Source organism: Streptomyces diacarni (assembly GCF_003323715.1).
GTDB lineage: Bacteria > Actinomycetota > Actinomycetes > Streptomycetales > Streptomycetaceae > Streptomyces > Streptomyces diacarni.
Genome location: NZ_QOIN01000034.1, coordinates 1 through 55577 on the forward strand (window position 1 = coordinate 1; position 55577 = coordinate 55577).

Sequence of the window (55577 nt, forward strand, 5' to 3'; positions counted from 1 at the left end):
GATCCCGCCACGGCCGCCCACGACCATCCACACCAGGCAACAGCGGGGCTATCCGCTCCCACACCGCATCCGTCAGCTCACCACGACCCACCACAAGATCAATTATCAGACACGGCCTAGCAGCCGGAATCACCGGATGGGCCCGGGTAGACCCACCGCTGCGGTGTGGCACCGCCCTGCGGCGGCGGCCCGCTCGATGGCGGCGGCCCGCCCGCCGAAGACGGCTGGCGCACCGTCCCCGTCGACCGGTGGGAGGGGCCCTGGCCACCGCCGCTGGAGCGTGCACCGGATTCCTGACCGGGGCGGCGAATGAGGGGCTGGCCCTGGTCGCCGTCGGCCGGGGGGCGGCGGATGAGCGCGCGGCCCTTGTCGCCTCCAGCGTCTGGGTCCTCGCCGAAGCGGAAGTGGGTCTGCTTCGGCTTGCCCTGGCCACCGGAGCCGCCGCTCGGGTCGATGCCCGAGGCGACACCGCCGGCACCCTGGCCCGGGACCTTCGAGGGACCCTGCGGCGCCATGCCGCCGGTCTTGGCCTGCATCGCGAGCTGCCCCGCGGTCTTCGCCGCCCCGGCCGCCGTACCGACCCCGGCGACGCCGGAGCGGTGCAGGTCATCGTGCCCGCCGCCGTCGGCCGCCCAGTGCACGAACTTGTAGGTTGCGTACGGGCAGAGCAGGACGAGGACCATGACGACCATGCCCGACATGGCGTCCGAGAGCGCCGCCATCCCGCCGTCGGAGTCGGACTTGCCCATCGCGGAGACGCCGAGGAGGAAGACGATCGTCATCAGCAGCTTGCTGACGATGAGCGTGGCGGTGGCCTCGATCCACCCGCGCCGCCAGCGCTTGGCGACCTCCCAGCCCCCGCCCGCACCAGCGAAGACCGCGAGGGTGACGAGCACCAGGATGCCGACCTTGCGGGCGACCATCACGGCCCAGTACAAGAACGCGCCGACCGCGCAGCCCAGCGCGATGATCGCGGGCACGCCCCAGCCCAGGCCGTACATCGCCCCCAGCTCGTTCACCTTGATCACGCGGCGGATCGCATCGTCGACCGAGGAGTTCGCCGCCTTGAACAGCCCAGCCGACAGGGCGTCGACCACGGTGAGCGCGACGGTGGTGCAGGCGATGGCGGCAAAGGCGAAGAAGACACCGATCATCGTCCCGAACGCCGCCTGTGCCAGCGCGCGCTCGTCGCGGCGCCAGGCGGCACGGGTCAGCTGAAGACAGAACGTCCCCACGGTGAGCACGAGCCCGATGGGGAGGATTAGCTCGTAGTTGTGCCGGAACCACTCGGCGTTCAGGTCCACGGCGGTGGTCTTGTCCACCGCACGGGTGGCCAGGTCGGCCGCGGACTGGGCGACCTCGCCCATGGACTTGGCGATCCAGGCCCCGATGCCGTCCGTGATGACCTCGCCAGTCTTCCCGGCCACGCCGCCGATTGCCCCGCACACGTGGTTCATCAGGGGAAGGTCACAGGCACCCACGGGGCATCTCCTTCCGTATTGTGGTTTCGCCGGTCATGGGGCGACCTCCGGCAGCACGCCCGACAGCGCGCACTCGTGGTGAGGCCGGCACTGGACGGCGAGGGTGGTCGAGCGGGGCTCGGCCCCGGCGCCCGAGCCCTTCCAGGCGATGGACTGCTTGCCGGTCACGGTGACCGCGTAGACGTACGCCTCGGTGATGCCGCCGGGGTTCTGGGACATGGCGGTCTTGAACGACTCGGGGAAGTGGCCCTCGCTCACCTTCGCCGTGGCGTGCTGGTGGTTGTCGTGCATCCGCGACCACAGCGCCTTGCCCGGCACCTCGCCGGTCACGGACTTCCAGTCGGCGTACTTCTTCTCGCCGGTCATCCACCGCTTGAGTCCGGCCAGATGTCCGGCCCGGGAGAAGCGCTGGGTGTCATACGTCCACAGCGCCTTGGTAGCCGCCTTCGCGAACGTCACCGGGTCATTTGTGTGCGGCGGCGCGGCGACGGCCTCGTCCGCTCCTGGACGCGGCGCGGGGGAGTGCGGCGAAGCGGTGGGTTTCGGGTGGGCGTCCGCTCGCGGTTGCGGAGCCTCGGGCCGGGTCAGGTAGGCGACGAAGTCGGCGACGGCCAGCAGCACGGTCAGGATGACGGCGATCATCGCCGAGCGCCGGAGCACCGACGACGGAGCGACGGCGGAGACCTGCGCGGGGGCGGATCGTTTCTTCAAGGTCGGCATCAGTGGACCTGCGTCCCCATCGCGGAGAAGAAGGCGACGATCCCGTTCGCCGCCCCGAGGAGCAGGGCGACGCCTGCGGCGATGGTGGTGCCCTTCTTGCCGTTCTGCTCGGCCTGGTGGCCGCCGCTGTGGTGGCCCCAGGCCCAGATCACCGCCGAAAGGGCCAAGGCCCGACGGTGGCGATGATCCCGAAGAGGTTGATCGAGCCGATCACCTTCTTCAGCACGTCGAGACCAGGCAGGCCACCCCCCTTGGGCGAGACGCCTGGGTCGTAGGCCAGGTGCTGGAGATGCTGGGCGAGTTTCAAGGGAACTCCTGTTTCGGATCCGGGCATGCGGAAGCCCCGGAGGTCGTGCGAGAGAGAAATGAGGAGGGGAGAGAGCGCGTCAGGTGACGCGACGCGCAGCGAGGATCGAGGGCTGCCAGTCGGCGAGCCGGGTGATCTTGGTGACGTCACCGGTGCGCGGGGCCTGAAGGATCAGGCCGTGCCCGATGTACATGCCGACGTGCTCCGGACGGGCGGCCGTGCCGCGGGTGAAGAGCAGATCCCCAGGCTTCAGCCGCTTCGGACTGACCGCCTTGCCCTCCTTGACCTGCGTGTACGTGGTCCGGGAGAGCTTGATGCCGCCGGCCTTGTAGGACGCCTGCATCAGACTGGAGCAGTCGCACCGGCCCATGGGATCCTTGCCGTGCGCGTCCGCGCAGGAGCCGCCCCACTGGTACGGCGTCCCAAGCTGCCCCAGACCCCAACGGATCGCCTTACGCACCGGCGTGGGCGCCGCCGCCGGGATCGTGTAGCCCTTCGGGACGGACCCCTTCGGGATCGGGCCGAACGACGACCCGTTCTCGTTGCCGCACTCACCCCCGGCAGGGGCATCAGCCTTGTCGCCGTTGCCCTTGTCGGTGTCTTTACCGGAACCGCCGGCACCGTTGAGGGACTTGGCGAGGGCCTTCTGGAGCGCCGTGGCCAGCGGCTCCCACTTCGCGTACGCGTCGGGGAACCCGCTCGCCTGGACCGCCTGGGCGGCCTGGGCGACGGTCATGGACTGCCAACCCGAGACCTTCTTCAGGTGCGTGTAAAACGAGGACGCCGCGTGCACGGGATCGCGGACCTGCTGTGCGGTGCCCCAGCCCTGGCTCGGCCGTTGCTGGAACAACCCGAGGCTGTCCCGGTCGCCGTAGTTGAGGTTCCGCAGACCCGACTCCTGCAACGCGGTGGCCAACGCGACCACCTGCCCCCGGGGCGGAATCTTCAGCGCGACGCCGGTGGCCTGTATCTTCTTGGCGTTCGGGACCTGCTCCTTGGGAGCATCGAGCCCGGACACGCGGACCGAACCGGCCTTGCCGCCGTCGAGGATCGAGCGCACCCGCTTGGAGACCGCCGCAGCGTCAATGTGATCACCCGCGTCGTCTTTTACAGGCCGCTTCGGCGCCGTGCGCGCCGGCCATCGCCATCGCCAGCGGAGCGATCAGCAGCATCGGCGCAACCGCCACCGCACCGACGGCCACCAGGGTCTTGTTCACGAGCGCGGACCGGTCACCGGAGGGGAAGCGAGCCGACCGTCCGGCCGCGGTGCCGGGCATTTCAGGGGGTGCCACATCGGCAACTCCTTGGGCGTAGGCGGCGCGGTGCGGGTGCTCTCGTCGAAAAGGCCACCGACACCGCGCCGGTCAAGAATCCGAAATCCCCTTGCAAGGGGTGGCGGAACCGGTGGCCGGGGTCTGCTAACCCTGGCCACCGGACCGCTTCAGCGGGGAGCGGCAGCAAGCCGCGCTGGTAATCTCACGCGCCACATTCCACGACGCCCTTTCTCCGGTCGGGAGACGTTCGACAGCACGCTGAAGCGGCCCGCCCGTTGGGCGGCACAACACGCATCAGCACAGCTCAACTGGGGCGGAAGGGACTCCTTCCCGATGGGCTTGCCGAGACTGTAGAGACGAATTCCGGCCGCACCAAACGAGCCGACCCCGGTGCTGATGGCGGCCCGCTTCTGGCTTGGTGCGGCCGGAATCCCGCACTACTCTTCAGCGCGCATCGGCCCCAGCCCCCGGAACGCCCGGGGCAATTCGCCGGGTATTCCTCTGCCACCCACCCGCCCCCTGTGGGGTCGGACGTGCGCACACCACTGCCTGAGAGAGAACCCAGTCATGCCCTACACCCTGCACCGAGGCGACGCGCTGAGTGTGCTGTCCGAACTCCCGGACGCCAGCGTGGACGCCCTGATCACCGACCCGCCCTACAACTCCGGCGGCCGGACCAGCTCCGAGCGCACCGGGCGGACCGCGAAGGCGAAGTACACCGCCGTGGACGCCGGGCACCAGCTCGCCAACTTCCCCGGCGAGAACCGCGACCAGCGCTCCTACGGGTACTGGCTCTCCCTGCTGCTGACCGAGGCGTACCGGGCCACCGTCGAGTCCGGCACCGCCCTGGTCTTCACCGACTGGCGCCAACTTCCCACCACCACCGATGCGCTACAGGCGGCGGGGTGGACGTGGCGGGGCATCGCCTCGTGGCACAAGCCGGTCTCCCGCCCGCAGAAGGGACGGCTCAAGCAGTCCTGCGAGTACATCGTCTGGGGCACCAAGGGACCCGTCGACGCCAACCGCAACCCCGTCTACCTCCCCGGCCTCTACCAGGCCAGCCAGCCCCGCAAGGGACGGGTCCACATCACGCAGAAGCCGGTCGAGGTCATGCAGGAGCTGGTGAAGATCTGCCCGAAGCCGGCACCGTCCTCGACCCCTTCACCGGCTCTGGCTCCACCGGAGTCGCCGCGCTGCGCGAGGGACGGCAGTTCGTCGGTATCGAGCTGTCCGACCACTACGCCGACATCGCCGAACAGCGCATGGCCGACGAACTGGCCCAGGACGACTTCGGCCTTGCCGGACCCGAAGAGTGACCCCGGGCGAGAGACCGGGGAGGAAGGCAGAACGCGCGAAGGGGCGGTCGCACACCCGAGACCGGTGTGCGACCGCCCCTTCGTCCGGCGTGGTCAGGAGGCCGCGATGCTCCGCAGGATCAAGTCCTCGGCGCGCTCCAGGTCGCCGCGCGAGCGCAGACTCACCTCGACCCCCGAGATACCGAGACAGCCGATCTTGGTCACGTCCCGGGTGAAGCCCTCCTCCAGCTCCACCGTCGCCGGATCCAGCTTCAGGTTCACAGCCACGACCTCCTTGCGCGGCAGTACCCGCAGGGAGGCGAACTTCTGCAACCGCCGGTAGGTCAGGTAATGCTGCTGCGGCTCCATCCACGCCCCCTCCGGCAGCAGCAACCGCTCATCGACCGCGCCGAAGAGCTCCTTCACCTTCGCCGGGGCTCCCTCCAACCGCTGCTGCGGCACGCTCACCGCCGGTACCGGCCCCGGCCCCGTTTCGCTCGAAAAGGTCGGTGCCTTGGCGCGCGGGGAAGGTCCTCCGGCGCCGGCGACCGAGGCGATCAGCCGCAGCGTAAGCACGTCATCGAAGATCCGGTAGGAGACCAGGTCGATCCGGCGGCCGATCTCCTCGACCGCCACCGTGTCGTGGTACGTGAACTCCCCGGCCACGCACATCACCCGCGGATTGCTCCAGTCCACCGCCCCAGCCGCCTCCCCACCGAGCCGGTCGGCGACCAGCCGCTCGAACTCATGACGGTGATCCCGCAGCCACACCAGATACGACAGCGCCTGGTTGATCACGTTCTGATCCCTCGAACGCTTGTACTCGATGATCACGGGGGTGCCGCTCTCGTCCAGCCCGAGGGAATCGACCCGGCCCCGGTGCCGCCGACCGGTCCGGTGCTCCGAGGCCAGGAACCGGATCCCGAGCATCGCCTCCATATTGGCCTCGATCAAGGACTGCAACTCCCGCTCAACCGCCACCGACGCACCCGGAATCTCCGTCGCCCGGCCGCCTCTGACCCGGAAGACCTTCAGGTCGCCCATGCACTCCTCCCCGCTCCAGCGTGATCACTGCAGGGCGAGAATCGACACGGCTACCCGTTTATTCCCCGGGACGGCGGCCGGGGCCGGAGGATACGCACACTGCCCGAGTGGTCAAGGGGATGCCCCGGGAGTGCTCCAGAGGGGTGATTGCTGGCCGCCACACGTGTGGACCAGGGACCAAGCCGAGGTTTGTACCTCTTAGCCTCTCCCGCAGCGCCACCACCCGCACTGCCCGGCGGGTTCCACCTCACCTCGGAGCGCCCATGCCGACGACCGTCACGGATGTCCCCAATGCTCTGTGCCAAGCTGATGAAACCGGCCTGGTGACCGTACGGGCGGTACCGGCGTGGTGGCGGCAGCGGGTCCAGGAAGGCGACTTGCCGGACTTGGCCGAGGAGTTTGCGCGGATCGGCGAGGAAGCACGTTCTGACGACGTATGCGGCGTTCTTGGGCGCACCACCCTTCGGCCCTGTCGCTACAACACCCGCCTCCACGGGCCCTGCCCCCATCACTGCGAGACGCCGCTGGGGTTCCACTGCGCTACGGAGCAGAAGAAGGGCGGCTGGTGCAGACGGGACCTCCGTGAGGGCCCCTGCAGAAACCACCCCGACTCTTACGACCGGTACATGGCCGCGCTCCGGATCGACGAAGAGGAGGAGCTGCGGCGGCAGGCGGTGCGCGAGCAGGAACGCCGCAAAGCGGCGGAGGAGCTGCGTGCCGGGACCTTGGGGGTGGCGTGTCCGTATTGCGATGCCCTGCCCGGCGGGAGCTGCGTGAGGCGGAACGGTGAGGAGCAGGTCAAGCTGCACGTCCCCCGGGAGAAGCTGTGGCTCCACACCGAGGCAGCGAGCACGGTGGCCTGTTCCTACTGCGGGGCAGCGGTTGGGGAGCTGTGCCGTACTTCCAGCGGGAAGATCGCAAGCGAGCCCCACTCGTACCGCTGACCCATGCTTCTCCGCACCCCCGGCAGAACACGACCACACAAGCGAACAGGGACGCCCATGCCAGCATCGGACGGAGACCTGCCTCCAAGCCCCGCGGCTCTTCGAAGCCGCCGCAGGAGGCGCTGTGCCCGAAGTGAGGACGCCCGTTGAATGAGCCTGATCTCGTGCTGACCGTTGCGCCCGGGACCGGAGCACCGCCAAGCGAGGACGAGCTGTTCTCCTCGCATGGGGAGGTCGCCGACAGGGCCCTCGATGAGGAACGCCCGATGAGCGCGGTCGCGGTCCGCGCGCTCGCCAGCACGGTCGCCGCACTCGGCGAGGCGCTGGACATGGGCGTGCGCACTCCGTACGTCATTCGCACCCCACAGGAGGCGGCACATGTCGCAGCTCGGGTGGAGGCCGCCAGCGAGCACCTCGGGGAGTGCCTCCATGCGTTGGCGGCCTGGGCAGGAGAGCACACTCCGCACATCGATACCGCCGCCCTCACCGCGCGGTCGGAGGCGTTGCAGACTTCTTCCACGCAGACGGTGATCGAAGCCCTGTCGCAGGAGTCCTGCGCTACGGCCGTGCCGACAACTGCCGGGGAGGTCATCAACGGAGTAGCCGAACATCTTCGACACCTGGGCTACCGGGTCGCCGATGTATACACCGGCGACGAGGAGTCCGACGGCAGTGCTCCAGCTCCCGCGCAACTGCGGGTGGAACTCGACGAGGGCCGCAGTCTCTACTTCTGCGAGGACCTCGTGGGGTGGGCCTGCTGGATCTGGGCCGAGCCCGAGGGGCCGTCCCTGAGCGGCGAGGTGGATATCGACAGCGATCACGACCCACGAGCCATTGCAGAGCTGGGCCTGTCAGGACTCGCCCTGCCAATGCCAGCCGCCCAGCAGGACCGAGCGTGCACGGCCCCCGTGCCTGACCGCGCTGTCCTTCCCGGTCCGCACACCGACGACTGAGAGAAGATCCCATGCCTTGGCTTAACCGCGCCGACCTGACAGCAGGCGAAGTGACGATCCCCGATGCCCAGTGGTCGGCAGGCGTGCTCTATGACCACGGCCCACGCAAAGACGCTCCCGGTCGCGGGGGCGCCATCGAACTACCCGTCGTCCTGGAACTCCTGGACCGGATTGACAGCGGTCAGATCACCCCTGCGCAAGCCCGGCACGCCCTGCACCCCGTGCTGGCCGACCTCACGCACTACCACCGGGAAATGGACGGCCTTGAAGCGATGATGAACGCCAACTGATCGCAGTGAGCGAGCCCGCGACCATGGCCGAACAGATCGACCCGTCTGACTGGCAGCAAGCCGGTCGGCTGTACCTCATCCGCGGACGCCTTTTGATCACCTACGGGCATCTGCGTTGTACCGCCCAGACCCGCAGGCAACGGCGCTGCAAACTTTCCACTGATTACCCGCCGAGAGCACGCGAGGAACTGGTCTCAGTGCAGGTACGCGGAGATGGCTGGGTGCACGCCCGAGAGGTGAACGAGAAGTACGCCGACCGCCTCCTCATGCAGCGATGCGAATACCATGACACCCCTGACGCCGCCGACGCCGCCCTTCCTGACTGGCAAACCTACGACCCCGGTCGACACCCTGGCCATGTACTCGGCTTCCCCCGCCAAGCTGCTGCCGCAGCCCTGGCCCGTGAAGCCTGTCGCATGCAGGCCCGCGACACCGAAGACGCGGCGGACTGGGCCGCCCCAGCCGCGCTCCCCTACGACCCCGCTCTCTTCGCTCTGGCCATGCGTGTACCCGGCTTACCTGGCGTGCCCGCGGGGTCCTGGCAGCCCTGACCGCAGGCTTCCTCCCCGGCCGGACCCCATCTGCGAGGGAACTCGAAGAAGGCCACTCCGAAAGCCCGGATGCCCTCGACAAAGCCCTCGCGGAGCTGCGCTCCCTCAGCTATATCGATCCGGATCCTGCGCAGCGGGCAGATGACTCCAGGCTGTCTCCGACCCTGGCTGCCGCCCAGCACGCCTCGCTCCTGCGGCCTCCGCCGCCGGACGTTGTCCCGCCGGACTCGGTCCGTGCCGCCGTGACTGCAATTGAATTCCGGGTTCGCAGCGATCTGGCCTGCATCGCCGAACGGGCACGCACGCAACCACCGGAGAACTTCGGCTCATGACCTTGGCCGACCGCGACGCCGGGAGCGTGCCCGACGTCGGAGCAATGACCGAAGGACGTCCGCCTGGCCTCCTGATAACGCGCGGCGTGGTCTGACCGGTATGAACCACCCCTGCTCGCCACCATTCCCAGCCGGTGGCCCTACCGAAGACGAGGTTATGTGGCGGCAGCCGCCCCGGGTGGGTGGGCCAGGTGGTGCGGCGCGCCTCGCGCGAACGCATGGTCATAGGTGCGGATACGGCCCTCAGCCGGGAGTGTGGTGATGGCTGGCTGGGGCGTAGACACTGGCCTGTCATGGACTCGGGTACTGCGGCAGTCATCGGTGCGGCCATCGGCGCGATCGGCGGACTGAGCGGCGGCTGGCTGTCCGCGTTGGAGCAGCGCAACCAGCGCAAGGAGGAGCGAAGGCGCTGGCGTGACGAAACCCGTCGGGACGCGTACGTGGCGGACATCTCCGCGACAAAGCGACTCGCCGCCGCGCAGTGGAAACTGGCCGACTGCTTATGGACGGAGGAAAGTACCCCCGAGGAGTGGCAGGTCGGCTTCGTCGCGGATCATGAGGCGTGGACCGAGTTCAGCGCCGCCGCAGCGGCCGTCGCGGTGGCGGGACCGGCGTCGGCGGCAGAAGCCGCGCACGACCTGCGAACCGCGATGGTCGAGATACAACGCGCCATGATGGCCTGGGTGGCCGCTGCCCGCGAGGTCGGGCACGGGCGCCTGGATGAGTTCAACCAGCGCTTCAAAGCGGCAGCCGTGGCCAAGCGACAGCCGGACCTGGACTTCCAGATCGCTGCGCGTGCTGCGTTGAACACCGAGTGCTGAAAGAAGACCGCGGAGACGTGATCGGCGCCGATACAGCCCAACCCTCGCCCTGCCATGCGGCCTTGACCGACACCCGGGTTCCACCTTCCGTGCCCCTGGCGACGGGACACGGCCCAAGCGTCGATGCTCAAGAACGTGGTCGGCGCAAGGTCCAGGCTGTGTCGTAGTCCGGGTGGTAGCGGTAAGCCATCGCCAGGGCCCTGACTGCGTCCAGCAGCCCCTCGCGTGCGGGGCCGGGCTGCGCATCCTCGTACAGATCCAGGACCATGCGGCGGCTGTCGGCGTTCTCCAGCGCTGCGGTCGGGCCCCAGGTTGCAATATGGTCAGCGATGCCGCGCTCCGGGCAAGTGACCACAAGCTCATCGTGGCCGTCCACAACGTTCTGGCTGCGTGGCGGCCAGTGCCGCCACTCCGTGATCCATGCCGCTCCAGCGGTCGCTTCTTCCTCGCCCAGCCGCGCGTGCAGGAACGCGACCACCGCCTCGTGCGGCCGATCCTCGGGATCGACCGTGAGACGGCGCGCGCCGAGAGCCGGGTCGTCGTCCGGGCAGTAGGTCAGCCATCCGCGCTCGCCGCGGACCAGAACACCACCACCGGGCGGCACCCAGGTGGTACACAGCTCACCGGCACACAGTGCTTCATACTTGTTCGTCGCCATCCGGGCACGGTACCTGGAGCAGAGCGGCAGCATGTTGGCGATATTCACGACGGAGAGCCAACACGCAGGTCAGTTTGTGCACCCCCGACAAGACTGGCAACTGACGCACGCATGAGTCACGGTCCGGGCTTCGCGTGCGACTCTCTGCTCATGGGGGAGCGCAAGGGGAGCGCGGACGCCTTTGGACGGTGCAACACGGGGCATGAAGAGCGGGACCGCGATGAGTGCTCTGATCTGCGAAAACGGCACCATGGAGCATCGCTCAACATAGCGCGGCGTGGGCACTAACGTGCTCGTAATGCGCAGGTCGTAGGTTCTGCGTGCAGCAGAGATGCGGCACGCGCTGGGGCCAGCGAGCCACGTGCCCAGGCCCCCTCCGGGCAGGCTGAGGAAGGCGGATGAGCGTGGCGCCGGACCTTTCCCCACCAGGGCTGGAGGTGGAGTCCGCCAGGGACTTTTCAGGGACTTTCAGCTCTGTCCGAGGGACTTGTGAGGGACTTCGAGCCGCGTAAAGCAGTAAGGGTGTGAAAGCCTGGAAAGGGCCTCCGTCGCTGGTCAGAGGCCCTTTCCAGGGTGAAGCCCCAGGTGGGGGCGGACGAGTCGGCCTGTACGCCGGGTTCTGTTCCTTCGGGGCCTTGCGGCGCCCGGAGGCGACGGTCATCCATCTAGGGCCGGTGTTGCCACCGGCCTCGTGCGGTCTACCCGCGGACTCGGGCGGGCAGCCCTCGGTCGTCCGCGCAGAGCCGCGAGTGCGGCCCCTCTTGACCTTGCTCCGGATGGGGTTTACCGAGCCGCCCAGGTCGCCCTGGGCGCTGGTGGTCTCTTACACCACCGTTTCACCCTTACCGGTAGCCGTACGGATACGGCACCGGCGGTCTGCTTTCTGTGGCACTGTCCCGCGGGTCACCCCGGGTGGGCGTTACCCACCATCCTGCCCTGTGGAGCCCGGACGTTCCTCGGCGAGGAAGCGGCTCGCTCCCTCGACGCGACCGTCCGGCCGGCTCGTCCGCCGTGCCGCCCATGCTACCCGGCGACCGGCGGAGCACCGCACGCCCGGCGCCCGCCGCGGCCGGGCCCCCGAGGGGGCCTCAGCGCAGGTGGAGGTCGTCGGGGGTGAGCTCGTCCGGTGTGCGGTGGCCCGTCAGGCCCAGCGTGAGGTCGAGGTCGGCCAGCAGGGAGCGCAGCACGTGGCGTACGCCGTCCTCGCCGCCGTGCGCGAGACCGTAGGCGAACGGCCGTCCGACCAGCACGGCGCGGGCGCCCAGCGCGAGCGCCTTGAGCACGTCGGCGCCGGTGCGGATCCCCGAGTCGAACAGCACCTCCACGCCCGTGCCTTCGAGCGCCCGTACGGCTGCGGGCAGCGCGTCCAGTGACGCCATCGCGCCGTCGACCTGGCGGCCCCCGTGGTTGGAGACGACGATGCCGTCCATGCCCGCGTCGGCGGCGCGGCGGGCGTCGTCCGGGTGCTGGATGCCCTTGAGGACGATCGGGCCGTCCCAGTGCTCCCGCAGGAACGGCAGCCTGTCCCACGACCTGTCCGTCCCGGTGAACATCGGCACCCAGCGCAGCACCGCCGCGGCCAGGTCCTCCTCGGGAGGCTTGGCCAGCCCCGCGCGGAAGGCCGGGTCGGAGAACGGGATCGCCGTGCCGACGCCCCGGATGAACGGCAGGTAGGCCCGGTCCAGGTCCTGTGGACGCCAGGCCAGCGTCCAGGTGTCGAGGGTGACGACGAGCGTGGTGTACCCGGCACGGCGCGCCCGCCCGAGGATGCTGGCGCACACCTCGTCGTCGTTCGGCCAGTAGAGCTGGAACCAGCGCGACGCCCCCGCGCCGTCTGCGCCGCTGTCGTCGCCGGCTTCCGCGACGTCTTCGAGGGTGTGGGACGAGGCGGTGGACAGCGTCATCGTCAGCCCGAGCGAGGCCGCGGCGCGCGCGGTGGCCGGCTCGGCGTCCGGGTGCACGATCGACTGCACCCCGAGCGGCGCGAGCAGCACGGGCGCGGGCATCGGGGTGCCCAGCACGATGGTGCGCAGGTCGCGGTGGGTCGCGTCGGTGAGCATGCGCGGGACGAGCCGGTGACGGTCGAACGCCTCCCGGTTGGCGCGGTGGGTGGCGCCGGAGCCGGCGGAGCCCGCGAGGTAGCCGAAGGCGCCGGCGTCGAGGTGGGCGCGGGCCGAGGCGCCGAGGGCCGTGCCGTCGGTGGTGAACGGGGGTACGCGGTCCTCGAGGCCGTGCAGGTAGATCTCGTTCTGGTAGTTCGCGAAGTGCGCGGGGGCCGGGGTGGGTGTGGGGTCGGGGGAGGACGTGGGCGCGGGGTCGGTCACGGTGGGCTCCTTCACGGTCGCTGCGCGCCGAGTCTGCTGCGCCGCGGCCCGCTCAGGCCACAGCGGGGACGGTCCGGGGAACGTGATCTCGGCCTCAGGTCCGAGGGTGGCGTGCGCGGCCCGTATCCGGTTCAGCCGCGCCCGATGTAGGGCATCTTCGTGGCCATCACCGTCGCGAACTGGACGTTGGCCTCCCTGGGCAGGGAGGCCATGTGGCGCACGGTGCGGGCGACGTCGGCGGCGTCCATGGTGGGTTCCGCCGCGACGCTGCCGTCGGCCTGGGGCACGCCCCGGGTCATGGCGGCGGTCATCTCGGTGGCGGCGTTGCCGATGTCGATCTGGCCGCAGGCGATGTCGTACGGACGGCCGTCCAGGGACAGGGACTTGGTCAGGCCGGTGACGGCGTGCTTGGTGGCGGTGTAGGCGAGGGAGCCGGGGCGCGGGGTGTGCGCGGACAGGGAGCCGTTGTTGATGATGCGGCCTCCCTGGGGGTGCTGATCCCGCATCAGCCGAAAGGCGCCCTGGGCGCACAGGAAGGCGCCGTGCAGGTTGACGTCGACGACGTGGCGCCACTGCTCGAAGGTGAGGTCCTCCAGCGGTACGCCGGGCCCGAAGGTGCCCGCGTTGTTGAAGAGCAGGTCGAGCCGCCCCCAGGTGTCGCGCACCGTCTCGAAGAGGGCGGTGACCGCCGCCGGTTCCGTGACGTCGGTGGCCACGCACAGGGTGCTCGCGTCGCCGCCGGCGAGCGTGGCGGTCTCCTCCAGCGCCGCGTGCCTGCGGCCGGCCAGCGCCACCGACCAGCCGGCATCGGCCAGCTCCAGAGCGACGGCCCGCCCGATGCCGGAGCCCGCGCCGGTGACCACCGCGGTGCTGTGCCGGGGGGCCGGGGCGGGCGCGTCGTGGTTGTCGTGCTGCTGCTGGTGCTCCTGCGTCATGGGCGCAGCGTACGCGGGGTCCTGCGCGCCGCCGTCCGGTGTGGGGTTCGTCTCCGGGCCCGTCTCCGGGCCCGTTCCCGGGCCCGTTTCCGGCCAGGTGGGGAGGGGGTCGGCGAACAAAGATATGGGCCGGTGCCGGAAAGCCTGGGAGAATGTTCGCGCCCGTGACAATCTCCTGGAGAGGTGCATGACCAGCCCCGGCCCCCAGCAACCGGCCGCAATACCCGCCGAGACCTCGCAGCCCCCGCACCACGAGCCCCCGCTCCACCCGCAGTCCGCGCACCCGCACCCGCACCCGTCTCCCGCCTCCTCCCGTCGCGCACCGGCCTCCGCCGCCGGAACAGCCCCCTCCGCGCCAGGCCTGACGCGCCGCCGCCGCGCGGGACTGCTGATCACCCTCATCCTCGGCGGGCTCACCGCGCTTCCGCCCCTGTCCATCGACATGTACCTCCCGGCGCTGCCGGAGGTCGGCGGCGCGCTCCACGTGCCCGCCGCCACCGCACAGCTCACCCTCACGGCCTGCCTGATCGGGCTCGCCGTCGGCCAGCTGATCGTCGGCCCGATGAGCGACAGGTTTGGGCGGCGCCGCCCGCTGCTGATCGGCATGAGCGCCTACGTCGTGGCGGGTGTGGCGTGCGCGCTGGCACCGACCGCCGCGACGCTCACCGTCTGCCGGCTCGTCCAGGGGCTCGCCGGTGCGGCCGGGGTGGTGATCGCGCGGGCCGTGGTCCGCGACCTGTACGACGGGCTGGCGATGGCCCGCTTCTTCTCCACCCTCATGCTGATCTCCGGCGTCGCGCCGATCCTCGCGCCCGTCCTGGGCGGTCAGGTGCTGCGCTTCACCGACTGGCGGGGCGTCTTCGTCATCCTCTCCGCCATCGGGCTGCTGCTCGTCCTGGTCGTTGCGCGCAAGCTGCCGGAGACGCTGCCGGCCGAGCAGCGGCACAGGGGCGGGCTGGCCGACGCGCTGCGCAGCATGCGCGCGCTGCTGGCCGACCGGGTCTTCGCCGGCTATCTGCTGACCGGCAGCCTGGCCTTCGCCGCCCTGTTCTCCTACGTGTCGGCGTCGCCGTTCGTCATGCAGGAGATCTACGGTGCGTCGCCGCAGACCTTCAGCCTGCTGTTCATGGTCAACTCGATCGGCATCGTCGCCTTCGGGCAGCTCAACGGCAAGGTGCTGGTCGGCCGGGTCTCCCTGGACCGGGTGCTGGCGTTCGGGCTGTGCATGGTGGGCGCCGCCACGGTGGCGCTGCTGGTGATGACGACCGGCGTGTTCGGCGAGGTCGGACTCGCGCCGCTGGCGACGGGCCTGTGCGTGCTGATGTCCGGGATGGGTCTGATCATGCCCAACGCCAACTCGCAGGCCCTGATGCGCACCCCGCACTCCGCCGGGTCCGCCTCGGCGCTGCTGGGCACCACGCAGTTCCTCGTCGGTGCTCTCGCCTCGCCGCTGGTGGGCGTCGCGGGGGAGCAGACGGCCGTGCCCATGGCGCTCGTCCAGTTCAGCGCGGTGGCACTCGCCGCGCTCGCCTTCGTGGGACTCTGCCGCCCATGGCGCGTACGCGACTGAAGAGCGCGGCCTCGCTGGAGGGCGCCGAGCGGCGCCGCTTCCAGCGCAAGGCCGGGCTCGCCACCGAACACCTGGCCGACCTGACCGGCGACATCGACCGGCTGCCCGCCACCGGATGGTGCGCGGGCGCCGTCGTGCTGGCCGGCCGCGGCCCGTACGTCGCCGTCGAGCACGCGGCCGGATGGGCGCTGCGGTACGCCGCCTGGGACCCCGGGGCCGGGCGGCCCGTCGAACTGCCGCGGGAGAAGTGGCTGCCGATGCGGCCCGGCACCGTCTTCGACGTGGCCTCCCTCACCAAGCTGTTCACCGCCGTCGCCGCCCTCCAGCAGGTCGAGCGCGGCGCCCTCGACCTGGACGCGCTCGTTATCGAGTACGCCGACCCGCGTGCCGGGCTGGTCACCGACCACGGCATCACCGTGCGCCACCTGCTCACCCACACCTCGGGGCTACGGGCCGAGCTGCCCTTCTACGAGCACAACACCGCCGAGCACGCCGCGCTGCTGTGGTCGGAGAAGCCCCTCACCGAGCCCGGCGGCCGGCACCTGTACTCGGACCTCAACCTGCTCTTGCTCGAACGGGTGCTCTACCAGGTCACCGGCCGGGCCCTGGACGCCCTGGTACGCGACGGCATCACCAAGCCGCTCGGCATGACCAGGACCCGCTTCAGCCCGCCCCGCTCCTGGCGCCCCCACATCGCCGCCACGGAGGACCAGCGCAAACCCTGGGCCAAGCTCAACCGCGGCCTGGTGCACGGACGCGTCCACGACGAGAACGCCTACGCCATGGGCGGCGTCGCCGGGCACGCCGGGCTCTTCTCCACCGCCCACGACCTGGCCGTCCTGTGCCGCACGCTGCTGACCGGCGGGGCCTACGGCCCGGCCCGCATCCTGGCCCCCTCCTCGGTGTCCGCCCTGCTCGACCCGCCGGGCCTCGGCTTCCAGACCGGCGCCGCCTGGTTCATGGGCGAACTGGCGACACCACCCCCCGGGCCCGCGCCCGGCCCGGCGTCCGGTGCCGGCACCCCGTCCGAGAACGAGACCGGGGCCGAGCCAAGGACCGGGGCCCAGCCAGGGGCCGGGACCGCCTCCACCCCCGCCTCCCGGACCACCCCCGCCTCCCGGGCCGCCGGGCACACCGGCTTCACCGGCACCAGCCTCGTCCTCGACCCCGTGACCGACACCTTCCTGGTGCTGCTGGCCAACACGGTGCACCCGGTGCGCAGGCCCGCCGACAGCCGCCCCCGCGCGGCGGCGGCCACCAGACTGGCCCGGGCGGTGCGCTGAGCGCGTACCGCCGGGGCGAGGCGGCGGGCTCCCGGAGCGAGGTGCCGGGCCGCCAGGGCGAGGCGGCGGGCGACACGCCGCGACTTCCTACACTGGTTTCGTGATGGAGCAAGAACTGCGCGGCGCGCTCGCCGCCCTCGTGGACGGGCTGCCCGCGCGGCAGGCGTCGGCCGCCGTGGAGCGGCTGATCGGCCACTACCGGGGCGAGACGCCCACCGGCGCGCCCGTGCTGCGCCGGCGCGCGGACGCGGTGGCGTACGCCGCCTACCGCATGCCCGCCACCTTCGCCGCCGCGTCCGCCGCGCTGGACGCCCTCGCCGCCCGGGCACCGGGCTGGGCGCCCGCCTCCCACCTGGACATCGGCGGCGGCACCGGCGCGGCGGTATGGGCCGCGGCGCACGTGTGGGAGACCTCGCGGACGGCGCCGAGGGCGACGACGGTCCTCGACTGGGCGGAGCCCGCGCTCGCTCTCGGCCGCGAGCTGGCCTCGTCCGCCGACGCCGTACGGGAGACCGCCTGGCGGGCCGGGTCGCTGCGCGGCTCCGTGCCGGCCATGGAGCCTGCCGACCTGGTGACGGCCTCGTACGTGCTGGGTGAGCTGGACGCCGAGGACCGGCGCGCGGTCGTGGACGCGGCGGCCCGTGCGGCGCGGGGCGCGGTCGTCCTCGTGGAGCCCGGCACCCCGGACGGCTACCTGCGCATCCGCGAGGCCCGCGACGCGCTGCTGGCGGCGGGCCTGCGCGTGCTGGCGCCCTGTCCGCACGACGACGCCTGCCCGCTCGTGGTCGGCCAGGACTGGTGCCACTTCGCCGTGCGGGTCGCCCGCTCCTCCCTCCACCGGCGGGTGAAGGGCGGCGAACTCGCCTACGAGGACGAGAAGTACAGCTACGTGGCAGCCGTCCGGGGCGACCTCGGCGAGGCCGCGGGCGCCGGTGGCCCGGCGCGCGTGGTCCGCAAGCCGCTGCTGCGCAAGGGCCAGGTGCTCTTGGACCTCTGCGCGCCCGAGGGCGGCCTCACCCGCCGCACCGTCACCAAGCGCGACGGCGCCGACACCTACCGGGCCGCCCGCAAGACCGACTGGGGCGGCACCTGGTGAACCGGCTCGGCCCCGAAAAGCCCCAGAAGAGACCCGAAGGGGTCCGGAGGGGGCCGGAGATCGGACCGGAGGTCACCCCTCCCGAGGCCCCCGAGGTCGCGCCCAGAGCCCCGACGGCCGGTCACCTTCGTCCGTCCACCAGCCCTGATTCCCAGGCCCAGGCGGCGATCTCCACGCGGTTGCGGGCGTTCAGCTTGGTCTGCACGTTGGTCAGGTGGGTCTTCACCGTGCCCACCGAGATGGTCAGTTCGGTGGCGATCTCGGCGTTGGTGAGTCCTCTGGCCACCAGCCGCACCAGGGCCTCCTCCCGTGGGGAGAGCGCCGTGTGCGGCGCGCGCGGGGAGGGTCCCGCGCTGTTGAGGCGCTCCAGCAGCCGGACCGTGATGGCCGGGCTCACCAGGGCCTCGCCCGAGGCCGCCGCTCTGACGGCCTCGACGAGGAGAGCGGGCCCCGAGTCCTTGAGCAGGAAGCCGGACGCGCCCTCGCTCAGGGCGCGTTGCACGTACGCGTCGTCGTCGAACGTCGTGACCACGACGACCTTCGGCGGGTGCACGGTGCCGGGCCGGGTCAGTCTGCGCAGCGCCTCCAGCCCGTCCATGCGGGGCATACGGATGTCCATGAGCGCCACGTCGGGCCTGTGGCGCTCGGCGAGTTCGACGGCGTGCACCCCGTCCTCGGCCTCCGCGACGACGTCGATGTCGTCCTCCGCTGCCAGGACCATAGCGAACCCGGCACGGACCATGGCCTGGTCGTCGGCGATCAGCACCCGGATCGTCACGAGGCCGCCGCCCGCGCCGTGGACGCCGGTGTCACCGGTAGCGTCGCCTCGACGCCCCAGCCGCCCGTGGTCACCGGGCCCGCCTGCACGGTTCCGCCGATCAGGCCCACCCGCTCGGCCAGGCCCCGCAGCCCGAAGCCGCTGTCGGACACGTGGCGCGCCCGCCCGTCGTCGCTGACCCGTACGGCGACCCGGTCCGCGGAGCGGGCCACGCGCACCCGCACCTCGGTGCAGCCCTGTGCGTGCTTGCGTACGTTGGTGAGGGCTTCCATCACCACCCGGTGGGCGGTGGTGGTGACCTCTACCGGCAGGTCGTCGAAGGTGCCCTCCGACTCCAGCCGGGCCCGGGCGCCACCGATCGTCGAGAACTCCTCGACGAGCGTGCGCACCTCGTCGATGCCCGCCAGCGGTGTCAGCGCCACGTCCGACTCGGCGTCGCGCAGCATCCCGACCATGCGCCGCATGGAGGTCAGCGCCTCCGTTCCGGCCTGCTCGATGCGTTCCAGCGCGGGCGGCAGGAGTTCGGGCCGCCGGCCCGCCACCACCTGGGCTCCCTGTGCCTGGACGACGATGCCGGTCACGTGGTGGGCGACGAAGTCGTGCAGGTCCCTGGCGAACTCGGTCCGCTGCTCCAGCCTGAGGGCCGCCGCCTGCCTGCGCCGGTCCGCCAGGAGCAGTCGCATCCCGAGGCCGACGCCCAGCGCCGTGACCGCCGCCAGCGCGAAGAGCAGCGCCATGATGAAGGTGGACTGCCGGAACGCGACCGACACGGGCCGCAGCACGATCGCCAGCCACAGCACGGGGGCGGCGGCCGTCGCCCACGACGCCTGCCCGCGGCGGGCGACGATCAGTAGCAGCCACACCAGCGCCGCCGGCTCGGCGAACCCCATCGCCTGCGATCCGGTCGGCATCTCCAGGCGCAGCCACACCGAGAGACACAGCGATACGGCAGCGAGTGCGCAGGCGGCCACCGGCAGTGTCCGGTTGCCGAGCCGGGGCGAGGCCACGACGAGGCCGACCGCCAGGAGCGCGCCGACCAGCTTGGTGGTGCCGTGCTCCGCGATCCAGTAGAAACCGGCCGCCCAGTCCAGCGCCACGAGGGCGACCAGTCCCACGATCAGCAGCGCCCATACCGGAACGGGCAGTGCCCGCGCCCGGACCTGGCCACGCGCCGCCGTGGGCGCGGCCGCTCCGTCCGCCGCCTCCGCCATCGTCTTCACCGTGCTCCCCGCCGACCGGCCGAAAGTCGGAGCCGGTCGCGCAAGATCTGTCTTTCGCCCGATCCGCCGCGGAGCGCGGCGGAGAAGAGTGGTGCTCACCGGGCGGCGTTCGCCTTCCCTCACCCGAGGAGCATGTCATGGTCACGGCCCACCACGGTTCGGCGGGACGCCGCACGCCGCGTCCCGCCGCCGGGCCCTCGGCCTCGACGGCGGCCGCGCGGACCTCAGGCAGCCGGCTGCACAGACCTCGGGCAGCCCGCTTCCCCCCACCCGCACGTTCGTACGCACAGGAGCCCCACGTGAACCACTCAGCCACCCACCACCCGGGCCCGGCGGGGTACGCGCACCCCGCCGGCACGTCGGCGATCGAGGCCCACGGGCTCGGCAAGAAGTACCGGCGCGGCTGGGCGTTGCGCGAGGTCTCCTTCCGGCTGCCCGCGGGGCGGGTGTGCGGCCTCGTCGGCCCCAACGGGGCGGGCAAGTCGACCCTGATGGGCCTGGTCACACACATGGTCCAGCCGACGACCGGCGCCCTGCGGGTGCTCGGCGAGGCACCGGGTTCGCAGGGGGCGGTCCGGCGCACCGCGTTCCTGTCCCAGGAGAAGCCGCTGTTCCGGCGCTTCACCGTGGCCGACACCCTGCGGCTCGGCCACGAGCTCAACCCCCGCTGGGACCAGGGCGTCGCGGAAGGGATCGTCAGCGCCGGCCAGGTGCCGCTGACGGCGCGGATCGGGACCCTGTCCGGCGGGCAGCGCACCCGCGTCGCCTTCGCGCTGGCCTTCGGGAAACGCCCCGACCTGCTCATCCTCGACGAGCCGATGTCCGATCTGGACCCGCTGGTCCGCCGCGAACTCATGGAGACGCTGACGGCGGAGGCCGCGCAGCACGGCACGACGGTACTGGTGTCCTCGCACATGCTCGCCGAGCTCCAGTACATCTGCGACTACCTCCTCGTCGTCGCGGACGGCGGACTGCGGCTCGCGGGCGAGGTCGAGGAACTGCGCGCCGCGCACGCCCTGCTCGCCGCCCCGGACGGCGGCCCGCCGCCGCACCTCGCACCGCACCGGGTCATCGAGTCCCGCGGCGCCGTCGGGGCCCGTGGCGAGGAGGGCAGGACCGGCGTCCTGGTGCGCCTCGGCGGGCCGGTCGAGTACGGCGGGCCGGCCGCGCCACCCACCCTGGAGGAGCTTCTCCTCGGCTATCTGCGGTCGCCCGACGTGCCTGCGCTGATCGCCCCCAGCGCCCGGCCCGGCGACATCCACGACATCCTCACCCGCGACCAGCCCGAGACGGTGACAGCATGACGACCCCCACCCTCGACCTGACCCCCTCGGCACCCGCGGTGCCGCCCCGCGAAGGACGCGCCTCCCGGCGGTTCGGACCCCGGCTCTCCGGTACGGCCTGGCTCGTGTGGCGCCAGCACCGCGCCGCGTACTGGACCCTCATCGGCCTCACCCTCGTGGGCGTGGTCGCCATGGTCTGGCTGCGCGGGCAGATGATGGACCAGCTGAACGCCCTGGACGCGTCCGGGAGGAAGTCGGACGGTCTGCCGCCCGACTTCGAGAAGTACACCAACCGCCTGTTCACCTTCGGAAGTTTCCTGGGCTACGTCCCCGTCCTGCTCGGTGTCTTCCTCGGCGCCCCGCTGATCGCCGGTGACCTGGAGTCCGGCACCGCCAAGCTGGTGACCTCCCAGTCCGTGAGCCGGCTGCGGTGGCTCACCACGAAGCTCGCCATGACCGCCGGGCTGATCGCGCTGTGCACCGCTGTCCTCGGCGCGGTCTTCACCTGGTGGTGGAGCCCGCTCAGGGGCCGCGCCGACACCCTGGAGTGGACCAGCAGCGTGTTCTTCGACGGCACGGGGCCCGTGCCGGTGGCCTACGCGCTGCTCACGTTCTCGGTGGGCGTGGCGGTCGGCATGGTGCTGCGCCGCACGCTGGTCTCGATGGTGGTCACGCTCGGCGTCGTCGGGGCGCTCAGCGTGGTGTGGGACCGGTTCCGCCTGGACCTGGGCAACGTCATGACGGCCACCACCCGGGGCGGCGGCGATGGCGGGCTTCCGACCCTGCCCGACCAGGCGGTGCAGCAGGGCCAGGGCGCCTACTTCCTCACCAGCTCGGGCCAGAAGCTGGACTGGATGACCTGCCTGGCTCAGCAGGAGCACACCAAGGCGCACACCGCGTGCCTGGAGTCCAAGGACGTCATCGGCCGGGCCGTCGACTACCTGCCCGTCTCCCAGATGCACACGATGCAGTGGCTCGGAGCCGGCCTCATGCTCGCCGTCACCGCCGCCGTCGTCGTCTTCGTCCTGACCTGGGGCCGCGGGCGACTGCTGTGACACACGCCAGGACACCGAGGGGCCGGCTCGAGGACGAGCCGGCCCTCGGCGCGTGCGGACCCGCGCCCGCACCGGCCGCGTCCCGCCGCTGCCCAGCCCGGGCCGGCACCGACGTCGGGCCGCTCGCTCAGGCCCGCCGCGAGCCGCCCGGCGCCGGTGCCGGCTTCATCTCCAGGGGGACGCCCAGCCGGTTGAAGGCGTTGATCAGGGCGACCTGGGCGACGAGGTGGCCGCGCTCCGCCTCGTCGGGGAAGTGCTCGCACACCTCCTGCCACAGGGTCTCGGCCACCCGCACCTGCCGGGTGACCGCCTCGGTGTAGGCGAGGGCGGCCCGCTCCCGCGCGGTGAACAGCTCCGACTCCTCCCACACCGGCAGTTGGTCGAGCCGGTCCTGGCTCTCGCCCGCCCCGCGCGCCTGGCGGGTGTGCAGGACCACGCAGAAGACACAGCCGTTGAGCTGGGAGGCGCGGATCTTGGCGAGTTCGCGCACCGTCGCGTCCAGCGGCCCGGTGTCGAGCGCGCCCTGGGCCTGGCCGAGCGCCTTGTAGGGCTCGGGAGCCGCGCTCCCCATGTCGAGACGTGCCATCGTTCCTCCTCGCTCGTGCGCCACGGCGCGGCGCCCCCTGCGGTACCCGGGGCGCCGCGCCCTCTCGTCAGGGAGACGAGCCGACGGGCCCCGAGTAACGGAACCGGCGCCCCGCACATGCCGGCACCGGCACCGGCACCGTCGACCCTTCACGGCCGCAGTTCGGCCGTCACGCACTTGACGCTGCCGCCGCCCTTGAGCAGTTCGGTGAGTGCGACGGGTACGGGTTCGTAACCACGGGCGCGCAGCGGTGCGAAGAGGCCTGTGGCCGCTTCTGGCAGGAAGACGTGGTGGCCGTCGCTGACGGCGTTGAGGCCGAGGGCGAGCGCGTCGGACTCGTCGGCGAGCAGCGCGTCGGGGAACAGCCGCGCGAGCACGGCCCGGCTGCCGGGGGAGAACGCGGCCGGGTGGTAGAGCACGTCCTCGGTGTCCGGGTCGAGGACGCACAGCGCGGTGTCGAGGTGGTAGTAGCGGGGGTCGACCAGGTCGAGGCCGATGACGGGCCGTCCGAAGAACTCCTGCGCCTCCCCGTGGGAGAGCGGGCTGCTGCGGAAGCCGCGCCCGGCCAGCAGCCAGGAGGCGGTGACGGCGAAGTCGCCCTCGCCCTCGTTGATGTGGGCGGGTTCGGTGACGTCGCCGAACCCGTGCGCGCGGTACCAGGCGCGGTGGGCCCGGGCTTCGGCGGCGCGTTCGGGGTGGGCGAACCGTGCGCCCAGCACGCGGCCCTCGATGACGGTGGCGCCGTTGGCGGCGTACACCATGTCGGGCAGGCCCGGCACCGGGTCGAGGAGCTCGACGGTGTGTCCGAGCGCGCGGTAGCGGTCGCGCAGCGCCTCCCACTGGGCGAGCGCGAGGGGCAGGTCCACGGGCTTGGCGGGGTCCATCCAGGGGTTGATGGAGTACGTGACGCGGAAGTGGACCGGAGGGCACATCAGATAGCGACGGGTTGCGTACATCTCGGGCTCCTCAGGGTGGTGCACACGATGCGGTATGCCGATGATTCCCCCTGAGGAGCCCTTTTGCGCGGGCAGTCGGACAACTGCGCGCCGGAGCGGCCCTGTTGTGCGGGCGCGCTCGCCGGCATCCCGCCTCAGTTCCGTCTCAGTCGCGCGACTCGCGGAGTCTGCGGAGCAGTTCGCGCTTCTGGGCGAGCGGGTCGGCGGTGCCGCCGGGGCCGTGGCCGCCGTGCCCGCCGTTGCCGCGCAGTTGCGTGCGGGACAGGTGGGACCGGGTCCCGCCGACGCCCAGCATCTTTCCGCCGCGTCCCTTGCTCATGAGTGTCTCCTCTCGTCGTGTCGACGGGTGGTCCGTCAGGCAACGGGGTCGAGACGTACCGTCTCGCCTTGTTGCCCTCCGAGGGTGCGGCGAGACGCCTCGTCTTGTCAAGACGGTTCGTCTCGTCTCTGTTCGCTGCTAGATTCGAGCCATGTCACCCGCGACCGCGAAGACCCCCGACGTCTCCCGCCGCAGCGAGCGCTCCCGCAAGGCGATCCTGCGGGCCAGCATGGAACTCGTCGGGGACGTCGGGTACCCGAAGCTGACCATCGAGGCCATCGCCGCCCGGGCGGGCGTCGGCAAGCAGACCATCTACCGCTGGTGGCCGTCGAAGGCGGCCGTACTGCTCGACGCGTTCACCGAGGTCGTCCACGACGACGACTACCAGGGCGGCCTGCCCGACACCGGCGACATCGAGGCCGACCTCAAGACCGTGCTGCGTGCCACCGCCGACGAGTTCTCCGACGCCGCGTTCGAGGCGCCCTACCGCGCGCTGGCCGTCGCCTCCGCCGCCGACGCCGCCCTCGCCGAACAGTTCGTGGCCCGGCTCCAGGAACCCGGCCTCGAGGTCTACGTCAGGCGGCTGCGCGCCGGGCAGGAGGCCGGCCAGATCGACCCCGGCCTGGATCTCGGCCTCGCCGTCGAGATGCTGCTCGGCCCGTTCCAGCAGCGCTGGCTCACCCGCTCGGGTCCGCTCACCCACGAGTTCACCGACCGTCTGGTCGAGATGGCGCTGCGGTCCTTCGCGCCCCGCGGATGACGCCGCCCCCCGCCGCCGCCCGCCTACGGACGGGCGGCCGCCGGTGCCAGGCTGCCCGGCTTGTCGGTGACGATGCCCTCGCAGCCCAGCTTCAGCATCCGGTCGCGGTCGGCGCGGCTGTTGACCGTGTGCGACCACACGTATGTGATGCCCGAGCGCACCGCCTTGCGCACGTGCCGGTCGGCCGTCTCGTGGTCGACGCTGAGCATGGTCACGTACGGCTTCCAGCGCTCCGGTCTGTCCTCGGCCATTTGCCGCGCCGAGCGCCACACGGCCGTCAGCAGACCCCGTGTGTGCGCCCGCTCGGCGACCTGGGGATCGTTGGACTCCACCAGCACCGAGTGGGACAGGTGCCGCTCCCGGATGAGCCGCGCCAGCCGCGGCAGCCCGGCCGGGTCCTTCAGCTCCAGCATCAGCAGGCCCTTCCCGCCGAACCGCTCCAGGATCTCGCGCACCGACGGCGGCCGCTCGGGGCGCCAGTGTCCCGGCAGCCCGCGCTGCGGGGTGATCCGGACGTCCTGCCAGTCGTTCCAGTCCAGCGCGCTGACCTTGCCGTGCTTGTCGGTGGTGCGGTCGAGCGTCGCGTCGTGCATGGCCACGAGCGTGCCGTCGCGCAGCTGCCGGATGTCGGTGTCCAGCACCCGCGCGTAGCCGCGCCGGAACGTCGCGGCGAGCCCCTGCATGCTGTTCTCCGGCACCTCCTTGGCGCCGCCCCGGTGCGCCGTGACGGTCGTGCCGGTCAGCTGGGGGGTGCCCGGCAGCCTTGCGTCGGCCCCGCCGTCGCTGTCCGCACCGCCCCCCTCGGGCCCCGGCCGTGCCCGGCCGCCCGCCGCGGCCCCCGCCGTCCCGGCCGCCCCGGAGGCTTCGGCCGCCGTCGCCGTCGCCGTCGCCGCCGTCGCCTCGTCGGTCCCCACCGCAGGCGCGGCCAGCGCGACCGCGAGCGCCACGGGGACCAACCGCACCATAGGGACGAAAGCCGCCTTTGTGACCATGGACCCAAGGTAGGGGGGACCCGGACGATCCGCCGGGCAGGACGCCCGGCCGGGTGGTCCTCACGAGTGACGCGGCCGACCCCGCGTGCCCGATCGCGCGATGGGCAGCGCAGGATAGGGGGAGTCATCCGTGATCCGCGGATTCCCCCTCAGCGCGCCGACGCGCTGCGTACCCTCGGAATGCACGATGCGCCCTGGCACCACAGTCGCGGAGTGAGGCGGTAGATGGAACGCGAGAGCAGGATCGCCCAGTGGCTGCGCCGCCGGGCCACCCGGGCGGAAGCCGCGCGCGGCGGCGACGGTTCCCCCGCATCCCCCGCGCGGTCGGCCTACGGGCGCGCGCCCCGGTCACGCCGCTGGTCACCACGCGGCCGAGCGGCCGCGGGCGCCGGCGAGGCCGCCGAAGAGCGCGCGGACCTCCTGCTCACGGCCGCCGAGGCCGGTTTCCCCCTCGCCCCGGCAGCCCACCCCTCCGGATACGGCTGCTCCTGCGTACGGATCGGCTGCCCCACCCCGGGACGGCACCCCGTCTCCTTCGCCTGGCAGACCCAGGCCACCACCGACCGCCCCCAGATCGAACGCTGGCTGCGCGCCGAACCCCAGGCCAACTTCATCACCGCCACGGGCCGCGCCCACGATGTCCTGGACGTGCCCGCCGAAGCCGGGTACGCGGCGCTGGCCCGGCTGGAGGAGCGGGAGCGCGCCGACGCGGACGGCGCCCCGGGCGGCGAGGCCCACTCCGGTGACGCCGAGGGCGCGGGCTCAGCACCCGCCGGTGACGACACAGGATCCGGACCCGGTGCCGCCGTCGAACCCGTGCTCGGACCCGTCGCGCTGCTGGGCGAGGACCGGATGCTCTTCTTCACCAGGACCCGGGGCAGGCCGGAGGACGAGGACGAGTGGTGGCCCTGCGAGCTGGACAGCCACCCCGAGACGATGGAGGAGCACCCCGGGCTGCGCTGGCACTGCCGGGGCAGCTACGTGCTGCTGCCGCCCTCCCGGCTGCCCGACCAGGACGAGGGGGTGCGCTGGCTGCGGCCTCCCGTCTCCGGTGCGCAGCTTCCCGAACCCCTCACGCTCCTGGAGACCCTCACCGACGCCTGCGCGGAGTACGCCATCACCGTGGACGGCCTGGAGGAGCGGGCGCCCTGGCCGGCGCGCTGAGCGCCGCGCTCCGCCCGGGACCGCGGGGCCGGGCCGGTGGCGCGGGGACTGGTGCGCCGGGCTCAGCTGCCGTGCGCTGAGGTCAGGCCCTCGACGCGGCTGAGGAAGGTCACCTTGCCGTTGGACTTCTTGGTCGGAACGGTCACGGCCTGCTCCGACATCCGCACATAGGTGACCGACTGCTTCGGTTTCCCCTTCATCAACGCCTTGACCAGGGGGTTCTTGATGTCGGGGTGGTAGCCGCGCGGCAGTGTCTGCTTGTGGTGGTGGCGGGTGGCGAAGAAGACCAGGGCGCCGCCGTCCTCGGTGCGGAGCCCGAAGGGCGCGTACCGCGGCGGCTTCGCCGCCTGGTCGGCGAACTCGTTGCGCACGTTCTTGCGCTTCCCCTCCTCGACGCGCTCCTCCCGCTGCTCGCTGGTGTGCGGACCCGCGGCGAAGTCGTCGCCCGCGCCCTCCTGCAGGTAGCGGGCGTACCGCCGGCTCAGCTCGTCGGGCGGCACGGTCAGTCCGGCGTCGCCGCCGGCGACCGGGACGGTCTTCACGTGGCCGTGCTCGTCCTCGGCGAACTCGGGCACCGCGTCGGTGTCGATCACGGACAGGTAGGAGGCCTTCCACGGCCCGTCGGCCCGGTCGCGCTGGAAGACGAACAGCCAGCGTCCCTGCCCTTCGCGGTTGCTCCGGGAGTCGGTGACGAAGAACTTGGGCCAGCCCGCCTGTTCCGGGATCAGGTAGCGGGTGTCGGTCAGCTTCAGGCGGTGGTAGTCGGGGTTGCCCTTGGGCCTGACCTTCTTGCGCGAGGTGAGCCCCGCCTGGTCGATGGCGCCGAGCGCGCCGGTCTCGATCGTCGCGTTGAGTTCGACGTCGTAGGCGGTGTTGGCACGGTTGTTCTTCTTCACGAACGCGGCGAGGACGTCGGCCGCCTCGGTCTTGCTCAGCGAGGGGACCACGGCGCTCTCACCGTGCACGGTGACGCAGCCGGTCAGCGAGGCGAGCAGCGCCCCCGCCGTCACGGTCGCCGCCAACGGTATGCGCGCGGGCCCCCGAGTCCTCGTCCCCTTCACCTGTTCGACCCCTCCCGGTGCTGTCGGCGAACGTGACCCTACCTTGCGGGGTGTGGCACCTCGCGCGGTGCCTGGCACAGTATGCGCGGCACACCGAGCGAGGGGGACACATGTCGTCGACCACACGAGCGGACGCGCCCTCGGGGGGATTCCGTACCGCTCTTTCGGCGTTACGGGCCGCGCAGAAGACATCGAGGGGGGTGTCCCTCTACTCGCGGTACGTCAACCGGCCTCTCGGCCGCGTCCTGGCCGCCGCCGCGCACCGGGTGGGGCTGACGCCGAACCTGGTCACGCTGGCGAGCGCCGTGTGCAGCTTCGCGGGGATCGCGGCCGTGGCGCTGGTGCGGCCTTCGTGGGGGCTGGGGGTGGCGGTCTGGGCCGCGCTCGTCGTCGGGTTCGCGCTGGACTCGGCGGACGGGCAGCTGGCCAGGTTGCGCGGCGGTGGCAGCCCGGCGGGCGAGTGGCTGGACCACGTCGTGGACTGCGCGAAGATCGTGGCGGTGCACGCCGCCGTGCTGATCTCCTTCCACCGCTTCGGCGCACTGCCCGGCGAGGGCTGGCTGGTGCTGCCGCTGGCCTTCCAACTGGTGGCGGTGCTGGTGTTCTTCGGCGGGCTGCTCACCGACAAGCTGCGGCCCCGCGGCGGGCGAGCGCGTGCGGCGCGGCCCCCTTCGACGTGGCGCGCGGTGGCGCTGCTGCCGGTCGACTACGGCGTCTTCTGCCTGCTGTTCCTGCTGCTGGGCGGCCCGGAGCTGTTCCGGGCCGCCTATGCCGTGCTGTTCGGGTGCTACGCGCTGTTCCTCGTCGCGTTCGGCGGCAAGTGGTTCAGGGAGCTGTCCGCGCCGACTCGGGCGTGACGGGCTCGGGTCCGGCCAGCGCGTCGAGGGCGCGGCGGAGCTGAGTGGAGGAGGTATGCATGGTGTACGGGAAGTAGACGATCTCGACGCCGACCGTACGGAAGTCCGCCTCCAGCCTGTCGCCCTTGGGCGTACCCCGCCAGTCGTCCCCCTTGAACAGGACGTCGAAGCGGACCTGCTGCCAGGTGACCAGTTTGTCCGGCACCGTCTCCACGAACGCGGCGTCCACGAAGCGGATGCTGCGCACGATCTGGAGGCGTTCGACGAGCGGGATGACGGGGGGTCTGCCCTTGGCGTGCTCGGCCATCTCGTCCGAGACCACGCCCGCGACCAGGTAGTCGCAGCGTGCGCGGGCGTGCCGCAGCAGGTTGAGGTGGCCGACGTGGAAGAGGTCGTAGGCGCCGGGCGCGTAGCCCACGGTGTGCGTCATGGCTGGTCCCCCCAGGACGTGTGCCTTCCCCGGCGGCGGCCGGGCGGTGCCCCGCCGCCCTGCACGGCCGCGGGTCGCATCGCTGCATGCAACCACAACCCGCAGGAAACGGGGACATGTTGGGGAAACCGCGCACCGCAGGCGCTACCCTGCCGGAGGGGGACGCGGGGGGAGCTCTCAGGGGAAACGAGAGGCGGACGTATGGGGGGGATTTCCATGGTGAAGGGCTTCGCCGCGCCCGCACGCCGGGTGCTGCTGGTGTCGACCAACTACGCACCCGAGCAGGCGGGCATCGGGCCGTACGCGGCGCAACTCGCCGAGCACTGGGCGGCACGGGACGGCTGGGAGGTGCACGTCCTGGCGGGGATGCCGCACTACCCCGCCTGGCGTACCGACCCCGCCTGGCGGGGCGTGTGGCGGGCGACGGAAGTGCGCGGCGGGGTACGCGTCCACCGCCGCAGGCACACCGTCCCGCCCCGGCAGACCGCGGCGCGGCGGGCGCTGTACGAGACGTCCATCCTCGCGCACGGGCTGCTCGCCCCGCCCCGCCTCGCGGGCCGACCCGACGTGGTCGTCGCGCAGCTGCCGAGCCTCGCCGGGGGCGTGCTGGCCGCCCGGCTGGCCCGCGCCGCCGGGGTGCCGTTCGTCCCCGTCGTGCAGGACCTGATGGGGGCCGCGGCCGCCCAGAGCGGCATCCGCGGCGGCGACCGCGCCGCCGCGCTCGCGGCGGGGATCGAACGCCGCGTCCTCGCCTCCGCGGCGCTCGTCGGCGTCATCCACGACAGCTTCACCGCCCGTGTCACCGCGCTGGGCGTGCAGGAGGCCCGGGTGCGTACCGTTCCCAACTGGACGCACATCGCCCCGCCCACACGCGCCCGTGCCGCCACCCGGGCCCGGCTCGGCTGGGGCGAGGACGAGACGGTGGTGCTGCACTCCGGGAACATGGGGCTCAAGCAGGGCCTGGAGGTCCTGATCGAGGCGGCCCGCCTGGCCCCCGGATTACGGGTCGTCCTGATGGGCGAGGGCAACCAGCGCGCCCGCCTCGCCCAACGGGCAGCCCCGCTGCCCAACGTGGACCTGCTGCCGCCCGCGGCCGAGGCCGACTTCCCCGACGTCCTGGCGGCCGCCGACGCCCTCGCCGTCACCCAGCGGGCCTCCGTCCTGGACATGAGCGTGCCGTCCAAGCTCACCTCCTACTTCGCCGCGGGACGCCCCGTCCTCGCCTCCGTCGCCGCCGAAGGCGGCACCGCGCACGAGGTGCGCCGCTCCGCCGCCGGACTCCTCGTACCGCCCGAGGATCCGGCCGCGCTCGCCGCCGCCGCCCGCGCCCTGGCCGCCGACCCGGCGCGCGCCGCCGCGCTCGGCGGCGCAGGCCGCGACTACGCCGCAGGACACCTCGGCCGCGAGGCGGGCCTGGCCCGCCTCACCGACCTGCTGGAAGAGGCACTCAGGATGCGACGGGCACGGCCACGGCGCGCAAGACGGCCCGCGAGATCCGGGGCGCCCGCCGCGCGCGGTGCGGCCCGCGGGGAAGGCGCCGCGGCATGACCACCCGTGACGGGCACCCGGCCGACGAAGCGGCGGGCTCGCCCGCGTACGACGAACCCGACCTGCTGCGCGACCAGTTCCGCCAACTCCTGCGCTACCGCTGGCTCATCGCGCTCGGCGTCGTCCTCGGGCTGCTCGGCGGCGGCTGGCTCGGCCTGCGCGGCGCCGACTCCTACGCCGCCACCACCGAGATCACCGTCCGCCCGCTGCCCACCGACAGCAGCGGCGAGAGCACCTCGGCCGGCGAGATCAGCATGGGCTCCGAGCGGCGCACCGCCTCCAGCAGCGTCGTCGCCGAGCGCGCGGCCCGCACCCTGGACACCCGCGCGGAGCCCGCCCGGCTGCTCGACGACCTCCAGGTCACCAACCCGCCCGAGACCCGCATGCTCCGCTTCGCCTACACCGCGCACAGCCCGGGCGCCGCCGCACGCGGCGCCGACGCCTTCGCACACGCCTACCTCGACAACCGCGAGAAGGACGCCGCCGACCGCGTCGCCGACATGGTCGACCGCTACGAGAAGCAGCGGGCACCCCTGACCAAGGAACGCGACCGGCTGGCCGAGGAGATCGCCTCGTCCGGCAAGGAGGGAGCGCTCGACGGCACCCTGTCCGCGCACTCCTCCGTCGTCAGCCGCATCGCCGAGATCAACGGCCGGATCAGCGACCTGCGCGCCGAGGACACCACACCGGGCCGCGTCGTCACCGAGGCCGCCGAGCCCACCGCCCCGTCGGGCCCCGGGCTGCCGCTGATGCTCGGGCTCGGTGCCGCCGTCGGCGTCGGGCTCGGCCTGCTCGCCGCCTGGGTACGGCTCGTCTTCGACCCGGCCGTACGCACCCCGGGCGACGTCGTGCGCGCCCTGCACGCCCCCGTCCTGGGCACCCTGCCGCGCCGCCGGCGCCGCGGCCGCCGCCAGGAGCGGCGCTCCCTGCTGGCCGACGGCCGGCTCGCCGAGGAGTACCGCTCGGTCGCCTTCCGGCTGGCCTACGACGAGACGTTCGCGCGCCGCCGACGCGTCCTCGTCGTCTCGCCGCGCGGCGGTATCGCCACCGCACTGGCCGCCTCCGTGAACCTGTCCGCCTCCTTCGCCGAAATGGGCAGGGAAGTGCTGCTCCTGGAGGCCGACCTGCGCACCCCCTCTCTGACCGAACGGCTGCGGCAGGCCGACGGCATCCAGCCGGGGTGGGCCCGCGCCCCCGGGCACGGCACCATCGGCTGGCCCGCGGGGCACCGCATCCCCATCGACGCGGGCGAGTCCGGCGTCTTCGACCTCGTCCCCGGCTACCGCGTCAGCAAGGTCTCCCGCGCGCTGACCTCCTCCGCCGTCACCCAGCTGATAGGGCACGCCGACGAGCGCGACGGGGTGCTGCTCGTCCTCGCCCCCGCCGTCCTCTCGTACGCCGACGCCATCGCGCTCATCGACCGGGTCGACTGCGTGCTCATCGTGTGCGACCCGCGCGAGGTGCGGCGGGACGACCTCGCGCGCGTGCGCGAACTCGTCGCGGGGGCGGGCGGCTCCGTGCTGGGCGCGCTGCTGCACGGGGAGGGCGCGGGGCCCGCCGCCCCGCGCGGCGGTGCGGCGCCGCCGCCCTCGTCGCCCGCGCGCAGGACCCACGCGGGCCCGCGCGAGACCGAGTTGACCCGGCAGGGTGTCGCCCTGCGCGTGACGGGCCGGTGACGGAGCCCGGGGAAGCGCGGCGCCCCGAGCGACGGCCAGGGACCGAGCGCGAAGCCCCGGGGGGCCGGGGCGGAACGGGAGGGCGGGCGGAAGCGGGGACCCCGCGGCGAGGGCGGCCCACCCGCACGGCCGCCCTCGCGTGCAGCGTCGCCGACCAGGGCGTGGCGGCCTGCACCAACATCGCCGTGCTCGTCGTCGCCGCCCGCCAGTCGACGGTGCACGCCTTCGCCACGTTCTCCCTCGTCTACACCGTCTTCACCGTCGTGCTCGGACTCACCGTCGCGTACGTCGGCCAGGCCCTCGTCCTGGAGAAGGGCGACCCGACCAGCGTCGCCGGAGCGTGCCGCTCGGCGGTGGCGTTCACCGCACCGGCCTCGGCCGCGCTCGGCCTGCCCACGGCGGCAGCGCTGTGGGCCGCCGGCGGCGGCGGAACGGCCACGGCGCTGGCCGCACTCGCGCTCGTGCTGCCGCTCGTCCTCACCCACGAGACCACCCGCTACGCCTTCTCCGCCCTGCACCGCCCCCACCACGCCCTCGGCGCCGACCTGCTCCGCCTGGTGGTGGCGGTGCCCGCGCTGGCCGTCCAGCCGCACGGCGCGAGCGCGCACCGGCTGCTGCTGGTCTGGGGGCTGGCCACGCTGCCCGCACTCGCCGCGGCCTCGCTGCTGCTGCGCCGGCACACCCGGGGCGCGGGCCAGGACCCGGCCCGCTATCTGCGCGCCGGGCATCTGGGACGCAGGTTCGCCGTGGAGTTCGGCGTCGGCAACGCGGGCACGCAGCTCGCGATCATCGGCCTGGGGCTGGTGGCGAACCCGCTCGCGGTGGGCGCGCTGCGCGGCGCGGCCACGCTCTACGGCCCGTTGAACGTCCTGTTCAACGCGGCCACCGGGTTCGGCCCTCCGCTCTTGCACCGCGCCGGCGGCGACCGGCGGGCCGCCCGCGCCGCGTGCGCCGCCGGAGGAGTGCTGGCCGTGGCGGCGGCCGCGTGGACGGCGGTGCTGGTGCTGCTGCCCGGCGCGTACGGGCGGGCGCTGCTGGGCGACACGTGGTCGGCCGCGTCCCGGCTGCTGCCCGCGACGGGCAGCCAGTACGCGGCGATGGCGCTGGGCACGTGCGGGCTGCTGGCCCTGCGGGTGCTGCGTCCGCGCACCACGCTGCCGATCCAGCTCGTCTTCTCCCTCGCGTCCGTCGGCTGCATGCTCGGCGGGTACGCGCTCGGCGGGGTGCTCGGCGCCGCCTGGGGGCTGTGCGCGGGCTCGGTGGCGAAGTGCGCGGCGAGCTGGTCGCGGGCCGCGCGGGTGCTGCGTGCGGGGGAGCGGGCCGAGGCCGGGGTCCTCACCTCGGCGAGCGCCGCGCCCGGCGGTCCTCGCGAAGCGTCGTGACGAACAGGACGCACAGCGCGGCGATGGCCACCCGGCCCATGCCCTGGAGCAGCGAGCCGCGCAGCAGAATGAAGCTGTACCCGGCGACGAGGGGCACGACGACGGCCGTGATGCTGCCAGGACCGGCCCGGCTCCGCGGCCCACCCGGGTGGGCGGCCGCGGCGGCGCCGTCCTCGGCCGTGCGCCGCGCGTACCGCCGGTCCGCGCGCGCGGCACCGTAGCCGACGGCGGCGAAGCCCAGCGCCATGCCGTAAGGGCCGAAGTCGAGCCAGAGCTCCGCCCACAGCGGGGAGGAGAGGTTCGGGTAGGGCATCCCCATCCACGTGCCGACGCGGGTGCCCGGGTCGTGGGGCTTGTCCTTCCACACCGAGCGGGGCACGAAGAACAGCGCGGTGCCGCTCAGTTGACGCCCCAAACTGTGTCCCTCGCCCGAGCCGACGAAGGTGACGGTGTTGGCGACCATGCCCACCTGGTCGTAGTCCTTCATGGTGAGCGGCTCCAGCAGCGAGTCCGTCGACCGGCTGGGCCGCTCTGTGCCCTCCTCGTAGCGGAACCGGTCGGCGAAGGGGAAGACGACCAGCGCGATCGCCACCCCGGTGGCCAGCGCGGCCCGGTACATCACGGGGCTGCGCGGGAACGCGGTGAACAGCAACGAGAACAGCACCGTCAGGAACCAGTAGCGCGGGTTGGACACCGGGTTGTTGACAACGACGTTGAGCGCCAGCATCGCCAGCCACAGCACGGGCACCAGCGGGCGGCGGCGCGCCGCCCGGGAGACGACCAGCCAGCGCGTGAGGAACAGCAGCGCCAGCAGCGCCGGCACGGTGCCGAAACCGCGCAGGAACGCCGAGCCCGCCTGCGAGGCGGCCTCCGCGTTCGCCGCGCCCAGACTCTCCCTGATCTCCTCGCGGTTGGAGAAGAAGACCGCGGGTCCGCCCAGTGTGCCGATCAGCAGGCCGCTGCACGCCAGTGCCAGCGCGCACAGCGCGTACAGGCGCCGGGTGTGGACCCGCGCGTGCGGCCTGCGGCGCTCCCGCATGCGGCCGCGCAGCGGTGGCCGGTGCCGCGCCACCAGCGCGCCCACGTCGAAGGCCACCATCCCGGCCAGGACGAGCGCCGAGGCGAGCACCGTGTCCGCGCGCGGGCCCACCACCGGTGTGGGTGTGCGGTCCAGCACCGTCTGCGCCAGGGGTGCGATGCCCATCGCGATGTAGCCGAACAGCCAGAACGCGCCCTGGATCAGGCGCCGGTGCGCGGTCAGCACCATGGCCGCCAGGCGGGTGCCCGCGTACGCGCAGGTGGCCGTCTGCAACCAGTAGACCGCGTCGTGGGATCCAGGGCCCGGCTGGGTGGCGACCGCCGCGGGGAGCACCGCCACGAGCGCCGCGACCAGCGGAATGGCGAGGGCGCGGGAGAGGACGGCGCGCGGGGCGGTGGGGGAGGGGAGGTGGTCGGGTGGCGCGGCGGTGCCGGCAGGCGCGCTCATGCTCCCCGCCCCCGCCGTGCCCCCGAGCGCCGTGCCTCCGAGCGCCGTGCCCCCGAGCGCCGTGCCTCCGAGCGCCGTGCCTCCGAGCGGAAATGGGAAAGCTCGGAGGAATTGCGGGCAAAGCCGGTAATATGCCTGCCAGTGGCGAGGGAGGGGACACCGATGAAAGCGCTGCACGTCGTGACGCTGCACACGCCCACGCACGACTTCGGAGGGCCCACGCGCGTGGCCCTCAACCTGTGCCGGGGCTTACGGGAGGCGGGCGAGGGCGCGGCCCTGGTCGCCCTCGGGGACGGCTTCCCGGGCACGCTGCCCCGCACGGTGGACGGCGTACCCGCCCGGCTCTTCCCGGCCCGGCACGTGCTGCCCCGGTTCGAGGTCAGCGGCATCACGTCCCCCGCTCTGCTCGCGGCGGCCCCCCGCCTGCTCCGCTCGGCGGACGTGGTGCACGTCCACCTGATGCGCGATCTGGTCACGCTTCCCGTGGCGATGATGGCAGCGCGCATGGGCCGCCCGCTGGTGTTGCAGACACACGGCATGATCGACCCGACCGAGAAACGCGTGGCGAAGGCCGTGGACGTGCTGGGCCTGCGCTGGGTGCTCGGACAGGCCGACGCGGTGCTCCACCTGACCGGAACCGAACGGGAGTTGACCGAGGCCGTGGCGGCGCCCGGCCCGATGGGGCCCGCGTACCGGCTGGTCAACGGGGTGGCGCCGCAGCCACCGCGCCCCGGGCCGCGAGCCGGGCGGCCGCCGACGGTGCTGTACTGCGCGCGGGTGCAGGAGGGCAAGCGGCCGCAGGACTTCGTCGCGGCGATGCCCACGGTGCTGGCCAGGTGCCCCGAGGCCCGGTTCGTCCTCGCGGGCCCCGACACGGGGGCGCTGGCCGGCGCGTTGCTGGCGCGGGCCGAGGCGCTGGGCGTGGGCCACGCGCTGGAGTACGTCGGCGCGCTGGACCACGCGGGCGTCATGGAACGGCTCCGCTCCAGCGACGTGTTCGTGCTGCCCTCCGTCAAGGACGCGTTCTCCGTCTCGGTGCTGGAGGCCCTGTCGGTGGGGCTGCCCGTCGTGGTGACCCGCACGAGCGGTCTGGCGCCGGACGTGGCGGCGGCCGGGGCGGGCCGGTTGGTGGACAGCGCACCGGAAGGGCCCGGCGCCGAGGAGAACGGGGCCAGGGTGGGCCGGGCCGTCCTGGAACTGCTGGACCCGGCGGCGGGCGAGGCCGCCTCCCGCGCGGCGTGGCGGCTGGCGCGCGAGCGCTTCACCCTGGACGCGGTCGTGGAGACGCTGCGCGGGGTGTACGCGGCGGCGTGCGAGCGGGTCAGCGCCGCCCCCTCGCCCCGGCTCCGGCTCCGGCGTCCGGCGGATCGGCCGCCTCGCGTGCCTTGAGCCCGATCTGCCACCGGTAGAAGCTCATCGCGAGCGCGTAGTCGAGCCCGGCGCGGCCGTCGAGGAAGCCGCGCCGGTAGACGTAGGCGTAGGCGAAGGACACCAGCGGTTTGAGCGGGGCCCGGTGGAAGAGGCGGCCCTGGCGGGTCTTGGCCTGCCGGATCTGCTCCCTCACCCGCGGATGCCCCTCCAGCCAGGCCTCCCAGTCCGAGTAGCGGTTGTGCCGCTCGAACCAGGTACGGACCGGATCGAGGTCCCGGTGTTCGAGGGGCGCGGCGAGACGGGCGGTCGTCGGGGCCAGCGGCTGGTAGTGGCCCTCCTGTTCGCCCATGCCGGGGGCGGCGAGGTCGTCGGGTTCGGGGAAGCGGCAGCGGGTGCGGTCCAGCAGCACGCGCTTGACGATCGTGTACCCGTGCCGCAGCCGGCGCCCGGCGAACCAGTAGCCCAGCGGGATGTCGAACGCGGCAGGGCGTACGGTGCGGCCCGGCGGCGGGGTGAAGACGCGCCGGATCTCGCGCAGCAGTTCCTCGCTGGGCGTCTCGTCGCCGTCGAGGAAGAGGACCCAGTCGACCTCGGGGTGGACGTGGTCCAGACACCACTGCTTCTTCTTCGGGTACCGGCCGTCCCAGGTGTAGGGCACCACTTCGGCGCCCTCGGCCTTGGCGAGGGCGCGGGTGTCGTCGGTGCTGTCGGAGTCGACCACCACGACGTGCGCGAAGTGGCCGATCACGGACCGCACGGTGCCCGCGATGTTGTGGGCCTCGTTCCTGGTCGGTATCGCGACGACGACGGGCAGTTTGTCCACGGTGGCTCTCTCCATGGCGTTCGGTCTCCTGGGGGCGGGCGCGGGGCGGGGTCACTTGCCCGCCGCCTCCAGCAGCGGGGCGAACTTCGGGCACAGGTGCCGGACAGCGGGTTCGGCCTGGTCGATCTCGCCGGCCTTCAGGGCGCTGATCGCGTCCTTCTCGCTGCTCTCGGCCGTCGTGGCGATCCGTTCACAGGCGGTGCGGCCCGCCTCCAGCACGGCGGCGGGCTCCAGCCCCCGCGGCACCCGGTCGACCAGATAGTCCTTCTCCTTCGTGGTGAAGGACCCGGTGGCGGGCGTCAGCCGGGAGCGGGGCACCTTCGCTGTGGCCTCGTCGTCGGGTGCGCCCCCGCCGTCCTTCGCGCGCGGGGACGCGCTCGCGCCGGGCGAGGCGGAGGCCGTCGCGGTGGCGCCGGGGCGGCCCGCGTGGTCGGATCCCTCGCCGTCGCCGTGCTGCCCGCCACCGTCCCCGCCGCATCCGGCCGTCAGCGCCAGGGCGGCCGCCACCAGGGCGGCCGCCGCGGCACGTGCGGCCTTGACGGTGCTCACGGCTTCCTGTACGTCAGCGTGAGCTTGGGGCCCGTGCCGCCCGACTCGCGGGCCCACAGCCACAGGCTGTCGCTGCCGGAGGAGGTCAGGGCCAGGTCGAGGGTGTCGCCCGCCGCGTCCTGGACCGCGCCCGCACGCAGCGGCACGTCGTAGTCCGTACGGGCGTCGGCCGCGCCGTCGAGGCTGCCCAGCGGCGTCTCGCCCACGGCGGGACGCTTCGCCCAGGTCACCTCCTTCTCCGACCAGGCGCCGGTCACCGGTACGACGTCTACGGTGTCGCCGCTCGCCGCGCTCGGCTCACTGCTGGTCGTGACGGTCAGCGTGGCCTCCTCCAGCGCCATCCCGCTGGGCGGGGACGGCACGTCGAAACGCACGTAACTGGCGTACGGCGACGAGCCGCGCACCGCGAGCTGCTGGTGCGTGCCGTACGTGGCGTTCACGGCAGCGCCGTTCACGTACGCGTCGGCCGTCGCCTCCCGTTCCAGCGTCGTCTCCGTCGGGGTGCCCGGCGTCTTCACCTTCGCCGCCTCGGAGCGGGCGCTGGTGTTGGTGCCGCCCGCGTCGCTCGCCGTGATCCGGTAGGAGTAGTCGGTGCCCGGCTTGACGGAGGTGTCGGTGAAGGTGACCGTCGGCCTCTCCCAGAACGTGGAGTCGGCCGTGACCGTGCCCACAGGGTCCTCGTCCCCGTTGCGGTAGACGCGGTAGGTCAGCTTCCGGTCGTCCAGGTCGGTGCTCGCAGGCCAGCTGACCCGCACACCCTTGGTGGTGTTGGCGGCCTTCACCCCGTCGGGCACGGAGGGAGCCCCGGTGTCCGGGCCGCTCGCGAAGCGCACCAGCCCTTGCTGCGGCCTGTTGCCGTCGCTGGTGATGCGGGTGAACGCCCCGCCCACCCACATGTAGTCCTTGCCGCCGCCGGAGGAGACGACCATGGCGCGCGGCCCCACCTGCTCGACGCTCAGCGGCCCGTCGTCGGTGTCGGGGAACCACGACAGCAGCGGTGTCGGATCGTCGACCGACTCCGCCAACAGGTGCTGCCGCTCGTGCAGTTCGGGGAACTGGCCCATGCTCTCGCAGTTGTGCGCGTGCGAGCTGCTGTAGAGCACGCCCTTGTAGACGGCCAGGTCCTGGGTGGCGCCCAGACAGGTGTCGCGCCAGCGCTGCTCGAAGTCGTCGAGGTCGAGCGCGATCCGGCCGTCGAACACACCGCCGCCCGTGCCCTCGTTGCCGGTGTAGATCCCGGTCTCGTCCACGTAGAGGCCCTTGACCACGCTGTTGCGGGGCACGAACCGGTTCGGGTAACTCTTCCGCAGCGCGCCCGACGAGGCGTCCACGACCGCCAGCGCGTGCGAGTCTGCTCCGCGCACCCGTTCGAAGTCGCCGCCCAGCACCACGCTCTTCCCGTCCGGCGTGACCTCCACCGCACGGCCCGTCTTGTCCGCGTCCGCTTTCCAGGACTTCAACGTCCCCTCGGTGCCGACCGCCGCGAACTTGGCCCGCTTCTCCCCCTCCACCGTGGTGAAGTCACCGCCGAGGTAGACGGTGTCGTCCGTGGCGGCCAGCGCGTGCACCGGCGCCGAGACCGTCAACTGGAAGCCGGACCTGACCTTGCACGACGGCAGGTCGATGGCGGCCACCCGGCTGGCGTTCGTCCCGTTGACGGCGGCGAAGTTCCCGCCCGCGTACAGGGTCTTCCCGTCAGGCGAGACCGTCAGCGCCCGCACGGTGGCCGTGCCGCTGCCCACCGTGAAGTGCAAACGGCAGTCCGTCGGCTCGCCGGTCGCCGCGTCGAACGCCGCGAAGTTGACGGCCTCGCGCTCCTTCGCGCCCGGCGCCGCGCCCGGCGGACGGATCGCGGAGAAGGTGCCGCCCGCGAAAACCGTGCCGTTCGCCTGGGCCATCGCCCACACGACGCCGTTCGTCTGCCACGTCGGTAAGGTGTCCGCGGTCATCGCCACCGGCGGTGTGAGGGCCGCCGCCTGGTGGGCGCCCCGCTCGGTGAGCGCGGGCACCGCCGTCGTGGCCGCCGCCACGGCCAGTACGGTCGCGGCCACGGCCGCCTTGCGAGCCCCCGCCGTGCGAAGGGTCCTCGTTCGTCTCACTGTGCTCCCCAATTGCTGTGGTTGATGCGTGTCCCCGGCCGGGGACACCCGGCGTCACCGGTGCCGCGCGCCCCCGTCCTGGGGCACCCGGCGTCACCGGCGGTCGACGCGCACCGCCTCGCCCGACAACTCCGCCTCCAGCGCGGCGATGTCGGCCTCGACCATGACCCGTGCCAACTCCGCCCACGTGACGCGCGGCTTCCACCCGAGCAGGTCGTGCGCCTTCGCCGCGTCACCGATGAGCGCGTCCACCTCGCTGGGCCGCTCGTAGGCGGGGTCGAACCGCACGTGCTCGCGCCAGTCGAGCCCGCCGGCGAGGAACGCCTCCTGCAGGAAGGCCCGCACGGTGGTGGCGGACCCCGTGGCCACCACGTAGTCGTCCGGCCGCTGCGCCTGCAGCATCAGCCACATGGCCTCGACGTACTCGGGCGCGTAGCCCCAGTCCCGCACCGCGTCGAGGTTGCCCAGGTAGAGGCGCTGCTGCAGCCCAGCCCTGATGCGGGCGACGGCCCGGGTGATCTTGCGGGTCACGAACGTCTCGCCGCGGCGCGGGGACTCGTGGTTGAAGAGGATGCCGTTGACCGCGAACAGGTCGTAGGCCTCCCGGTAGTTGACCGTCGCCCAGTATCCGAAGACCTTCGCGCAGCCGTACGGGCTGCGCGGGTGGAAGGGCGTCGCCTCGTTCTGCGGGGGAGGGGCCGCGCCGAACATCTCGGAGGAGGAGGCCTGGTAGATGCGGGTGTCGATGCCGCTGGCCCGGATCGCCTCCAGCAGCCGCAGGGTCCCCATGGCGGTGACGTCGCCGGTGTAGAGCGGCGAGTCGAAGGAGACGCGCACGTGGGACTGGGCGCCGAGGTTGTAGACCTCGTCGGGGCGCAGGTCGCGCAGGAGATTGACGAGGGCGACACCGTCGGCGAGGTCGGCGTGGTGGAGGACGAGGGAGCGGCCCTCGTCGTGCGGGTCCTCGTACAGGTGGTCGATCCGGCCGGTGTTGAAGGAGGAGGAACGGCGGAGCAGGCCGTGCACCGTGTAGCCCTTCTCCAGCAGCAGTTCGGTCAAGTACGAACCGTCCTGGCCTGTGATGCCGGTGATCAGCGCGCTCCTGCCCGTGCTGTCGCCCGCGCTCTTGCCTCTGCTCTTGTGTGCGCTCGGGCCCACGCTGTTGCCCACGCTCTTGCCCATGTGGCGCCGCCCTCAGTGGTGTGTGTCCGTGGTGGTGGGGACATCTGCCGTGCTCTCGACCGGTCCCTGGATGACGGTCTCATCCGGTGCGCGAGTTTCGTACTCTTTGCCGTTTATCTGTCTGTACGGGGCTGTTGGGTGGCACAATGCGACGCCATGACGCCGACGCCGCGCACGACGCCCGCGCACACCACCCCGCGATCCGCCCCGGTCCCCGGCCCCGTTCCCGCCCCCGCTCCTGTCCCCGCCCCCGTCGTCGCGGCCGGAACGCTGCTGCCGGACCGCGCCCGTGTCGTCGTCGCCGGCCACCGCGGCCTGGTCGGCTCCGCCGTGGCCCGCCGCCTGGCGGCCGACGGCTACGAGGTGCTGACCCGCGACCGTGCCACCCTCGACCTGCGCGACGCGCCCGCCACCGCGCGCTGGCTGAGCGAGGCGCGTCCCCACGCGGTCGTCCTGGCGGCCGCCAAGGTCGGCGGCATCATGGCCAACAAGACGCAGCCCGTGCCGTTCCTGGAGGACAACCTGCGCATCCAGCTCAGCGTCATCGCGGGCGCCCACGCGGCGGGCATTCCCCGGCTGCTCTTCTTGGGCTCGTCCTGCATCTACCCCAAGCACGCGCCGCAACCGATCACCGAGGACGCCCTGCTCACCGGCGCCCTGGAGCCGACGAACGAGCCGTACGCGCTCGCCAAGATCGCGGGCATCACCCAGGTCCGCGCCTACCGTGAGCAGTACGGCGCCGCCTACATCAGCGCGATGCCGACCAACCTGTACGGCCCCGGCGACAACTTCGACCCGGAGACCTCGCACGTGCTGCCCGCTCTCGTGCGCCGTCTCCACGAGGCGAAGCGGGACGGGGCGCCCGAGGTGGCGCTGTGGGGCAGCGGCACGCCGCGCCGCGAGTTCCTGCACGTCGACGACCTGGCGCGGGCCTGCGTCCTGCTGCTGCGGGACTACGACGGGCCCGAGCCGGTCAACGTCGGCTGCGGGCAGGATCTGACCATCGCCGCGCTCGCCGAGACCGTGCGCGACGTGGTCGGCTACCGGGGGCGCGTCACCTGGGACACGGACCGGCCTGACGGCACCCCGCGCAAACTTCTCGACGTCAGCCGCCTGTTCGCGCTCGGTTTCCGGCCGCGGGTGCCGCTGCGGGAGGGCATCCGCGCGACGTACGAGTGGTGGCAGGAGGCGGAGCCGTCCGCCCTGCGGAAAGGGCGCTGAGGGCCGCGAGGGCGGTGAGGGCCGGGTCGGCCGGGGGCTGCGGCGGGTGCGTGACCCTTCGGGGGTGCGTAACGCTTTGAGGATTTGGGGGTCCATTCAGTATGCGCCTCTTCCGTCCACCACGGCCCGCACGGTGCGGGCCAGCAGGTCCAGGTCCGTCGTCAGCGACCAGTTGTCCGCGTAGCGCAGGTCCAGCGCCAGGCTCTCGTCCCACGAGAGGTCCGAGCGGCCGCTCACCTGCCACGGCCCGGTCAGCCCGGGCCGCACCGCCAGCCTCCGCAGCGCCGTCGTCCCGTAGTCCGCCACCTCCTCCGGCAGCGGAGGCCGCGGGCCCACGAGCGACATCTCCCCGCGCACCACGTTCACCAACTGCGGCAGCTCGTCCAGCGAGGTGCGCCGCAGCACCCGGCCCACGCGGGTCACCCGCGGGTCGGCCCGCATCTTGAACAGTGGGCCGTCCACCTCGTTGGCGGCGGCCAGTTGCGGCCGCAGCCGGTCGGCGCCAACGGACATGGAGCGGAACTTCCACATGGTGAACGGCGTGCCGCGGTGGCCGACGCGGGTCTGCCGGTAGAGCGCGGGCCCGGGGGAGTCGAGCCGTACGGCCAGCGCCACGAGCGCGAACAGCGGCGCCAGCAGCGCCAGTCCGAGCGCGGCACCGACCCGGTCCAGCACGGACTTGAGCGCGAGTTGCGGGCCGCGCCGCACCGGCGGCTCGACGTGCAGCAGGTGGAGCCCCGCAGCGGTGGAGGGGCGTACCCGGCGCAGCGCCACATCCGCCAGCCCGGAGGCGATGACCAGCGGCAGCCCCGCGTCCTGCACCGCCCACGTCAGCGTGCGCAACCGCTCGCCGCACAGCAGTGCCCCGGGCACCGCCAGCACCGTCTCGGCCCGGTGCAGCCGGATGGCCGCCAGAACGGCCGCACCGTCGGCAGCGCCGTTGTCCCCGCCGCTCCCGGGCGGTGCGGCTTCCAGCTGCCCGGCCTCGGGAACGCCGCTGCGGGGTGCCGCTCCGCCGACCTGCACGGCGCCGATGACGACGTAGGGGTGGTCCGTGCGGCTGGCCAACTGCTCCACCACCCGGTCCACGGCGCCGCCCTCGCCGACCACCAGCGCCCGTCGCACGGCGTGCGCCTGGCGGCGCTGCGCCGTCAGGTGCCGGTGTGTCATCGAGCGGCATGCCGCCGTGAGGAGCGGCGCGGGCGTCAGCGCCGCCAGGGCGACGGCGGGCGGGGAGCTCTCGCCGGTCACCACGCGGACGACGGCGAGCACCCCGACGAGCGTGAGCCAGTCGTGCACCGTCGCCAGCAGTCCCCTGGTCTCACCCAGCCAGCGGCGGCCGTAGCGCTGATGGGCGGCCAGTATGCCCAGCCAGCACATGCCGACCGTCATCGAGGCGGCGGCCGTGTGTGGATGCCCCGCATGGTGGAAGAGCAGCGCCACGGGCAGCGCGCTCCCCATGGCGTCGGCGGCCAGCGCGACGGGCCGGTACCAGCCGGACTTCTCCCCGCTGGCGGTGACGTCTCCGGCCGGCAGGTCACCGCTGTGGCCGCCACCGGTGCCGAGGGTCTCGGCCGGTGCGCCGCCGGTGCGGATGCTGCCTGCCCGTGCGCTGCGCAGCGGTGCCGGTACGGCTGTGGCCCCTCTGCCGGGCTCCGGCTCGGCCGGCTCCCCCACCTCGGACACAAACGCGAAGTCGCGCCGCATGAACCCCCCAGGTACGCGGAACCCCCACACAGCGCACAGAAACGCCACGTTTGTGGTGAGGCGCCGACATCCACCAGACCTTAAGGCATATGAGTACGCTGCGTGGCCATCTGCTCACTTCCTCGCGAGAAGTGCGGAGAGTGCGGTGGGGGTTGTAGCACAGTGCGCGTATATTCCGGGTGATTCGTCGTAGAAGATCGCCGCCGGGGCCCACCGCCGTGCTCAGCGCCTGTCCTTGACGCAGCGCTTGACCTCGACGCAGCGCCTGTCCTCGACGCAGCGCTTGACCTTGACGCCAGCGGCAGGGTTCGAGGATGCGGACATGACCGAGAACACCTCACCCGCCAGCTCTGCCTTCCGTCCCGGCGACGGCCCGCGCACCGTCGTCGTCACCGGTGCCGGAACCGGTATCGGCCGGGCCGCCGCCCGCATGTTCGCCGCCCTCGGCTCCCACGTCATCGCCGTGGGGCGCCGGGAGGAGCCGTTGCACGCAACGGCCGCCGAACCGGGCTCCGGCACGATCACGCCCGTCCCCGCCGACATCACCGCCCCGCACGCCCCGGACCGCATCGTCGAGGCGGCGCTCCAGGCCACGGGCCGGCTCGACGTGCTGGTCAACAACGCCGCCGTGGTCAGCGACGAGAGCCTGGGCGCCTACACCCCCACCGGAATGGAGCGGCAGCTCGCCACCAATCTCACCGCCCCCGTCCTGCTGGCGCAGGCGGCGCTGCCCGCGCTGCGGGCGGCACCGGCGGGCGGCGTGATCCTCAACGTCAGCACCGCCCTCGGGCAGCGCGCCTGGCCGGGCAACTCCCTCTACGCCGCGACCAAGGGCGCCCTCGAAGTGCTCACCCGCGGCTGGGCGGTCGACCTGGCGGCGGACGGCATCCGGGTCGCCGCCGTCGCGCCGGGCGCCATCGACACCCCCATCGGCGAACACCGCGGCCTCGACGCCCAGCGGCGGGCGGCACTCAGGAAGTGGCAGATCGACCACACCCCGCTCGGCCGCGTCGGCAGGCCCGAGGAGGTCGCCTCCGCGCTCGTCCAACTGGCCTCGGACAAGGCCTCGTTCCTCACCGGAGTCGTGCTGCCCGTGGACGGCGGCGCGGTGGTGGCGTGAGGCCCGTGGTACGACTGTCCTCCGTACGTTCCACTGGGCCCGACGGAGGGGGAGCCACGGTGCGCATCGGTGAACTGGCACGGCGGACGGGGACCACGGCGCGGGCCCTGCGCCACTACGAGCAGGCGGGTCTCCTCGCCTCGGAGCGTGCCGCCAACGGTTACCGCGTCTACCCCGCGTCCGCCGAAGTGCGTGTCCGCAACATCCGCTACCTCATCGAGGCCGGGCTGACGCTTCAGGACGTCGGCTTCTTCGCCGCCTGCCTGGACGGCGACATCGCCGCCGGTGAGCCCTCCCCGGAGGGGCTGCGCGTCGTCGAGGAACGGCTCGCCGTCCTGGAGGCCCGCATCGCCGCCCACACCGAAGCCCGCGACCGGCTGCGCGACGCACTGAGCCGGGCTGCCGCCGAGACGCGGGCAGCCGCCTGAGGGGCCCTGTCTGCGCCGGGCCCCTCGGCAGGCCTTCTCGTGCTGGTTGTCCCCTCTTGCGGGTTGCCACCCCTTTTGCGGGTGGCGCACGCGAAGCGCCCCCTCGCCGGGTGCCTTCTTTGAAGCGTCACCTCCCCAGGGGGTGACGCTTCAAAGAAGGGTGCGGCCCCCCGCTTACGCGAGGCGGCCCCGCGTCACCCCTTCACGCACACGATCTGCTTCAGCTTGGCGACGACCTCCACCAGATCGCGCTGCTGGTCGATGACGCGCTCGATCGGCTTGTACGCGCCGGGGATCTCGTCCACCACCCCCGCGTCCTTGCGGCACTCGACGCCCCGCGTCTGCTCCGCCAGATCCTGCTCGGAGAACCGGCGCTTGGCCGCGTTCCTGCTCATGCGCCGCCCTGCACCGTGCGAGGCCGAGTTGAACGACGCCGCGTTCCCCAGGCCCTTGACGATGTAGGAGCCGGTGCCCATGGAACCGGGGATGATCCCGTACTCGCCGCCGCCCGCACGGATGGCGCCCTTGCGGGTGACGAGGAGATCCATACCGTCGTAGCGCTCCTCCGCCACGTAGTTGTGGTGGCAGGAGAGCGTCTCGTCGAAGACCGGCTTCGCCTTCTTGAACTCCTTGCGCACGACGTCCTTGAGCAGACCCATCATCAGCGCACGGTTGTGCTTGGCGTACTCCTGCGCCCAGAACAGGTCGTGCCGGTAGGCCCCCATCTGCGGGGTGTCAGCGACGAAGACCGCCAGGTCGCGGTCGACCAGACCCTGGTTGTGCGGCAGCTTCTGTGCCACACCGATGTGGAAGTCCGCGAGCTCCTTGCCGATGTTGCGCGAACCGGAGTGCAGCATCAGCCACACCTGGTCCTCGGTGTCGAGACACACCTCGATGAAGTGGTTGCCCCCGCCGAGCGTGCCCATCTGCTTGGTGGCGCGCTCCTGCCGGAACCGTACGGACTCGGCCACGCCGCCGAAGCGTGCCCAAAAGTCCTCCCACCCGTTGGTCGGCAGCCCGTGGACGCGGCCAGGATCCACAGGATCGTCGTGCATCCCGCGGCCGACCGGAATGGCCTGCTCGACCCGCGAGCGCAGCCGCGAGAGGTCACCGGGCAGGTCGTTGGCCGTCAGCGACGTCCGCACGGCGGACATGCCGCACCCGATGTCGACACCCACCGCCGCCGGGCAGACCGCCCCGTGCATCGCGATGACCGACCCGACCGTGGCGCCCTTCCCGTAGTGCACGTCCGGCATCACCGCGAGCCCCTTGATCCAGGGCAGGGTCGCGACGTTCTGCAACTGCCGCAGGGCCGCGTCCTCCACGGACGCCGGGTCCGCCCACATCCGGATCGGCACCCGCGCCCCGGGCATCTCGACGTGACTCATGACCGACCAACTCCCCCGAAACCGCTCGAAGACTTCCAGCGCGACGTCCGCGCAAACGAGCAAACACACGCCTGCACGACGCGTGAACTGCCAGGCGCCGCCGCACTCCCGCGGCTCGGCGCTCACCCATTGTGCGCTCCGGTGCACCCGCGACGGCAAAGGATTTTCGACCCCGGGTGGGCGGTTGGCGGCACGGATACCGGCGGACCGGAACCGTTGCCTTGTGCAGGGGTGTCTCTCTAGGTTGAAACGGATCTTCTTGGTACGGATCTTCTAGGTAATGACAGAGTGACGGGGGAGGCAACAGTGGCTTTCGAGGAGTGGGAGCAGGCCAAGGCGAACGCCGCCGCCGCGGGAGACGGCACCCGCATGCAGCTCGCCGGGCGCCCGGCCCCGGGCGGTTCGGGCGGGAACGGCGGCGCGTCGGACCTCGTCGTCCACGACGACGAACTGGGCAAGCTCGGCAACATGGCGTACGACCTGCGGCACCAACTCGGCGTCGACGGCAAGCACGCGCGCACCGCCAGCTACGAGGCCGCCGGCTCGCTGGCCGACGACGGCTTCGACATGGGCACGGCGTTGAGCGAGGCGTGCGACTCCTGGGACACCAAGCTCAAGACACTCGGCGACGCCTGCGGCCAGATCTCCAACCACCTCGACTACTCGCGAGGCGCCCACGCCAAGGACGAGGACCGCATCACCTCGCAGATGTCCTCGATCGCGAAACTCGACGAGTACCTCAAGTACGACAAGTAGGGGGCGACGGGCGCCATGGACATACCCACAGTGGGGCAGCTGCGTGATCTGCGGCTGGGCAAGCTCAACACCGCGATCACCGACTGGACGGAGACGGTCGAACGGCTCCGCACCCTCGCCACCGGTGAGGGAGGCAAGGGCGGCGGCGCGGGCTCGAAAGGCGCCGGGGTGACCGCCATCGGGCTCAACTCCGCCGCGGCCAAGGCCACCTGGACCGGCAAGAACGCCACCGTCACCAGGGGGTTCGTCACCAAGACCGCCACCCAGTTCTCCGAACTGGTCGATGAGGCCGAAGACGTCCTCGGGATCCTCAAGAGCGCCCGCAAAGCCTTCAAACAGCACAAGGAAGACCTGGAGACCGTCGTCACCGACGTCGCCAAGGACAACGTCTACGTCAACGACAACAACACGGTGAAGGGCGTGGTGCCCTCCGGCGCCGCCGCGGGCGACGCGGACATCAAACCCCCCACCCAGGCAGAGCTCGACGCGGCCGAGAAGAGAGTCAAGAGAGTGCTGTGGGAGGCCGGCGAGAGCAACCGCATCGCGGCCCGCGAACTGCGCGCCATGGCCAAACGCAAGCACGACTTCTCCGGCTCCGCGGCCAACTCCCTCAAGAAGGCCGACCGCAGGCAGGGCAAGGTGGACGCCCAGTACTGGACGAAGCGCCTCAAAGACGGCGACGTCAAGGTGTGGGAGCTGGACGAGAAGGAACTCAAGAAGTTCAACGAGACCCTCCGCGACCAGCGCGACAACCCCGCCTTCACCGAGAACTTCGCCACCGGCATGGGCGCCGAGGGCACCCTCCAGTTCTGGCGCGACCTGGCCGACCCCGGCCACGGCGACACCCCCACGGGCGAGCGCGCCAAGCTGCTCGACCACATCCAGGGCAACCTGAGCATGACCCTGGCCAACGCCACCCGCGTCGACAGCCCCGCGATGGCCAAGTGGGAGAACGACATCATCAACGCCGGCACCAAGCAGTTCGGCCACGAGGGCATCATGGCCAAGCCCTACGGCTTCCAGATCATGAGCAGCCTCATGGGCAAGGGCAAGTTCGACGACGGCTTCCTCGACAAGTACGGCGACGCCGTCTACAAGTTCGAACGCAGCAAGCCGGACGCTCCCTCCGCATGGGGACTCGTCGGCATGGGCACCGACCTCGACCCCGGCGACAAGTCCACCGGGGCCGACCCGATGACCGGCTACCTCAAGGCGCTCAGCCACAACCCCGACGCGGCGACCCACGTCTTCAACGACCCCGACAAGGCCGACTACTTCCTCAAGGACCAGGACCACGGCGGCCGCGTCTGGTTCGACGAGGACCAGCCCGACAGCACGGGCCCCGACGACGGCGTCAAGCTGCCCTCCCGCGAGGCCCTCGGCGACGCGCTGTTCGCCGCGGGCAGCGGCATGAACCCCGACGACCCGGCCGCCGAGTACGTCAAGCACACCACCGCGCACAACGACGTGTTCGACAACGCCCTGGAGCGGCTGGCCGGCCAGAAGGACGACATGCCGGCCGAACTCCGCGACGACATGGCCAAACTCATCGGCAACCACGGCACGGACGCACACCTGACCATGGGCGGCTCGAACGAGGAGCAGACGCTCGATCGGAGCGACCTTCTGGAGGTCTCCAAGCAGGTCTCCCGGGACCCGCAGAGCTACCAGATCCTCAACGACGGCATGAACGCCGCGATGGTCCGCGACATCCACGCGGAGACGAAGGACCCCGAGGACAGCCTCGACCGCTCGGGCCGCACCGTCGGATTCCTGGAAGAGGCCCGCTACCAGGCGATCGGCGACAAGAAGGCCGCCGATCTCAAGGACGCGGGCTGGGGCCCCACGGGCACCGGCGGCTACCTGGTCTTCGCCGAGGCGGCATCGTTCCTGCCCGGCGGCGGGCACGCCGCCAACGCGGCGTTCGGCCTCAGCAAGATGCTCGTCGAGGACGAGACCGCCCGCATCGAGGCGGGCGTCTCGGGCGACAACAAGGACGTCGCCGAGCTTCAGCAGCAGCGGTTGCAGGGGCTCAAGGACGAGTGGTACCGCACGAACTCCGACTGGGCGCGCCAGAACGACGGATACTCCGAGGACCACGGATCCTGGTCCAAGATCGACGCTGCGGCGAACGACGGCAAGGCCAATGCCCGGGAGGATTCGGGAGACCAGTGAACACGCCCACCCCACGAAAGACCGCAGCGCTGGCACTCGCCGCCGCGGGCCTTCTCTCCCTCGTCGGCTGCTCCGGTGGGGGACGCGAGTACGCCGTCCCCCACCGGATCTGCGAGGTGCCGATGCCCAGCAGCGCGGTCGAGCCACTGCTCCCGGACGGGAAGAAGCTGCACCAGTCCCGGCGCCTGATCGGCGACGACGGAACCGTGACCGGCTGCCAGACAGCCGTCGTCGACGGTCCGCTCGCCGTGAGCGTCGACATCACCGAGCTGGACAAACCGCTCACCGAGGACGACCGGCACAGCTCCCTGGAATCACTGGAGCACGCCCGCAACATTCACATGAGCGGAACCCACTGGGCCGTACAGGGAGACAGCCGTCTCCACCTGTCCACCCCGTGCGGCACGAAAGCGGCCGACTCCCTCTCCTTCCGCTTCTCCTTCGCCAAGGAAGCAGAAGGCACGGAGGTCACTCGCGACACCACCCTCCGGTTCGCTGAGGAATTCGTCCAGGGAGAAAAAAAGAAGGAGGGCTGCACCGCGTCGTAAGCGCGTGGTGCTCGCGAAAATGACCGTCACCCACCTGGCCCGCCGACCGACAGCGTGCGCCACCGCTGTCGTCGCTGCGCTGCTCGCTCTCTCCGGCTGTGCCGGTGGGAGGGACTACGCCGTGCCGAAGGAGATCTGCGGGGTGCGGATGTCCGAGGACGTGGTGGAGCCACTGCTGCCGGACGGGGACGAGGTGGAGCAGGAGCGGGAGAGGCGTCCTTTCCGGGACCGCCATTTCGTGAACTGTGACGTCGACGTGGACGGCAAGGGCGCGCTGTACGTGAAGGTGTCCGAGTCGCACCATCTGCCGAAGCTTAGGCGGGGCAAGGACAATCCCGAGCACAATGACGACGTGGAGGAGATCGAGGACCTGCCCTTCTCCGGTTGGGCGACGGTCAGCGACGACACGGTCTCGGCGGCCGCGGAGTGCGGGGGAGAGGCCGAGGCACTCGTCTTCCATTTCCCGTTCCAGACGGACAACCCCGAGGACTTGAAGGAGCGCCGCGCGGCCGGGGCCCGGTTCATCAAGGAATTCGTTCCGGGAGAGCGGAAGAAGGAGGGCTGCACCGCGCGGTGAGCGGGCAGCCCTCCCGTGAGGGCGGGATTCAGGCGGACAGGGGGAAGCGGGTGCTGAGTTCGCGGAAGACGGCCACGTTGAGGGTGAAGGCGTGCTTGCACTCGTCGACGATGCGGTGCTGTTCCAGTTCGTCGCAGGGCAGCGCGTCCAGCAGCGCGCGGTACGCGCGTTTGAACGCGGCGGGGTTGTCGAGCGCGTCGAAGACGTAGAAGCGGACGCCGTCGCCCTTGTGTGCGAAGCCCCAGGTTTTCTCGGCGGTGGCGCGGACGACCTGGCCGCCGGAGAGGTCGCCGAGGTAGCGGGTGTAGTGGTGGGCGACGTAGCCGCCGGGCCACTCGCGGGCGACCTGGGCGATGCGGTCGGCGTAGGCGGCGGTGGCCGGGAGGGGCGAGATGGTCCGGCGCCAGGCCGTGTCGTCTCCGTGCAGGTGTGACAGGTCGCGTTCCAGCGCGGGCAGCCGGCGGAGTTCGTCGCGGAGGAAGGGTCCGGCCACCGGGTCGTCGGCCAGCGCCGGCGCTGCGGCTTCCAGTGCGCGGTAGATGAACCAGAGCTGTTCGGTGTAGCGGGTGTACGCGGCCACGCCCAGCCCGCCGCCGAGCATGTCGCTCATGAAGGTCGAGGTGTTGGCCTCGGTGTGCAGTTCCTGCGAGGCGGTGCGGATGAGGGTGGAGAAGTCCGTCGCGGGCGAGGGGGCGGAGGTCACAGCTGGCTCCCGTGGGTGGACGGCGTCGGGCGTGGGTGCGCCGACAGGGAGCGATCCTGCTACTTAGGCTTACCTAAGTCAAGCAGTTGCCGACACCCTGTCGGGAAACCCGTACCCCGCTGTCCACCCGGGAATGCGCCGGGGCGCGCCCTGCGGGAGCGCGCCGGGGTGCGCCGGGGTGCGCCCTACGGAAGCGTCAGGATGTCCGCGCCCGTCTCCGTGACGACCAGCGTGTGTTCGAACTGCGCGGTGCGCCTGCGGTCCTTGGTGACGACCGTCCAGCCGTCCTCCCACATGTCCCACTCGTGGGTGCCCAGCGTCAGCATCGGCTCGATGGTGAAGGTCATGCCGGGGCGGATGACCGTCGTCGCGCGGGGGTCGTCGTAGTGCGGGACGATCAGCCCCGAGTGGAAGGAGCTGTTGATGCCGTGCCCGGTGAAGTCGCGGACGACGCCGTAGCCGAAGCGCTTGGCGTAGGACTCGATCACGCGGCCGATGATGTTGAGCTGGCGGCCCGGTTTGACGGCCTTGATCGCGCGGTTCAGCGACTCCCGCGTCCGCTCGACCAGCGCGCGGGACTCTTCGTCGACCTCGCCGCACAGGTAGGTGGCGTTGTTGTCGCCGTGGACGCCGTCCAGGTAGGCGGTCACGTCGAGGTTCACGATGTCGCCGTCGCGCAGCACCGTGGAGTCGGGGATGCCGTGGCAGATCACCTCGTTGACCGAGGTGCACAGCGACTTGGGGAAGGAGCGGTAGCCCAGCGTGGAGGGGTAGGCGCCGTGGTCGATCATGTACGCGTGCGCCACCTCGTCCAGTTTGTCGGTGGTGACGCCGGGTGCGATGTGCTTGGCGGCCTCTTCCATGGCGCGCGCCGCGATCCGTCCGGCGACGCGCATCTTCTCGACCGTCTCGGCGTCCTGCACGTGGGGCCCGTCGTACGGGGCGGGCGCGGGTTTGCCGACGTACTCGGGGCGCGGGATCGAGGTGGGGACGCCCCGGGGTGGGGAGAGCGTGCCGGGGACGAGGAGTGACTGGCCAGACATGTCCGCGAGTCTAATCGGGCCTGTCCACTGAGATCAGGCCCTCCCGTGCGCGACGATGGACCCATGGCTTTGTTCAAGCGCAAGACGGTCGGCAGGCCCGGTGAGTGGTTCTTCAACGTCGACAGCGGGACGGTGGAGGAGGGGCCGCAGTCCCCGGGCAAGAACCGGATGGGCCCCTACGCCAGCCGCGAGGAGGCGGAACGCGCGCTGGAGACGGCGCGGGAGCGTACCTCCGAGTGGGAGCAGGACCCGCGCTGGCACGAGCGCGGCCGGGGCTCCGACGAGGACGCGGGGTAGGCGACGGCCGACCCCGCAGGCCCCCTCATGTGCGCTTTGGCTCACGTGAGGGGGCTCTGTTGTGCGGGCTTTGTGGAGGAGTCCGCCACTTTTCCGCGCGCTGTCCGCGCCGCCTGTGCCATCGCCAGGTAATCCCTCAACTTATGGCCACAAGCTCTGTCATGACCTACTAGGGGCGTTTTGCCCGGTTTCTGTGGTCTTCGTGTCGCGAATCACACCGGCACTTCCCCGAGTGGCGCCACGGAGCGCCTCCGGGCGTCAAGGGCCCTACGTGCAGGGCCATTTCGAAGAAATCGGTGCACGACCCCATTTCACGCTGAGAAAATGATCCACAGCGCAGCGTGGAGAAATTCGTTGATCAATTACTAGGCTTTTTAGTAATTCCCGCTGATCGTCTTGTTCAAAACGAATTCGCTGTGTTTCCGTGTCCTCGCTTCCGACAACCACGCCCGTCGGGAGATCCACTACCGGGGCGCCGAATCCTGCCGCCCGGCCGGTGGAATGCTCACCAGACCCTTTTCGGCAGGAGCGGGGGACCCAGGTAAGTGCCGTGCCGCACACCGCGGCCCGGCTTGGGGTGAAGTCAGCTCCGCGTACTCGGTGCGCGGAAATGGCCGGGCAACTCCAGCCCGAATCCGACAGCTCACCTCGCAGGCGCCAGGAGAGGACACTCCCATGTTCCGTGACCTTCATGGCCGCGTGCGTCACACCTTCCACACCCGTCGCCTTTCCCGGATTTCTCTCGTGCTCGCCGCGAGCGGTGCGGGAATTGCGGCTCCGCTGCTGACAGCGGGCAGCGCCAGTGCCGCGCCGGCTCCGGCCGCCGCGCACGCCCAGGCGCCTTCCGCCGCGACCCAGCAGGTGAAGAGCGAGCAGCAGTCCGAGGCCTCGCAGGAGTACACCGTCGCGGGCGGCGACACCCTGTACCGGATCGCCACCAGCCACGACGTCGAGGGCGGCTGGAAGGCCGTCTACGACGCCAACCGGCAGACCATCGGCGACGACCCGAACCTGATCCGCCCCGGCCAGGAGCTGAGCCTGTCCGCGTCCGCCGACGCGAAGCAGGACGAGAGCGGGGGCGAGGAGACGCAGGGCGCCGGCCAGACCGCCGCCCAGCCCTCCGGTGAGGTCCACACGACCCAGTCGGACAACCTGGACGGCTGGATCAACGAGGCGCTGGGTGTCATGAAGCAGCACGGCATCCCGGGCACCTACGAGGGCATTCACCGCAACATCATGCGGGAGTCCGGCGGCAACCCGGACATCGCCAACAACTGGGACATCAACGCCCAGAACGGCACGCCGTCGATCGGCCTGCTCCAGGTCATCCAGCCCACGTTCGACGCCTACCACGTCGAGGGCACCGCCAACGACCTGCGCGACCCGGTCGCCAACATCGTCGCCGCGTGCAACTACGCGGCCGACCAGTACGGTTCCATCGACAACGTCAACGGCCCGTACTGAGCCGCACCGAGCCGCACTGAGCCGTACCGACCGTACTGATCCCCGCTGATCCGTACGGCCCCGTACCCCGACTGCCCGCCATCTTCCCCCGGGGTGGCGGGCAGTCGGCATGCCGGCTGCGGGCCGGGGCCGGTCACGTGGCCTCGGCCGCCGTCTGAGCGGCCTCGGCCGCCGGTGGGTCGAATCCGATCCTGATCCTGGCCGGGACGGCCCTGTCCGCCTCGGTCCCCCACCTGATCGTCACCGTGGTGCCCGCGACCGAGACCTCGGGCGCCGGGGTCTCGGCGGTGCCTACGCCCAGCGACACGAGCGCCACACACACCCGGGCGCCCGTCACCTCGCCCTCCAGTGCCGGGACCCGCACCCAGCGCGCGTACGCCGTGCCGTGCGGAGCGGGCAGCGGCTCCACCGTCTCCAGCCCGTACGCGGGCCGCAGCGCCGAGGCGACCTCGTCCCCGGCCGCCCAGCCCGTCAGCCGCAGGCGCGTACCGGCGGGGGCGCCCAGGACGCGGTGTGCCCGCACCTCCCAGCTGCCGCGTACCACCGTCACGCTCTCCACCCGCAGCCCCGGCACCCGGGGCACGTCCGCGGGGAAGGCGGGGCGGTGCCAGGACGCCGCCCAGCCCCAGCCGCCGTCCGCCGCCGAGCCCGCCCCCAGCGGATGGATGCGTCTGCGGGCGCTCCACCGCCCGGGC

The 55577-nt window shown here is 72.1% G+C and carries 51 protein-coding genes, 1 other RNA gene, 3 pseudogenes and 1 riboswitch (1 of these 56 running past the window's edge); of the genes and pseudogenes, 27 read left to right on the top strand and 28 right to left on the bottom strand.

Annotated elements, in window-relative coordinates; genetic code table 11:
* The 5 genes and pseudogenes from DTL70_RS06725 to DTL70_RS06745 all read right to left on the bottom strand — a co-directional run.
* The coding region (locus DTL70_RS06725) for a transposase (protein WP_147266738.1) at positions 1-94 on the bottom strand (94 nt) is incomplete at its 3' end.
* 22 nt (positions 95-116) lie between these two features.
* The gene (locus DTL70_RS06730) at positions 117-1481 is read right to left on the bottom strand and encodes an SCO6881 family protein (protein ID WP_425470323.1); all 1365 of its coding nucleotides are present in this window, start codon (positions 1479-1481) and stop codon (positions 117-119) included.
* Between the two features lie 33 nt (positions 1482-1514).
* A complete protein-coding gene (locus DTL70_RS06735; protein WP_114020943.1) occupies positions 1515-2201 on the bottom strand; it encodes a hypothetical protein in 687 nt (228 codons plus the stop codon).
* Positions 2201-2535, bottom strand: a pseudogene (locus DTL70_RS06740) (DUF6112 family protein). The gene DTL70_RS06735 and the pseudogene DTL70_RS06740 overlap by 1 nt, the downstream one beginning before the upstream one ends.
* 52 nt (positions 2536-2587) lie before the next feature.
* Positions 2588-3725: pseudogene (locus tag DTL70_RS06745) on the bottom strand (C40 family peptidase).
* A gap of 624 nt (positions 3726-4349) precedes the next feature.
* Between DTL70_RS06745 and DTL70_RS06755 the strand changes: the two are divergent.
* Positions 4350-5098, top strand: a pseudogene (locus DTL70_RS06755) (DNA-methyltransferase).
* Between the two features lie 93 nt (positions 5099-5191).
* On the opposite strand, the gene DTL70_RS06760 reads toward DTL70_RS06755, so the two are convergent.
* A complete protein-coding gene (locus DTL70_RS06760) occupies positions 5192-6121 on the bottom strand; it encodes a transporter (protein ID WP_114020944.1) in 930 nt (309 codons plus the stop codon).
* A gap of 263 nt (positions 6122-6384) precedes the next feature.
* On the opposite strand from DTL70_RS06760, the gene DTL70_RS06765 reads away from it, so the two are divergent.
* The 5 genes from DTL70_RS06765 (at position 6385) to DTL70_RS06780 (ending at position 10012) form a co-directional block, all read left to right on the top strand.
* On the top strand, positions 6385-7065 hold the full coding sequence (locus DTL70_RS06765) for a zinc finger domain-containing protein (RefSeq protein ID WP_114020945.1): 681 nt from the start codon (positions 6385-6387) through the stop codon (positions 7063-7065).
* A 164-nt stretch (positions 7066-7229) separates the two neighbouring features.
* Entirely contained in the window at positions 7230-8018 is a 789-nt protein-coding gene (locus tag DTL70_RS06770; RefSeq protein ID WP_114020946.1) for a hypothetical protein, read from the top strand.
* 11 nt (positions 8019-8029) lie between these two features.
* Positions 8030-8308: a hypothetical protein gene (locus tag DTL70_RS06775; protein WP_114020947.1), complete on the top strand. Its 279-nt coding sequence runs from the start codon at positions 8030-8032 to the stop codon at positions 8306-8308.
* A 23-nt stretch (positions 8309-8331) separates the two neighbouring features.
* Positions 8332-8859: a hypothetical protein gene (locus DTL70_RS33205; RefSeq protein WP_147266740.1), complete on the top strand. Its 528-nt coding sequence runs from the start codon at positions 8332-8334 to the stop codon at positions 8857-8859.
* Between the two features lie 625 nt (positions 8860-9484).
* Positions 9485-10012: a hypothetical protein gene (locus DTL70_RS06780; RefSeq protein ID WP_114020948.1), complete on the top strand. Its 528-nt coding sequence runs from the start codon at positions 9485-9487 to the stop codon at positions 10010-10012.
* Between the two features lie 127 nt (positions 10013-10139).
* On the opposite strand, the gene DTL70_RS06785 is transcribed toward DTL70_RS06780, so the two are convergent.
* The 4 genes from DTL70_RS06785 to DTL70_RS06800 all read right to left on the bottom strand — a co-directional run bounded on the left by DTL70_RS06785 (position 10140) and on the right by DTL70_RS06800 (position 13929).
* Positions 10140-10670, bottom strand: a complete 531-nt coding sequence (locus tag DTL70_RS06785; protein ID WP_114020949.1) for a DUF6221 family protein — start codon at positions 10668-10670, stop codon at positions 10140-10142.
* A 592-nt stretch (positions 10671-11262) separates the two neighbouring features.
* An RNA gene (gene rnpB / locus DTL70_RS06790) (RNase P RNA component class A) lies at positions 11263-11675 on the bottom strand.
* Positions 11676-11758: 83 nt separating this feature from the next.
* Entirely contained in the window at positions 11759-12994 is a 1236-nt protein-coding gene (locus tag DTL70_RS06795) for an alpha-hydroxy-acid oxidizing protein (RefSeq protein WP_114020950.1), read from the bottom strand.
* 131 nt (positions 12995-13125) lie between these two features.
* The gene (locus DTL70_RS06800) at positions 13126-13929 is read right to left on the bottom strand and encodes an SDR family oxidoreductase (protein WP_114020951.1); all 804 of its coding nucleotides are present in this window, start codon (positions 13927-13929) and stop codon (positions 13126-13128) included.
* A 187-nt stretch (positions 13930-14116) separates the two neighbouring features.
* On the opposite strand from DTL70_RS06800, the gene DTL70_RS06805 reads away from it, so the two are divergent.
* The 3 genes from DTL70_RS06805 to DTL70_RS06815 all read left to right on the top strand — a co-directional run bounded on the left by DTL70_RS06805 (position 14117) and on the right by DTL70_RS06815 (position 17878).
* Positions 14117-15499: a multidrug effflux MFS transporter gene (locus DTL70_RS06805; RefSeq protein WP_181860817.1), complete on the top strand. Its 1383-nt coding sequence runs from the start codon at positions 14117-14119 to the stop codon at positions 15497-15499.
* On the top strand, positions 15481-16782 hold the full coding sequence (locus DTL70_RS06810; RefSeq protein WP_245979071.1) for a serine hydrolase domain-containing protein: 1302 nt from the start codon (positions 15481-15483) through the stop codon (positions 16780-16782). Before DTL70_RS06805 ends, DTL70_RS06810 begins: the two co-directional genes overlap by 19 nt.
* Before the next feature lie 103 nt (positions 16783-16885).
* Positions 16886-17878, top strand: a complete 993-nt coding sequence (locus DTL70_RS06815) for a small ribosomal subunit Rsm22 family protein (protein ID WP_114020952.1) — start codon at positions 16886-16888, stop codon at positions 17876-17878.
* 121 nt (positions 17879-17999) lie between these two features.
* Here the strand turns inward: DTL70_RS06815 and DTL70_RS06820 are convergent, their stop codons facing one another.
* Both DTL70_RS06820 and DTL70_RS06825 read right to left on the bottom strand, forming a co-directional pair.
* A complete protein-coding gene (locus tag DTL70_RS06820) occupies positions 18000-18656 on the bottom strand; it encodes a response regulator (protein WP_114020953.1) in 657 nt (218 codons plus the stop codon).
* Positions 18653-19867, bottom strand: coding sequence for a sensor histidine kinase (locus DTL70_RS06825; protein WP_114021093.1), 1215 nt, complete (start codon positions 19865-19867; stop codon positions 18653-18655). Before DTL70_RS06825 ends, DTL70_RS06820 begins: the two co-directional genes overlap by 4 nt.
* A 308-nt stretch (positions 19868-20175) precedes the next feature.
* Here DTL70_RS06825 and DTL70_RS06830 point away from each other — a divergent pair, with 308 nt between their 5' ends.
* Both DTL70_RS06830 and DTL70_RS06835 read left to right on the top strand, forming a co-directional pair.
* Positions 20176-21180 carry an ABC transporter ATP-binding protein gene (locus tag DTL70_RS06830; protein WP_114020954.1) on the top strand — a complete coding sequence of 335 codons (1005 nt, stop codon included), beginning with the start codon at positions 20176-20178 and terminating at the stop codon, positions 21178-21180.
* Positions 21177-22214: an ABC transporter permease subunit gene (locus tag DTL70_RS06835; protein WP_114020955.1), complete on the top strand. Its 1038-nt coding sequence runs from the start codon at positions 21177-21179 to the stop codon at positions 22212-22214. Before DTL70_RS06830 ends, DTL70_RS06835 begins: the two co-directional genes overlap by 4 nt.
* Before the next feature lie 127 nt (positions 22215-22341).
* Here DTL70_RS06835 and DTL70_RS06840 read toward each other — a convergent pair whose 3' ends face one another.
* The 3 genes from DTL70_RS06840 to DTL70_RS33430 form a co-directional block, all read right to left on the bottom strand.
* Positions 22342-22800, bottom strand: coding sequence for a carboxymuconolactone decarboxylase family protein (locus DTL70_RS06840; protein ID WP_114020956.1), 459 nt, complete (start codon positions 22798-22800; stop codon positions 22342-22344).
* Between the two features lie 149 nt (positions 22801-22949).
* The gene (gene ddaH / locus DTL70_RS06845) at positions 22950-23756 is read right to left on the bottom strand and encodes a dimethylargininase (protein ID WP_114018515.1); all 807 of its coding nucleotides are present in this window, start codon (positions 23754-23756) and stop codon (positions 22950-22952) included.
* A gap of 145 nt (positions 23757-23901) precedes the next feature.
* Positions 23902-24075 carry a DUF6243 family protein gene (locus tag DTL70_RS33430; RefSeq protein WP_181860818.1) on the bottom strand — a complete coding sequence of 58 codons (174 nt, stop codon included), beginning with the start codon at positions 24073-24075 and terminating at the stop codon, positions 23902-23904.
* Positions 24076-24226: 151 nt separating this feature from the next.
* Here DTL70_RS33430 and DTL70_RS06850 point away from each other — a divergent pair, with 151 nt between their 5' ends.
* Positions 24227-24835, top strand: coding sequence for a TetR/AcrR family transcriptional regulator (locus DTL70_RS06850; protein ID WP_114020957.1), 609 nt, complete (start codon positions 24227-24229; stop codon positions 24833-24835).
* Between the two features lie 23 nt (positions 24836-24858).
* On the opposite strand, the gene DTL70_RS06855 is transcribed toward DTL70_RS06850, so the two are convergent.
* Positions 24859-25827 carry a glycerophosphodiester phosphodiesterase gene (locus DTL70_RS06855; protein ID WP_342776463.1) on the bottom strand — a complete coding sequence of 323 codons (969 nt, stop codon included), beginning with the start codon at positions 25825-25827 and terminating at the stop codon, positions 24859-24861.
* A gap of 225 nt (positions 25828-26052) precedes the next feature.
* Here DTL70_RS06855 and DTL70_RS06860 point away from each other — a divergent pair, with 225 nt between their 5' ends.
* On the top strand, positions 26053-26991 hold the full coding sequence (locus DTL70_RS06860; protein WP_114020958.1) for a bifunctional DNA primase/polymerase: 939 nt from the start codon (positions 26053-26055) through the stop codon (positions 26989-26991).
* A gap of 62 nt (positions 26992-27053) precedes the next feature.
* Here the strand turns inward: DTL70_RS06860 and DTL70_RS06865 are convergent, their stop codons facing one another.
* On the bottom strand, positions 27054-28052 hold the full coding sequence (locus tag DTL70_RS06865) for an SCO2278 family lipoprotein (protein WP_484421897.1): 999 nt from the start codon (positions 28050-28052) through the stop codon (positions 27054-27056).
* A 110-nt stretch (positions 28053-28162) separates the two neighbouring features.
* Between DTL70_RS06865 and DTL70_RS06870 the strand changes: the two genes are divergently transcribed.
* A complete protein-coding gene (locus tag DTL70_RS06870; RefSeq protein ID WP_114020959.1) occupies positions 28163-28909 on the top strand; it encodes a CDP-alcohol phosphatidyltransferase family protein in 747 nt (248 codons plus the stop codon).
* Here DTL70_RS06870 and DTL70_RS06875 read toward each other — a convergent pair.
* On the bottom strand, positions 28878-29339 hold the full coding sequence (locus DTL70_RS06875) for an FAD synthase family protein (RefSeq protein ID WP_114020960.1): 462 nt from the start codon (positions 29337-29339) through the stop codon (positions 28878-28880). The two genes, DTL70_RS06870 and DTL70_RS06875, sit on opposite strands and share 32 nt — an antisense overlap.
* Before the next feature lie 201 nt (positions 29340-29540).
* On the opposite strand from DTL70_RS06875, the gene DTL70_RS06880 reads away from it, so the two are divergent.
* The 3 genes from DTL70_RS06880 to DTL70_RS06890 all read left to right on the top strand — a co-directional run bounded on the left by DTL70_RS06880 (position 29541) and on the right by DTL70_RS06890 (position 33945).
* Positions 29541-30887: a glycosyltransferase gene (locus DTL70_RS06880; RefSeq protein WP_245979073.1), complete on the top strand. Its 1347-nt coding sequence runs from the start codon at positions 29541-29543 to the stop codon at positions 30885-30887.
* Positions 30884-32563, top strand: coding sequence for a lipopolysaccharide biosynthesis protein (locus tag DTL70_RS06885; RefSeq protein WP_114020962.1), 1680 nt, complete (start codon positions 30884-30886; stop codon positions 32561-32563). The genes DTL70_RS06880 and DTL70_RS06885 overlap by 4 nt, the downstream gene beginning before the upstream one ends.
* Positions 32564-32724: 161 nt before the next feature.
* A complete protein-coding gene (locus tag DTL70_RS06890; RefSeq protein ID WP_114020963.1) occupies positions 32725-33945 on the top strand; it encodes an MATE family efflux transporter in 1221 nt (406 codons plus the stop codon).
* Here DTL70_RS06890 and DTL70_RS06895 read toward each other — a convergent pair.
* On the bottom strand, positions 33899-35431 hold the full coding sequence (locus DTL70_RS06895; RefSeq protein ID WP_114021096.1) for an oligosaccharide repeat unit polymerase: 1533 nt from the start codon (positions 35429-35431) through the stop codon (positions 33899-33901). The two genes, DTL70_RS06890 and DTL70_RS06895, sit on opposite strands and share 47 nt — an antisense overlap.
* Before the next feature lie 162 nt (positions 35432-35593).
* Between DTL70_RS06895 and DTL70_RS06900 the strand changes: the two genes are divergently transcribed.
* A complete protein-coding gene (locus DTL70_RS06900; protein ID WP_114020964.1) occupies positions 35594-36820 on the top strand; it encodes a glycosyltransferase in 1227 nt (408 codons plus the stop codon).
* On the opposite strand, the gene DTL70_RS06905 is transcribed toward DTL70_RS06900, so the two are convergent.
* The 4 genes from DTL70_RS06905 to gmd form a co-directional block, all read right to left on the bottom strand.
* Positions 36753-37625, bottom strand: coding sequence for a glycosyltransferase family 2 protein (locus tag DTL70_RS06905; RefSeq protein ID WP_114021097.1), 873 nt, complete (start codon positions 37623-37625; stop codon positions 36753-36755). The two genes, DTL70_RS06900 and DTL70_RS06905, sit on opposite strands and share 68 nt — an antisense overlap.
* A 51-nt stretch (positions 37626-37676) precedes the next feature.
* On the bottom strand, positions 37677-38174 hold the full coding sequence (locus DTL70_RS06910) for a hypothetical protein (RefSeq protein WP_114020965.1): 498 nt from the start codon (positions 38172-38174) through the stop codon (positions 37677-37679).
* Positions 38171-40225: a CBM96 family carbohydrate-binding protein gene (locus DTL70_RS06915; RefSeq protein ID WP_425470324.1), complete on the bottom strand. Its 2055-nt coding sequence runs from the start codon at positions 40223-40225 to the stop codon at positions 38171-38173. The genes DTL70_RS06910 and DTL70_RS06915 overlap by 4 nt, the downstream gene beginning before the upstream one ends.
* A gap of 141 nt (positions 40226-40366) precedes the next feature.
* The gene (gene gmd / locus DTL70_RS06920; protein ID WP_245979074.1) at positions 40367-41455 is read right to left on the bottom strand and encodes a GDP-mannose 4,6-dehydratase; all 1089 of its coding nucleotides are present in this window, start codon (positions 41453-41455) and stop codon (positions 40367-40369) included.
* A gap of 156 nt (positions 41456-41611) precedes the next feature.
* Here gmd and DTL70_RS06925 point away from each other — a divergent pair, with 156 nt between their 5' ends.
* Complete coding sequence (locus DTL70_RS06925) at positions 41612-42676, top strand: GDP-L-fucose synthase family protein (RefSeq protein ID WP_114020967.1); 1065 nt, start codon at positions 41612-41614, stop codon at positions 42674-42676.
* Positions 42677-42772: 96 nt separating this feature from the next.
* On the opposite strand, the gene DTL70_RS06930 is transcribed toward DTL70_RS06925, so the two are convergent.
* A complete protein-coding gene (locus DTL70_RS06930) occupies positions 42773-44383 on the bottom strand; it encodes a sugar transferase (protein WP_114020968.1) in 1611 nt (536 codons plus the stop codon).
* Between the two features lie 322 nt (positions 44384-44705).
* Between DTL70_RS06930 and DTL70_RS06935 the strand changes: the two genes are divergently transcribed.
* On the top strand, positions 44706-45503 hold the full coding sequence (locus tag DTL70_RS06935; protein WP_114020969.1) for an SDR family NAD(P)-dependent oxidoreductase: 798 nt from the start codon (positions 44706-44708) through the stop codon (positions 45501-45503).
* Positions 45504-45562: 59 nt separating this feature from the next.
* On the top strand, positions 45563-45931 hold the full coding sequence (locus DTL70_RS06940) for a MerR family transcriptional regulator (protein ID WP_114020970.1): 369 nt from the start codon (positions 45563-45565) through the stop codon (positions 45929-45931).
* A 194-nt stretch (positions 45932-46125) separates the two neighbouring features.
* Here the strand turns inward: DTL70_RS06940 and DTL70_RS06945 are convergent, their stop codons facing one another.
* A complete protein-coding gene (locus DTL70_RS06945; RefSeq protein WP_114020971.1) occupies positions 46126-47319 on the bottom strand; it encodes an RtcB family protein in 1194 nt (397 codons plus the stop codon).
* A gap of 306 nt (positions 47320-47625) precedes the next feature.
* Here DTL70_RS06945 and DTL70_RS06950 point away from each other — a divergent pair, with 306 nt between their 5' ends.
* The 4 genes from DTL70_RS06950 to DTL70_RS06965 are packed head-to-tail and all read left to right on the top strand — an operon-like array spanning position 47626 to position 51375.
* Positions 47626-48075: a hypothetical protein gene (locus DTL70_RS06950; RefSeq protein ID WP_114020972.1), complete on the top strand. Its 450-nt coding sequence runs from the start codon at positions 47626-47628 to the stop codon at positions 48073-48075.
* A 15-nt stretch (positions 48076-48090) separates the two neighbouring features.
* Positions 48091-50250, top strand: coding sequence for a hypothetical protein (locus DTL70_RS06955; protein ID WP_147266741.1), 2160 nt, complete (start codon positions 48091-48093; stop codon positions 50248-50250).
* Entirely contained in the window at positions 50247-50798 is a 552-nt protein-coding gene (locus tag DTL70_RS06960; RefSeq protein WP_114020974.1) for a hypothetical protein, read from the top strand. Before DTL70_RS06955 ends, DTL70_RS06960 begins: the two co-directional genes overlap by 4 nt.
* Before the next feature lie 19 nt (positions 50799-50817).
* Entirely contained in the window at positions 50818-51375 is a 558-nt protein-coding gene (locus DTL70_RS06965; protein WP_147266742.1) for a hypothetical protein, read from the top strand.
* Between the two features lie 28 nt (positions 51376-51403).
* Here DTL70_RS06965 and DTL70_RS06970 read toward each other — a convergent pair whose 3' ends face one another.
* Entirely contained in the window at positions 51404-52078 is a 675-nt protein-coding gene (locus DTL70_RS06970; protein WP_114020976.1) for a biliverdin-producing heme oxygenase, read from the bottom strand.
* A 185-nt stretch (positions 52079-52263) separates the two neighbouring features.
* On the bottom strand, positions 52264-53121 hold the full coding sequence (gene map / locus DTL70_RS06975) for a type I methionyl aminopeptidase (RefSeq protein ID WP_114020977.1): 858 nt from the start codon (positions 53119-53121) through the stop codon (positions 52264-52266).
* 63 nt (positions 53122-53184) lie between these two features.
* Here map and DTL70_RS06980 point away from each other — a divergent pair, with 63 nt between their 5' ends.
* Positions 53185-53418 carry a hypothetical protein gene (locus DTL70_RS06980; RefSeq protein ID WP_114020978.1) on the top strand — a complete coding sequence of 78 codons (234 nt, stop codon included), beginning with the start codon at positions 53185-53187 and terminating at the stop codon, positions 53416-53418.
* Between the two features lie 496 nt (positions 53419-53914).
* A riboswitch (cyclic di-AMP (ydaO/yuaA leader) is annotated at positions 53915-54089 on the top strand.
* 4 nt (positions 54090-54093) lie between these two features.
* Positions 54094-54882, top strand: a complete 789-nt coding sequence (locus DTL70_RS06985) for a LysM peptidoglycan-binding domain-containing protein (protein WP_114020979.1) — start codon at positions 54094-54096, stop codon at positions 54880-54882.
* A gap of 133 nt (positions 54883-55015) precedes the next feature.
* Here the strand turns inward: DTL70_RS06985 and DTL70_RS06990 are convergent, their stop codons facing one another.
* A protein-coding gene (locus DTL70_RS06990) for a DUF2264 domain-containing protein (RefSeq protein WP_114021099.1) crosses the window boundary here: on the bottom strand, positions 55016-55577 show its end. The gene runs 1340 nt beyond the window's last position; only the last 562 of its 1902 coding nucleotides appear in the window; the start codon falls outside the window, past its right edge — the gene reads right to left on this strand; the stop codon is at positions 55016-55018.

Excerpts from the sequence above, each read along its gene's own strand:
- DTL70_RS06735 (WP_114020943.1), bottom strand. The coding sequence starts at position 2,201 with ATGCCGACCTTGAAGAAACGATCCGCCCCCGCGCAGGTCTCCGCCGTC.
- DTL70_RS06760 (WP_114020944.1), bottom strand. The coding sequence starts at position 6,121 with ATGGGCGACCTGAAGGTCTTCCGGGTCAGAGGCGGCCGGGCGACGGAG.
- DTL70_RS06765 (WP_114020945.1), top strand. The coding sequence starts at position 6,385 with ATGCCGACGACCGTCACGGATGTCCCCAATGCTCTGTGCCAAGCTGAT.
- DTL70_RS06775 (WP_114020947.1), top strand. The coding sequence starts at position 8,030 with ATGCCTTGGCTTAACCGCGCCGACCTGACAGCAGGCGAAGTGACGATC.
- DTL70_RS33205 (WP_147266740.1), top strand. The coding sequence starts at position 8,332 with ATGGCCGAACAGATCGACCCGTCTGACTGGCAGCAAGCCGGTCGGCTG.
- DTL70_RS06780 (WP_114020948.1), top strand. The coding sequence starts at position 9,485 with ATGGACTCGGGTACTGCGGCAGTCATCGGTGCGGCCATCGGCGCGATC.
- DTL70_RS06785 (WP_114020949.1), bottom strand. The coding sequence starts at position 10,670 with ATGGCGACGAACAAGTATGAAGCACTGTGTGCCGGTGAGCTGTGTACC.
- DTL70_RS06800 (WP_114020951.1), bottom strand. The coding sequence starts at position 13,929 with ATGACGCAGGAGCACCAGCAGCAGCACGACAACCACGACGCGCCCGCC.
- DTL70_RS06805 (WP_181860817.1), top strand. The coding sequence starts at position 14,117 with ATGACCAGCCCCGGCCCCCAGCAACCGGCCGCAATACCCGCCGAGACC.
- DTL70_RS06810 (WP_245979071.1), top strand. The coding sequence starts at position 15,481 with ATGGCGCGTACGCGACTGAAGAGCGCGGCCTCGCTGGAGGGCGCCGAG.
- DTL70_RS06815 (WP_114020952.1), top strand. The coding sequence starts at position 16,886 with ATGGAGCAAGAACTGCGCGGCGCGCTCGCCGCCCTCGTGGACGGGCTG.
- DTL70_RS06825 (WP_114021093.1), bottom strand. The coding sequence starts at position 19,867 with ATGGCGGAGGCGGCGGACGGAGCGGCCGCGCCCACGGCGGCGCGTGGC.
- DTL70_RS06835 (WP_114020955.1), top strand. The coding sequence starts at position 21,177 with ATGACGACCCCCACCCTCGACCTGACCCCCTCGGCACCCGCGGTGCCG.
- DTL70_RS06840 (WP_114020956.1), bottom strand. The coding sequence starts at position 22,800 with ATGGCACGTCTCGACATGGGGAGCGCGGCTCCCGAGCCCTACAAGGCG.
- ddaH (WP_114018515.1), bottom strand. The coding sequence starts at position 23,756 with ATGTACGCAACCCGTCGCTATCTGATGTGCCCTCCGGTCCACTTCCGC.
- DTL70_RS33430 (WP_181860818.1), bottom strand. The coding sequence starts at position 24,075 with ATGAGCAAGGGACGCGGCGGAAAGATGCTGGGCGTCGGCGGGACCCGG.
- DTL70_RS06850 (WP_114020957.1), top strand. The coding sequence starts at position 24,227 with ATGTCACCCGCGACCGCGAAGACCCCCGACGTCTCCCGCCGCAGCGAG.
- DTL70_RS06855 (WP_342776463.1), bottom strand. The coding sequence starts at position 25,827 with ATGGTCACAAAGGCGGCTTTCGTCCCTATGGTGCGGTTGGTCCCCGTG.
- DTL70_RS06860 (WP_114020958.1), top strand. The coding sequence starts at position 26,053 with ATGGAACGCGAGAGCAGGATCGCCCAGTGGCTGCGCCGCCGGGCCACC.
- DTL70_RS06870 (WP_114020959.1), top strand. The coding sequence starts at position 28,163 with ATGTCGTCGACCACACGAGCGGACGCGCCCTCGGGGGGATTCCGTACC.
- DTL70_RS06875 (WP_114020960.1), bottom strand. The coding sequence starts at position 29,339 with ATGACGCACACCGTGGGCTACGCGCCCGGCGCCTACGACCTCTTCCAC.
- DTL70_RS06880 (WP_245979073.1), top strand. The coding sequence starts at position 29,541 with ATGGGGGGGATTTCCATGGTGAAGGGCTTCGCCGCGCCCGCACGCCGG.
- DTL70_RS06885 (WP_114020962.1), top strand. The coding sequence starts at position 30,884 with ATGACCACCCGTGACGGGCACCCGGCCGACGAAGCGGCGGGCTCGCCC.
- DTL70_RS06895 (WP_114021096.1), bottom strand. The coding sequence starts at position 35,431 with ATGAGCGCGCCTGCCGGCACCGCCGCGCCACCCGACCACCTCCCCTCC.
- DTL70_RS06900 (WP_114020964.1), top strand. The coding sequence starts at position 35,594 with ATGAAAGCGCTGCACGTCGTGACGCTGCACACGCCCACGCACGACTTC.
- gmd (WP_245979074.1), bottom strand. The coding sequence starts at position 41,455 with ATGGGCAAGAGCGTGGGCAACAGCGTGGGCCCGAGCGCACACAAGAGC.
- DTL70_RS06925 (WP_114020967.1), top strand. The coding sequence starts at position 41,612 with ATGACGCCGACGCCGCGCACGACGCCCGCGCACACCACCCCGCGATCC.
- DTL70_RS06930 (WP_114020968.1), bottom strand. The coding sequence starts at position 44,383 with ATGCGGCGCGACTTCGCGTTTGTGTCCGAGGTGGGGGAGCCGGCCGAG.
- DTL70_RS06935 (WP_114020969.1), top strand. The coding sequence starts at position 44,706 with ATGACCGAGAACACCTCACCCGCCAGCTCTGCCTTCCGTCCCGGCGAC.
- DTL70_RS06945 (WP_114020971.1), bottom strand. The coding sequence starts at position 47,319 with ATGAGTCACGTCGAGATGCCCGGGGCGCGGGTGCCGATCCGGATGTGG.
- DTL70_RS06955 (WP_147266741.1), top strand. The coding sequence starts at position 48,091 with ATGGACATACCCACAGTGGGGCAGCTGCGTGATCTGCGGCTGGGCAAG.
- DTL70_RS06965 (WP_147266742.1), top strand. The coding sequence starts at position 50,818 with ATGACCGTCACCCACCTGGCCCGCCGACCGACAGCGTGCGCCACCGCT.
- map (WP_114020977.1), bottom strand. The coding sequence starts at position 53,121 with ATGTCTGGCCAGTCACTCCTCGTCCCCGGCACGCTCTCCCCACCCCGG.
- DTL70_RS06980 (WP_114020978.1), top strand. The coding sequence starts at position 53,185 with ATGGCTTTGTTCAAGCGCAAGACGGTCGGCAGGCCCGGTGAGTGGTTC.
- DTL70_RS06985 (WP_114020979.1), top strand. The coding sequence starts at position 54,094 with ATGTTCCGTGACCTTCATGGCCGCGTGCGTCACACCTTCCACACCCGT.